This is a genomic window from Bacillus sp. MYb78 (assembly GCF_002975115.1).
GTDB lineage: Bacteria > Bacillota > Bacilli > Bacillales > Bacillaceae_G > Bacillus_A > Bacillus_A cereus.
Window position 1 is genome coordinate 460696 of sequence record NZ_PCOB01000002.1, and the last position, 57671, is coordinate 518366.

Here is a 57671-nt window from a genome sequence, read left to right on the forward strand (position 1 = left end):
GTACTAACAATCATCGGTTATTCTATTAATGACTCAATTGTTACATTTGATAGAAACCGTGAATTATACAAGCAGAAAAAACGAGTGCGCGATATAAAAGACCTAGAAGAGATTGTAAATGCAAGTATCCGCCAAACGCTTGGTCGTTCGATTAACACCGTATTAACAGTGTTATTCCCAGTAATTGCACTGCTTATCTTCGGTAGTGAGTCACTACGTAACTTCTCGTTTGCGTTACTTGTTGGATTAATAGTAGGTACGTACTCTTCTGTTTTCGTTGCCTCTCAAATTTGGTTAATGCTTGAAAACCGTCGTTTGAAAAAGGGGAAAAACAAGAAGAAGGTTGAGAAAGTAGAATCTGAACCGCAAGTATAGAAAAGATGATGCCTTATTATGAGGCATCTCTTTTTTCGTTTGTGGATACAATAAGATAGCAACTTTTTGATGGGAAGAAGATGGAAGAAAGTGGTGGTGTTATCGCTGTTTTTGTTAAAATAAAAAGATAGGTTAAGAAAAGAAGGGATTTTAATTATGGAAAAAGATGAACGTTTTAAACAGGCCGAGTTTGGTGCTATTGTCGGGATCGTTGGTAATATTATATTAGCAATTGTAAAGGCGGTAATTGGTTATATTGGGAACAGTAAAGCACTGCTAGCAGATGCGGTGCATTCTGCATCAGATGTAATTGGTTCGCTAGCTGTACTTTTTGGATTGCGAGCGGCAAAGCAGCCACCTGATGAAGATCATCCGTATGGTCATGGTAAAGCGGAATCGATTTCAGCGATTATTGTTGCGGTATTATTATTTATTGTGGGACTTGAAATCGCGATTTCATCTATAAAAGCTTTTTCGCAAGAACTAGAACCGCCGAAAGGAATTACGATTTTTGCTGTTGTTCTTTCAATCGTCGTGAAAGAAGGAATGTTTCAATATAAATTCCGATTAGGGAAAAGGGTAAATAGTGATGCAATTATTGCAAATGCATATGAGCACCGTTCGGATGTATTTTCTTCAATTGCAGCTTTAATCGGTATTTGTGCAGCTATACTCGGTGGTAAGCTTGGTATAGACTGGCTTGTATATGCTGATCCGATTGCAGGATTAGTTGTTTCGCTTCTTGTTGTAAAAATGGCATGGAGCATTGGAGCGGAAGCAATTCATGCAACGCTTGACCATGTTCTTCATGAGGAGGATGTTATTCCGCTTAGAGAAGCAGTCCTTCAAGTAGATGGTGTGAAAAAAATTGGTTCTTTATATGCACGGGAGCATGGTCATTATGTTATTGTCGATATTAAAGTGTCTGTAGATCCATACATTACTGTAGAAGAAGGACACCGTATTGGAAAACATGTGAAAGAAATACTTATGAAACAAGATAATGTACAAAATGTATTCGTACATATAAATCCGTATTCTCCAAATTAAACATCATTAACATTTTGGTATATAGATATTGCATCGTAGTTTGCATTATATTGTCACCCCTTAATCTGTCTTGTATAATGAACAGGTTAAGGGGTGATTTCGTGTTACAACCGAAGACGCGTTGGAAAGAAAAAGAATATAATGACGAACGAGTGAGTGAATTAGCAAGTAAATTACAGTTATCGCCACTTGTCGTTTCATTATTCCTCGGTAGAGGACTAGATACAGAAGATAAGATTTTAGATTTTTTAAATACAGAAAATCAAGAATTTCATGATCCATTTTTATTAGAAGGAATGGATAGAACGGTAGAACGTGTAAATAAGGCGATTCAAAATGGAGAACAAATATTAATATTTGGTGATTACGATGCAGACGGAGTAAGTAGTACAACTGTGTTATATCTTGCTCTTCAAGAATTAGGTGCAGAAGTAGAATTTTATATTCCAAATCGTTTTACAGAAGGGTATGGGCCGAACGAAGAAGCGTTTCGTTGGGCGCATAGCGCAGGGTTCTCACTGATTATTACTGTCGACACTGGCATCGCAGCAGTACATGAAGCGAATGTAGCGAAAGAGCTTGGAATAGATCTAATTATTACAGATCACCATGAGCCACCGCCAGAATTGCCAGAAGCACTTGCGATTATACATCCGAAATTAGATGGCGGTGTATATCCGTTTCACTATTTAGCTGGTGTAGGTGTTGCGTTTAAAGTTGCGCATGCACTATTAGGCCGTGTACCAGAACATTTATTAGAGATTGCAGTAATCGGTACAGTAGCTGATTTAGTGTCACTTCATGGTGAAAATAGGTTGCTAGTGAAACGCGGTTTAAAACATATGCGTATGACGAAAAATATTGGTTTAAAGGCATTGTTTAAAGTTGCTAACGTTTCGCAAAGTGAAATTACAGAAGAGAGTATTGGCTTCTCAATTGCACCGCGTATTAATGCGGTCGGGCGTTTAGAAGATGCAACGCCGGCTGTACACCTTTTATTATCAGATGATCCTGAGGAAGCGAAAGAGTTGGCCGAAGAAATTGATGAGCTGAACAAACTGCGAAAAGATATTGTAAAGCAAATTACAGAAGAGGCTATCGCTGAAGTTGAAAATAACTTTCCGCCAGAAGAAAACAAAGTGTTAGTACTTGCAAAAGAAGGTTGGAATCCGGGTGTAATTGGGATTGTCGCTTCTAAATTAGTTGAACGTTTTTATCGTCCGACTATTGTATTATGCATTGATCCTATAAAAGAAACAGCAAAAGGCTCAGCGCGTAGTATTGCAGGATTTGATTTGTTTGCAAATTTATCAGATTGTAGAGAGTTATTGCCACACTTTGGAGGGCATCCGATGGCAGCGGGAATGACGCTACATATGAATGATGTAGATGAATTACGTCGCCGCTTAAATGAACAAGCAGATGCAATTTTAACAGAAGAAGATTTTATTCCAATTACAGCAGTTGATGTTTTTTGTAAAGTAGAGGATGTAACACTAGCGGCAATTGAAGATATGCAAAAACTAGCCCCGTTTGGTGTTGGAAATCCGAAACCACGTATTGCAGTGAAAGATGCAGAGTTAGAAAGTATTCGCGCGATCGGATCAGATGGCTCTCATTTAAAAATGGCTCTTCGTGATGGACAAGCAACACTGGATACAATTGGATTTGGTTTTGGTGCATATGCGAAAGAAATCTCTCCAGTTGCAAAAGTATCTGTAATAGGAGAAGCATCCATCAATGAATGGAATAATTTTAAGAAGCCACAATTAATGGTACAAGATATTGCTGTAGAGGCGTGGCAATTATTTGATTGGCGTAGTATGCGTAATGCAGAAGCAAATTTAGCAGAACTTCCGAAAGAAAAAATAACAATGGTGTATTTTTCTGAAGAGGTATTGAATAAATTTTCTTTAGAGAGCTATAAAGAAAAGCTCATGCATGCTTCAGAAGTAACGCATTTAGATGATCAATATATCGTGTTACTTGATTTACCAAAAGGAACAGATGAATTAAGTGAGCTATTTAAAGTAGGATTCCCAGCGCGAATTTATACGCTATTTTATCAAGAGAATAACCACTTATTTAGTACAGTTCCGACGAGAGAACACTTTAAATGGTACTATTCTTTCTTAAGCCAAAAAACACCATTTTCTTTAAGACAATATGGAGAACAACTATGTCGTCATAAAGGTTGGTCAAAAGATACAGTAAATTTCATGACACAGGTGTTTTTTGAGTTAGAATTTGTTACAATAAAAGATGGCGTCATTTTTATGGCAGACAAAAAACAAAAGCGTGATTTAATTGAATCGAACACATATCGTGAGAAAATGAACCACTTACAATTAGAAAAAGAATTGGTTTATAGCACATATCAGCAACTATATACATGGTTTGAAACGATTCGTAATCATAAAGAAGTAGAACAGTTAGGGTAAAGGATTTGTATTTACAAACCTTTTAGATCTGAGGAGGATTCAGAAATATGGATTTCAAGCAACATATCGCAATTGTACCGGATTATCCGAAAGAAGGTATTGTGTTTAAAGACATTACACCTTTAATGAATGACGGTAAAGCATACAAAGCAGCAACAGATGCAATCGTTGAATACGCAAAAGAAAGAGATATCGATGTTGTAGTAGGACCAGAAGCTCGTGGTTTCATTATCGGTTGCCCAGTTTCTTATGCGTTAGAAGTAGGATTTGCACCAGTTCGTAAATTAGGAAAATTACCACGTGAAGTAATTACTGTTGACTACGGTAAAGAATATGGTAAAGATGTTTTAACAATCCATAAAGATGCAATTAAGCCAGGTCAACGCGTATTAATTACAGATGATCTATTAGCTACAGGTGGAACAATCGAAGCGACAATTAAGTTAGTTGAAGAGCTAGGCGGAGTTGTAGCAGGGATTGCATTCTTAGTAGAGCTTACTTACTTAGATGGTCGTAAAATGTTAGATGGTTACGATGTATTAGTATTAGAAAAATACTAATCACTATATAGGTAAAACTACGGTGATAAAAAGTACCCGTGAATCTCTTGGAGAGGAGCGGGTACTTTTGTATAATTGAACAAAAAATCATGGTGAAATGTCAGTAAAATCTTTTCCTTTTCACAATTCACAATCATTGGGTTATAATGATAGAATATAATTTATTCTATTAAATAAAGATAAAGTCAATTTTCAATAAAAGGTGATTCGATGGCAAATGAGCAGGTACTAACAGCTGAACAGGTACTCGAGAAAGCAAGTCAATATTTAGCGGATGAAGATATTGAGCTAGTGGCACGTGCTTATGAATATGCACGTGATGCGCATAGCGAACAATATAGAAAATCGGGTGAACCGTATATTATTCATCCGATTCAAGTTGCAGGTATTTTAGTTGATTTACACATGGATCCAGCTACGGTATCAGCAGGTTTCTTACATGATGTAGTGGAAGATACAGAGATTACGTTAGAAGATATTGAACGGGAATTTAACAAAGAAATTGCTATGCTTGTTGATGGTGTTACAAAGCTTGGGAAGATTAAATATAAATCTCACGAACAACAACAAGCCGAAAACCATCGCAAAATGTTTATTGCAATGGCTCAAGACATTCGAGTTATTTTAATTAAATTAGCTGATCGTCTTCATAACATGCGTACATTGAAACATTTGCCTCAAGAGAAGCAGCGTCGCATTGCGAATGAAACGTTAGAAATCTTTGCACCTTTAGCACATAGACTCGGAATTAGTACTATTAAATGGGAGCTAGAGGATACGTCACTTCGCTATTTAAATCCCCAACAATATTATCGTATTGTAAATTTAATGAAGCGTAAACGTGCAGAACGTGAAGAATACTTAGACGAAGTAATGACTGGTATTCGTGAGAAATTAAAAGAAGTTGCAATTCAACCTGAGATTTCTGGAAGACCGAAACATATTTACAGTATTTATCGTAAAATGGCACTGCAAAATAAGCAGTTCAATGAAATTTACGATTTATTAGCTGTACGTGTCGTTGTAAATAGTATTAAAGATTGTTATGCGGTGCTTGGAATTATTCATACGTGCTGGAAGCCGATGCCAGGTCGTTTTAAAGATTATATTGCAATGCCAAAAGCAAATCTATATCAATCTCTTCATACGACTGTAATTGGACCAAAAGGTGATCCACTTGAAGTGCAAATTCGTACGAAAGAAATGCACGAAATTGCAGAATTCGGGATCGCGGCACACTGGGCGTACAAAGAAGGAAAAACAGCAGAAACAACAGGTACATTAGAGAAGAAACTCACATGGTTCCGTCAAATACTAGAATGGCAAAATGAAGCTTCTAATGCAGAAGAATTTATGGAGTCATTAAAAATTGATTTATTTTCTGACATGGTATTCGTCTTTACACCGAAAGGCGATGTAATGGAATTACCACTTGGATCGGTTCCGATTGATTTCGCGTATCGTGTCCATTCGGAAATTGGGAATAAAACAATTGGTGCAAAAGTAAACGGTAAAATGGTGACGTTGGATTATAAATTAAAAACAGGCGACATCATTGAAATTTTAACGTCGAAACATTCGTATGGCCCAAGTCAAGATTGGGTAAAACTTGCTCAAACATCTCATGCAAAAAATAAAATTCGTCAATTCTTTAAGAAACAACGTAGAGACGAAAATATTGAAAAAGGCCGTGAACTTGTTGAAAAGGAAGTACGTGGTCTAGAGTATGAGATGAAAGAAGTATTAGCGCCTGATAACTTAAAACGCGTCGCTGAGAAATTTAACTTTGCAAATGAAGAAGATATGTTTGCAGCAGTTGGATATAGCGGAATTACAGCTTCGCAAATTGTTACGCGACTAACGGACAAGTTCCGCAAACAACGCGAAGAAGAAGAAATTGTTGAAGTTAAAGAAGTTCGTAAACCGATGAAAATTCGAAAATGGGATTCTGGTGTAAAGGTAAGCGGTGCTGATAATTTATTAATCCGTTTATCGAAATGCTGTAACCCAGTTCCAGGCGATGATATCGTTGGATATATTACGAAAGGCCGAGGTGTATCGATTCACCGCCGTGATTGTGTAAACGTTCATACAGAAGAAGCTGTAGAACGTTTATTAGAAGTAGAGTGGGAAGGTAGCCCTGAAAAAGAAATTGAGTATAACGTTGATATTGAAATTTCGGGTTACGATCGCCGTGGTTTATTAAATGAAGTACTGCAAGCTGTTACAGAGACGAAAACGTACATTTCAGCTGTTTCTGGTAGAAGTGACCGTAATAAAATGGCAACAATTAATATGTCAATCTCGATTCGTAACTTACAACACTTGAAAAAAGTAGTAGAACGCATTAAACGCGTTCCAGAAATTTATGCAGTACGACGCATGATGCATTAATAGGGAGTGTAGAAAGATGAGAGTTGTTTTACAACGATCAAAGAAAGCGTCTGTCACAGTAGACGGTGAGATCGTAGGACAAATTCCGTTCGGTTTAACATTACTAGTTGGCATTACGCACGAAGATACAGAAAAAGATGCAACTTACATTGCGGAAAAAATTGCAAACTTACGTATTTTTGAAGATGAGAGCGGAAAGATGAATCATTCTGTACTTGATGTAGAAGGACAAGTTCTATCTATTTCGCAATTCACATTATACGGAGATTGCCGCAAGGGCAGACGTCCAAACTTTATGGATGCTGCGAAACCTGACTATGCAGAGCGTTTATACGATTTCTTTAATGAAGAAGTTCGTAAACAAGGATTACATGTGGAAACAGGAAAGTTTGGAGCAATGATGGACGTTTCTTTGATCAATGATGGTCCGGTGACCTTAATTGTAGAAAGTAAATAGTGTTGATAAAAAAGAGAGGGTTATATAATCCTCTCTTTTTTATACATTGTTGTATGTTTTGTTCATTTATTTGGAATCAATAGCAGTTTCGGTTATGTATAACTCTCTCATCAATATGGAACAATAAAAAGTAAAACATCCATATTGAATGTGAGGGATATACGTATGCGTATGAATGAAAAAGGGCATTCTGTTACAAATGGTGCAAATCAACTGTTTAACGTGAATTTTCATGATTTTATTTCAAAAGAGCAAAATAATACTTCAATGGAGCTTGCTTCCGAGTTTGGGATTTCTCTTCAAGATGTAAAGCGTTTAAAGAAGCAGATTGAACGTTCTTAGAGCACTTGACAATCCTACTTAACAAACGTATAGTAATTTTATATTTACATATGAATATAACCGTTGATAGAGAAGAGTAAATGAGATACACATGGAAAGAGAAGGAATGTCTTAGGCTGAAAACATTTCTGCATGATGACTGATTGAATGACACTCTAGAGGTTTCAACTTGAACGGCATATATGCTTAGTAGGGATGAACGCATATTTAAGCGTTATTAAAAAAGTGGAAGCATACGTGCTTCAATTAGGGTGGCACCACGGGTATAATACTCTCGTCCCTACTGTTTAAACAGTAGAGGCGGGAGTTTTTTTATTTTTATTAAGATTAAAACAATTTGAGGAGGAACTGAATATGTCTATTCAAATCCCACGCGGAACGCAAGATATTCTTCCAGGCACTGTTGAGTTATGGCAGTATATCGAAGGGCAAGCACGCGAAATTTGCCGTCGTTACAATTATAAAGAAATTCGTACACCAATTTTTGAGCACACTGAGCTATTTTTACGCGGTGTTGGTGATACGACAGATATCGTACAAAAAGAAATGTACTCATTCCAAGATCGTGGAGAGCGTAGCTTAACACTACGTCCAGAAGGTACTGCACCTGTTGTACGTTCTTACGTTGAAAATAAAATGTTTGGTGATGCAACACAACCAACGAAATTATACTATATCGGTCAAATGTTCCGTTATGAAAGACCACAAGCAGGTCGCTATCGTCAATTCGTACAATTCGGTATCGAAGCAATCGGCAGTAATGACCCTGCAATTGATGCAGAAGTAATTGCACTTGCTGTTGAATTTTACCGCGGCATGGGCTTAAAAAATATTAAAGTTGTATTAAACAGTTTAGGTGACGCAGCGAGTCGTCAAGCACACCGTGATGCATTAATCGCACACTTTGAGCCACGTATCGGCGAATTCTGCTCTGACTGTCAATCTCGCTTAGAAAAGAACCCACTTCGAATTTTAGACTGTAAGAAGGACCGTAACCATGAATTAATGGCAACAGCTCCATCTATTACAGAATACTTAAACGAAGATTCAGCAGTATACTACGACAAAGTACAAGAACTATTAACGATGATGGATGTTCCATTTGAAAAAGATCCGAACTTAGTGCGTGGTTTAGACTACTATCAACATACTGTTTTTGAAATTATGAGTGAGGCAGAAGGTTTCGGTGCGATCACTACATTAAGCGGTGGTGGCCGTTATAACGGACTTGTACAAGAAATCGGTGGACCAGAAATGCCAGGTATCGGTTTTGCAATGAGTATTGAACGTTTAATTATGGCGCTAAAAGCTGAAAACATTGAATTACCACTTGAACATAGCATTGATTGTTACGTTGTAGCGCTTGGTGAAAAAGCGAAAGACCATGCTGCAAAAGTGGCATTCGATCTTCGTAAAGCTGGATTGTCGGTTGAAAAAGATTATTTAGATCGCAAAATGAAAGCACAATTTAAATCAGCAGATCGTCTAAAGGCGAAATTTGTAGCTGTATTAGGAGAAGATGAGCTAGATAAAGGCATCATTAACTTGAAAGATATGGCAACAGGTGAACAAGAAGAAGTAGCTTTAGATGTATTTGCTTCATACGTAGCAGAGAAATTAATATAGGGGGAACTTACAGTGGCTGAAAGAACACATGCATGTGGAAAAGTAACAGTAGAAGCTGTTGGACAAACAGTTCAATTAAAAGGTTGGGTACAAAAACGCCGTGACTTAGGTGGATTAATCTTTATCGATTTACGTGACCGTACAGGTATCGTACAAGTTGTATTTAACCCAGAAACATCAAAAGAAGCGTTAGAAGTAGCAGAAACAATTCGTAGCGAATACGTATTACACATAGAAGGTACAGTTGTTGAACGTGGTGAAGGCGCAATTAATGACAATATGGCAACTGGTCGTATTGAAGTACAAGCAACAAAAGTAAATGTACTAAATGCAGCGAAAACAACACCAATTATCATTGCTGATGATACAGATGCATCAGAAGATGTGCGTTTAAAATATCGTTATTTAGACTTACGTCGTCCTGTAATGTTCAACACATTCAAAATGCGTCACGACGTAACAAAAACAATTCGTAACTTCTTAGATACAGAAGAGTTCTTAGAAGTAGAAACACCAATTTTAACGAAGAGTACGCCAGAAGGAGCTCGTGACTATTTAGTACCAAGTCGTGTACATGACGGTGAATTCTATGCATTACCACAGTCACCACAGTTATTTAAACAGCTTCTTATGGTCGGCGGATTTGAGCGTTACTATCAAGTAGCACGTTGTTTCCGTGATGAAGATTTACGTGCAGATCGTCAACCGGAATTCACGCAAATCGATATCGAAGCTTCATTCTTAACACAAGATGAAATTTTAGAAATGATGGAGCGTATGATGACGAAAGTTATGAAGGATGCAAAAGGTGTAGAAGTTAGTGCACCATTCCCTCGTATGAAATATGCTGATGCAATGGCTCGCTACGGTTCTGATAAGCCAGATACACGCTTTGAAATGGAACTAACAGACTTATCTGAGTTTGCAGCAGGTTGTGGCTTTAAAGTGTTTACAAGTGCTGTAGAAAGCGGCGGACAAGTAAAAGCAATCAATGCAAAAGGTGCTGCAAGTAAATATTCTCGTAAAGACATCGATGCATTAACTGAATTCGTGAAAGTATACGGTGCAAAAGGTCTAGCTTGGCTTAAAGTTGAAGAAGACGGCCTAAAAGGACCGATTGCGAAATTCTTCGGTGAAGAAGATGCAAATGTGTTAATGAGCACATTAGAAGCTACTGCTGGCGACTTATTACTATTCGTAGCAGATAAGAAGAGCGTTGTTGCAGATAGCTTAGGCGCACTTCGTTTACGTCTAGGTAAAGAGCTTGAGTTAATTGACGAAAGTAAATTTAACTTCCTATGGGTAACGGATTGGCCACTTCTTGAGTACGATGAAGATGCAGATCGTTATTTCGCAGCTCACCATCCATTCACAATGCCATTCCGTGAAGACGTTGAGCTACTAGAAACAGCACCAGAAAAAGCACGTGCACAAGCATATGACCTTGTATTAAACGGTTATGAGCTTGGTGGTGGATCACTTCGTATTTATGAGCGTGACGTACAAGAAAAAATGTTCAAAGCACTTGGATTCTCACAAGAAGAAGCGCAAGAGCAATTCGGATTCTTATTAGAAGCATTCGAATACGGTACACCACCACACGGCGGAATCGCATTAGGTTTAGATCGTCTTGTTATGTTACTTGCAGGCCGTACGAACCTTCGTGATACAATTGCATTCCCAAAAACAGCAAGCGCAAGCTGCTTATTAACAGAAGCTCCAAGCCCAGTTGCAGAAGCACAGCTTGAAGAGTTAAACTTAAAATTAAGCTTAAAAGAAGAGAAGTAAGAATAGGGTCTAGATGGTTATACTATAACCATCTAGACTTTTTTAATGGATAATTAAAAGAAGAAACAAAATCCCGGTTTACACTATGTTTTCATTATCGAAATATGTATTTTTAGGAATTCTATAACTTTTTCTATACAAATAGTCGGAAAAACGCTAGAATACATGGTAGACCATTTTTGTAATAGGAGTGTAGAGCTGAATGTTACATCAATTTTCACGTAATGAATTAGCCTTCGGTAAAGAAGGACTTGAAATATTAAAAAATAGTACAGTCGGTATTTTAGGAATTGGCGGCGTAGGTTCATTTTCAGCTGAAGCGTTAGCGCGTTCTGGAGTAGGACGTCTCGTATTAGTTGATAAAGACGTTGTAGATATTACAAACGTAAACCGTCAAATTCACGCTTTAGTATCTACTGTAGGACGTTCAAAAGTAGAATTAATGAAAGAGCGTATTGCAGACATTAATCCGGAATGTGAAGTAATTGGATTAGAAATGTTTTATACAGATGAAACATATGAAGAGTTCTTTAAACACGGTTTAGATTTCGTAGTGGATGCATCTGATACGATTACGTTCAAAATCCATTTAATTAAACAATGTTTACGTCGTAAAATTAAAATTATCTCATGTATGGGTGCAGCAAATAAAATGGACCCAACTCGTTTCCGTATTGCGGACATTTCTAAAACACATACAGATCCAATTGCGAAAGTAATTCGTACGAAGCTTCGTAAAGAGGGTATTAAAAAAGGTGTAAAAGTTGTCTTCTCTGACGAAAACCCAATCGTAATTCGTGAAGAAGTACGTAAAGAAATCGTACCAGACGAGAATGCAAAAATTCGTAAAGCGAAATTACCGCCTTCATCAAATGCATTCGTACCATCTGTGGCAGGCTTAATTATGGCAAGTCACGTTGTACGTGAACGTATTAAAAATGTAGAAGTGAAACGTGTAGGGCAAGAATAAAAGAAAAGCATATATCCATTTTGGATATATGCTTTTTTATATATATTAAAGAAATATGGATATTTGCATCACTACTAGTTCAAATGTAAGTAAGGTTAGTAAGTAATAATCATATTTATCTGATTTATAGGCGGATGTCTTTTTTAGACTGTTAATGGTGAAAAGAGCTAAAGTCAGGACGAGAAGGCCAAGAGTTATTTTGAAGATTATTAATGAAATAGCAACCATCTCCCTTTAAAGGTATATGGTTATAATAATATTTTAGTAAAAATTATCCAATATGTTTTAGGAGTTTTCTTGTATGACAGGGAGTAATGTTATTGTAAATATTTGTCATTAAATCGATCTCCTTTGTCGAATCGTTGATATATTGCAAGTTACGATAGATATATTTGAAAAATCGTTGATATATTGCAAGTTACGATAGATATATTTGAAAAATCGTTGATATATTGCAAGTTACGATAGATATATTTGAAAAATCGTTGATATATTGCAAGTTACGATAGATATATTCGAAAAATCGTTAATATAATTTCATTTACCGACATGTATATATGGTTTTCCGAAAACAAACAAGGATGTCACTTAGTCAAAAAAGTGACATCCTTGTTTTTAATTCTCTGCAGAATATATAATATCTAAATTTCCATTTTGATCTGTTTTGAAAATGGGAGCAATATGTTCTTCTTGTTCTTCAACCGAAACAAGTTTTCGAGCGCGATCCATAATTCGAACAAGCATCGCGTAATCTTCTTCGATTGCTTGTTGTTTTTTTGTGAGTACCGCTAATTTCGTTTCAAGTTCATGATTCGTTTTTTGCAGAGAAGTGAGCTGAGCTTGTAATACATCATTTTCAGTTTGCAACTTTGCAAGTGAAGGATTGTTATGTTCTAAATTTTGTAAAAATGAGATGACATTTTGCATTGTAAGATCTTGTTTACTTGGCGTAATATCTTCTGAAAAATCGGCGTCAATTACGAGTTGTTTCGTTTTCGTGAACCGATCTTTTTCTATATTAGCTTCAGAACGTTTTAATTCTTTACGTTGTTTTTTTGCAAGCTGCACCGCATCTTCGTAATTCGGTCTTACTTCAGCATTCCATCTAAAACCACAAGCTGCGGAAGTGCGGTTTAAAGCGTCGCCAACTTCATCAAACGCTTTTATTTGTGTACTTCCGCTGCGAATATGTCGCAAAACAGTTTCTGCTAAAAGGAGATCATCTTCTTTTGTCCATGCATCTTGACGTGTTTTCATAAGCGAAGCCTCCATAATGGTGACGTTTTCGTTTATGTTACCCTTTATTTTTCGTTTTATTCGAAGTTTGTAATCTTTCATAAACAGTAGAAAGTGCTTGCTCAAATTTCCCTGTCGTTTTCGGTTTATAATATTGCTTGTTTTTTATTTTATCAGGTAAGTATTGTTGCCTTACCCAGCCATTTGGATGGTCGTGTGGATATAAATATCCAATGCCTCTTCCGAGTGATTCTGCGCCTTTGTAATGACTATCTTTTAAATGGCTTGGAATGTCACCTGTTTGACCGTTGCGTAAATCGTGTAATGCAGCATCAAGTGCTTTATAAGCTGAATTTGATTTTGGTGATAAGCATAGCTCTATAACGGCATTTGCAAGTGGGATGCGTGCTTCTGGGAATCCAACTCGTTCAGCTGATTCAATTGCAGCTAGTGTACGCGGTCCAGCTTGTGGGCTAGCAAGTCCAATATCTTCATAAGCCATAATAAGAAGGCGTCTGCCAATACTTTGTAAATCACCTGCTTCAATAAGGCGTGCTAAATAATGGAGCGCTGCATTTACATCACTTCCGCGTACTGATTTTTGAAATGCTGATAATACGTCATAATGAGCATCGCCGCCTTTGTCGTGAACGAAGCTCTTCTTTTGTAAGCATTCTTCTGCAATCTCGAGTGTGATTTCAGCCGCTTGATCGTCTGTAGTAAAGCTAGATAATACAGCAAGTTCAAGTGCGTTATAAGCGGAACGCATATCACCACCAGAGGCATTTGCAAAATGATGTAGTGCTTCATCTGTTACCGTTACAGCATATTCTCCAAGGCCTTTTTCTTTATCTTCTAAAGCTCTTTTTAACCCAATTAAAATATCATCTTCTGTTAGTGCGTGTAATTCGAAAATTTGACACCTGCTTCGAATAGCGGAGTTTATTGCATGGAATGGATTACTTGTCGTTGCACCAATTAAAGTAAGAAGTCCGCTTTCTAAGTGAGGTAATAGAAAGTCTTGCTTTGCTTTATCTAGACGGTGAACTTCATCTAAAATTAAAACGAGGTGTCGATGCATCTTTGCTTCTTGTACGACAACTTCCATATCTTTTTTATTGTGAGTAACAGCGTTTAATAGACGAAACGGGGTACCGGTACTTCCTGCAATTGCACTGGCAATGGATGTTTTTCCTGTACCTGGAGGACCGTATAAAATCATAGATTGAAAATGATTTGCTTGGACCATTCGCCATAAAATCTTTCCTTCACCAACTAAATGTTGTTGCCCAATAATTTCTTGAATATTTGTAGGGCGCATTCGATGTGCGAGTGGTTGTTTCATTTAGACCGTCTCCCTTAATATATAATCTCGTTCTATCGTATCATTTTTTTCTACGAAATTTGAAATAGGATGCTGTTTTATGGGAAAAATGAAGATGAATATTTTCATTTTTCTTTCAATTGTAATAATTTCCGAGTTTTTCAATGTGATTTTATGTTATCATTTTGATACACAAGTTGAAATTTCTTATAATACTATATTATGCTATAATTTCATAGGATTTTAAATTGTGTTCTTTTTATAAATAAGATATAACCAATAGAAGTGAAAATTTGAAAAGAGGTGCAAAATAGATGAAGATTTCAACAAAAGGCCGCTATGGCTTAACAATTATGATTGATCTTGCAAAAAAGTTTGGTGAAGGTCCAATTTCATTAAAATCAATTGCGCAGGCGCATGACTTATCCGAGCATTACTTAGAGCAATTAATTTCACCACTTCGTAACGCTCGTCTTGTAAAGAGTACGCGCGGGGCATATGGCGGATATGTATTATCTGATCAACCGGCTAACATTACAGCTGGGGATGTAATCCGTGTATTAGAGGGACCGATTAGTGTTGTAGAAATGATAGAAGAAGAAGAGCCAGCACAGCGCCAGTTATGGATGCGTGTTCGTGATGCCGTGCAAGAAGTGTTAGATAGTACAACGTTAGAAGATTTAGTACGTTATGAGGAAGAAAATCACGGGGGCTATATGTTTTACATTTAATTCCTTGTGAAACGATTTGGAAAGAAGGAGATTTAATGGAACGCATTTACTTAGATCATGCTGCGACATCTCCGACTCACCCAGAAGTGGTCGAAAAGATGATTCCATATATGACAGAAATATTCGGGAACCCGTCTAGTATTCACTTTTATGGACGTCAAACTCGTCACACAGTAGATGAGGCAAGACGAGTGTGTGCACGCAGCATTCATGCGAATCCGAATGAAATTATATTTACGAGCGGTGGTACAGAAGCTGATAATTTAGCGCTTATAGGTGTAGCACGTGCGAACCGTCATAAAGGTAACCACATAATAACGACGCAAATTGAACATCATGCGATTTTGCATACGTGCGAATTGTTAGAGCGTGAAGGGTTTGAAGTGACATATTTACCTGTCGATGAAACAGGACGCATTCAAGTTTCTGACATACAAAAGGCATTAACAGAAGAGACGATTCTTGTATCTGTTATGTTTGGGAATAATGAAGTAGGGACAATGCAACCAATTGTGGAAATAGGAAAGTTGCTAAAAGAGCATCAAGCTTATTTCCATACAGATGCGGTACAAGCTTACGGTTTAGTAGAAATTGACGTGAAAGAGTTTGGTATTGATTTATTATCAATTTCAGCTCATAAAATTAATGGGCCAAAAGGTGTAGGGTTCTTATTCGCTGGTGCAAATGTGAAATTTGAGCCGTTATTAATAGGTGGAGAGCAAGAAAGAAAACGCCGTGCTGGTACGGAAAATGTGCCTAGTATTGCTGGGCTTCAGCATGCAATTCTTATAGCTGAAAAAACTCGTGAGCAAAAAAATGCCCAATATGAAGAGTTTAAAGATATAATGGTATCTGTCTTCAAAAATGAAGGCATTACTTTCGAGGTAAACGGAAACTTAGAACATCGCTTACCGCATGTACTTAATGTAAGTTTTACAGGAATGAACATTGAACCGTTTCTTGTGAACTTAGACCTAGCTGGCATTGCAGTATCAAGTGGTTCTGCTTGTACAGCTGGTTCGATTGATCCATCACATGTATTAGTAGCGATGTTTGGAAAAGATTCCGATCAAATACGTTCATCCGTACGCTTTAGTTTTGGACTTGGAAATACGAAAGAGCAAATTGAAAAAGCGGCGTACGAAACAGTGAAAATCGTGAAGCGATTAACACAAAATTAGCATGGGAGGTGACATGATGAACAAACTACCTCACGAAACACGCGTTGTCATCGGAATGTCCGGTGGCGTCGATTCATCTGTAGCAGCACTTTTATTAAAAGAGCAAGGTTATGATGTAATCGGAATTTTTATGAAAAACTGGGATGATACAGATGAGAATGGTGTCTGCACAGCAACAGAAGATTACAATGATGTAATTGAAGTGTGTAACCAAATTGGTATTCCGTATTATGCAGTAAACTTTGAAAAACAATACTGGGATAAAGTATTTACGTACTTCTTAGATGAGTACCGAGCTGGTCGTACACCAAACCCAGATGTAATGTGTAATAAAGAAATTAAATTTAAAGCATTTTTAGAGCATGCAATTGCGCTTGGTGCCGATTATGTAGCAACAGGTCATTATGCACGCGTTGCTTATATGGACGGCGAATATAAAATGCTTCGCGGCGTTGATGACAATAAAGATCAAACATACTTCTTAAATCAATTAAGCCAAGAGCAATTATCAAAAACAATGTTCCCGTTAGGTGAACTGAAGAAACCACAAATTCGTGAAATGGCGAAAGAAGCTGGCTTAGCGACAGCGGCGAAAAAAGATAGTACAGGTATTTGCTTCATTGGTGAGCGTAACTTTAAAGATTTCTTAAGTAACTACTTACCAGCACAACCAGGTGTAATGCAAACATTATCTGGTGAAGTGAAAGGGAAGCATGACGGTTTAATGTATTATACAATTGGACAACGTCATGGTCTTGGAATTGGTGGTAATGGTGATCCATGGTTTGCTGTTGGAAAAAATCTAAAAGAAAACATTTTATATGTTGATCAAGGATTCCATAACGAACTTCTATATGGTGATGAAGTTATTGCTACGAATGTAGGATGGGTAAGTAACAAAGAAAAAGAAACAGAATTTAAGTGCACGGCGAAATTCCGTTATCGTCAAGAAGACAATAAAGTAACGGTTCAAATCGTTGATGAAAATACGGTTCGTATTCTTTGTGATGAGCCAATTCGTGCAATTACACCAGGACAAGCAGTCGTTTTCTATGATGGAGATGAGTGCTTAGGCGGTGCTACAATTGATGAAGTATACCGTAGTGGTAAGAAATTGGATTATTTAGGATAAATGAGAAGCCTCTGCCGATTAGCGGTTAGAGGTTTCTTTTACATAAAGCGAATTTTCGTTCGCTTGGAAAATACATTCTTTGTTATAATTTGTTGTAGAGGTGAAGGACATGTCAAACAAACTTGAAACAGGTATTCAATATATGCAAGAAGGAAATTGGGAAGAAGCGGCTAAAAATTTTACAGAAGCAATTGAAGAAAATCCGAAAGATGCGCTTGGATACATTAATTTTGCAAATTTATTAGACGTATTAGGTGATAGTGAGCGAGCGATTTTATTTTATAAACGTGCATTAGAGTTAGATGATAAATCTGCAGCTGCTTATTATGGCTTAGGAAACGTATATTATGGCCAAGAGCAATTTACTGAGGCGAAAGTTGTATTCGAACAAGCAATGCAAGCTGGATTACAATCAGCTGATGTAACATTTATGTTAGGTATTACACATGTACAGCTTGGAAATGATCGTCTTGCACTACCATTCTTACAAAGAGCAACAGAATTAGATGAAAACGATGTAGAAGCTGTATTCCAGTGCGGACTTTGCTTTGCGCGACTAGAACATATTCAAGAGGCGAAACCTTATTTTGAAAAGGTATTAGAAATGGATGAAGAGCATGCAGATGCGTATTACAATTTAGGTGTTGCTTACGTATTTGAAGAAAATAACGAGAAAGCTCTCGCTTTATTTAAGAAAGCAACTGAAATTCAGCCAGATCACTTTTTAGCTGGTAATGGCGTTCGTTTATTAGAGCAAGAAGCTGAATAAGATAAAAATATAGTTTAATGGGTAGTTATCCCTCATCTAAAAAGGTGGGGGATGTACTGCTCATTAAAGTGAAAATATCGGAAAGGAGAGGAAAGATGGGAAATCAACATGCAATGGATTTGTTTGAGGAAGAGAAAAAATTTATAAAAGCGCAAGTTCTTCATACCATTTTCCACAACGAAGAAAACCTCTATTCCGTTGTCAGTATGAAAGTCATTGAAACGAATGAAACGTATGACGAAAAGAAAGTAATGATAAACGGTCATTTTCCCCGCATGCATGAAGATGAAGTGTTTACATTGACAGGTCACTTTAAGGACCATCCAAAGTATGGAAAACAATATATGGTTGAAACATTTAAAAAAGAATTGCCGCAAACAAAAGCAGGTATGGTGCAATATTTAGCGAGTGATTTATTTAAAGGGATAGGAAAGCGTACAGCGGAAAAAATTGTGGATCATCTCGGGGAACATGCTATTTCTAAAATTATGGATGACCCTGAGGCGTTAAATGGTGTTGTTAACAAACAAAAGGCTCAGGAAATATATGAGACAATTGTTGAACATCAAGGATTAGAAAAAGTAATGAGCTTTTTAAATGGTTACGGTTTTGGAACGAAACTTTCTATTAAGATTTACCAGCAATATAAAGAGATGACATTAGAAGTGATTCGTAATAATCCGTATCAACTTATTGAAGAAGTGGACGGGATTGGTTTTGGACGAGCGGATGATATAGGGCGTGCGTTAGGGATATCGGGTAATCACGACGACCGTGTACGAGCGGGATGTTTTTACACATTAGAGAATGTCTCATTGCAACTTGGTCACGTTTATATGAGGAAAGATCAACTTGTAAGAGAAACGATGTCACTTTTAAACAATCAAGAAGGAAGAGTGACTGAAGAAGATATTATAGGTTGTATTGAAACGATGCAAAGTGAAGGGAAAGTTATCATAGAAGAAGAACGAGTGTATTTAGCAACTTTATTCTACTCTGAAAAAGGTGTTGTAAAGTCTATTCGTCGATTGATGAATCAAGAGGAAACACCTTCATTTCCTGAAGCAGAAGTGTTAAAAACATTAGGTGAAATTGAAGAACAGTTGAATGTACAATATGCACCGTTTCAGCAAGAAGCGATTCAAACGGCACTTCATAAACCGATGATGTTATTAACAGGTGGACCAGGAACAGGAAAAACAACCGTTATTAAAGGGATTGTTGAAATGTATGCGTCACTTCACGGATTATCGTTAAATCCGAATGAATACAGTGATGATAATCCATTTCCAATACTATTAACAGCTCCAACAGGAAGAGCAGCGAAGCGGATGAGTGAATCGACAGGACTTCCAGCTTGCACAATTCACCGTTTGCTTGGCTGGACGCCAGAAGGATCTTTCCAGCGTAATGAAACGGATCCTGTCCAAGGTAAGCTCCTTATTATCGATGAATTTTCAATGGTTGATATTTGGCTCGCAAATCAGCTATTTAAGTCGCTACCAACGAATATTCAAGTTATCGTTGTAGGTGATGAAGATCAGTTGCCATCTGTAGGACCTGGACAAGTATTAAAAGATTTATTAAATGCAGGTGCAGTTCCGACAGTGAAGCTTACTGAAATTTATCGTCAAGCAGAAGGCTCATCTGTTATTCAACTTGCCCATGCGATCAAAGACGGCACACTCCCGCCAGATTTAGCGCAAAATAAAAAAGATCGTTCGTTTATCAGCTGTACAGGGGCTCAAATTGTTGAGGTTGTGAAAAAAGTTTGCGAAAACGCTAAAACAAAAGGCTTTAGTGCAAGGGATGTTCAAGTATTAGCACCGATGTACCGCGGGCCTGCTGGTATTAATGTATTAAACGAAGCGCTGCAACAAGTATTTAACCCGAAAAGGGAAAAGAGTAAAGAAATCCAGTACGGTGATGTTGTATACCGAAGAGGCGATAAAGTACTGCAACTCGTTAATCAGCCGGAGAGCCAAGTGTTTAATGGGGATATCGGAGAAATTGTTTCGGTGTTTTATGCGAAAGAAAACGTTGAGCAACAAGATATGATTATCGTTTCATTTGATGGAATTGAGGTAACGTATACAAAGCCGGATTTAAATCAAATTACACATGCATATTGTTGTTCGATTCATAAATCACAAGGTAGTGAATTTCCGATTGTTATTATGCCGATTGTGAAAAGTTACAACCGTATGTTACGCCGTAATTTAATTTACACGGGCATTACAAGAAGTAAGAAGTTCCTTATTATTTGCGGGGAGGAAGTAGCTTTCCAATCTGGTGTAAATCGCCTTGATGATGCAATGCGTCAAACAACTTTAGCTAGTCGCTTGCAGGAATCACAAGGAGAAGTACAGATGGTCACAGTTAATGGCGAGGAAATGGACGTGGAAAACATTTCACCGTATGATTTCATGTAACAAGGTGAAATTATATAGTGAAACTTTCAAACGCATAGCGTTGAAAGGCTCCAGCAATGTATAAATGAATGCGGTTTGGACATAATGGCGAATAGAATCTGGGAGACTGTAAGGAGATGAAAGCCATATGTTCATTTGTCCAAATTGCAAAGGGAAAGACATTGGAAAAATAGGTGTCAACCAATTTTATTGCTGGAATTGTTATATCGAATTATCGGTTTCAAAGGGGAAAATCCATACGCATCAAGTTGAGGAAGATGGTTCATTAAGCTCTCTTGATGATTTATTTGATGAGAATGAAAGAACGATCGGATAACGAAAAGGGGGATTTACTTTGAATCTACGCAATTCATTAATCGCATTAGGTGTTGGAGCTGCAGCATATCAATATGCTCGTAAGCAAGATGTATTTTCAAAACGCAATATGAAAAAAGCACGTAAGATGATTAAGTCTTACTTATAATCATTTCGATAAAGTGAAAAACTCCCTTATAGACAAGGGAGTTTTTTTATGCACTCATATGCAAATAAAAAAGTCCAATTTCTGAGAAAAAATAAGATAGACCGTAACAGCCAACGCCAAGTATTCCATACTGCCATAATTGCTTCGCTTTTTCTTTACGTGAGGAACGAATAAAGAACCCCTTCCAAATACCAAAGCCGATACAAATCCATTCAAGAATCATAAAAAGTGCTGATAATCCAAGCATAAACAAAACCATAATTAGCCCTCCTGATTACATTATTTCATGCTGTATTCTCAGGGGTGGTTGTCCTTGTTATGTTATTTATATGTACGTCTTTAAAAAACAGTATGGTCCGTATGAAAAGATTTTAAAAGTTTCACACATAACCTAACCCATTTATTTTCAAAATAAAGGTGGAGGAGGTTTTTCATGTGAAGAATCTTAAAATCATTTGGATATATCGTTTAGGATTATTGTTACTTGTTTTTCTTTGTTTGCTCGTCTTTTTAAAAATTAAGCCACTATGGGCACCGATTATTTTTGTATTTAAAGTAGCAATTACGCCGTTTCTTATCGCCTGTTTTATTGCGTATTTATTGCACCCTTTAATTGAAAAAATTCATAAGGAAGGGATGCCCCGTACACTTGCCATTTTGCTCATTTATATCCTTTTCTTCGGCGGAATTGGTTATGGGATTTATAAAGGAACACCAGTCGTTATTAAACAGTTACAAGAGATTAATGAACAATTTCCGCAGTTTACAAGGATGTACGATTCGTGGATGGATGGCGTTACAGAACAAACAGCGAATTTCCCTTCGTTCATTCATGAAAAGGTGAAACAACTTTTTGTGGGTGTGGAAACGAAGATTCAAGCGCTTTTAAATAAAGTGATGAGTACAGCTCGTGGTGTACTCGATTCATTGCTCATTATTTTCTTAATACCGTTCATTGTATTTTACATATTAAAAGATTATGGTGAGTTTTATCATATCTTTTGGAAACTAGTCCCAAGTAAATGGCGAGGTACGGGGCAAATGCTTGCGAAAGAAATTGATAAGTCACTTGGAAGTTATATTCGAGGACAGTTATTTGTTTGTTTAGTATTAGGGGGAGTATCAGCTCTTTCTTTTTGGTTTATCGGTATGAAATATCCATTATTGCTTGGCATTATTATTGGGGTAACGGATATAATCCCGTACTTTGGTCCTATTTTAGGAGCGATCCCGACGTTAATGATTGCAGCAACAGTATCAACGAGTTTACTTATTAAGGCGGGGATTACGATTGCTATTTTGCAATTTGTGGAAAGTAACATTTTATCGCCTTACATTGTTGGTAAGTCACTTCGTATGCATCCTGTTATTATTATGCTTGCATTACTAGTTGGGGGGGAAGTAGCTGGTATTGTAGGGTTACTAATATCGGTTCCGATTTTAGCAGTTATTCGTACTGTCATTGTTCATGTGAGACCTCTCTTGAAAAAAGAAAATGTGTAAGTATAGAAGCCCTCTATGTAAGAAATAGAGGGCTAATCATATATTTATTTAGAAAGCTGCTCGTGTATCTTTTGAACGAGAGAGTTCACATCATTTGTTTGAATATGTTTTATTTTTTTCCATTCGTTATCATACATAAATACAATTTGATTGTTGAAAAGACGCTTTTGTTCTTTTAGATTAGAAATTTTTGCGAAAGAGTACTCTTCAAATATTGGATTCTTACTTACATCTGGCCCGTAAAAGAATAGCCTTTTGTTCGTTAAAATTAGCAATCCTGGCCTTGCGACGGAACGATAAATAAATATGTCTAATGAACATGCTGCGTAAAATAATATCGTTTCGTCAGTCGCTAATATGTTTTTAGCTTTGTTAAGTAAGGTTGTCATTGTGATCGCTCCTTTATTTTATTAACAATAATTTAATTATAGCAAAAAAGTAATATTTAGAAATTTTTATTAATTATTATTGTAAGGAGATTCCAATTTATTAATAAACGCATAATATATGAAAAGGCTGTTAAGAATGAATAGTAGAATACCTATGATTAATAAGCGATTAATACAATATAAATGATTATCTACATTGACAAACTTAAGAGAATTCTATTATATTTAGTCATATAATACATTAAATCAATGACGGAACAAGTACGTTACAGTCCATTTATAGAGAGAAGCTTCCATATGGCTGAAAGAAGCTTTAAATGAAGGGTAACAGAAAGCTAATCCTGAGAGCAGCTAATCACTGCCGTCTTGCCACGTTACGGCACCATGAGGTGATGAATTGATTGTTATTGTAATCAATTCATAATTAGGGTGGTATCGCGAGTTAACTCTCGTCCCTTTTATAGGGACGGGAGTTTTTTATATTTAAGGAGGAAAATACAATGAAACAACTAACAGGCGCACAAATTCGTCAAATGTTTTTAGACTTTTTCCAAGAAAAAGGACATGCAGTAGAACCTAGTGCATCACTAGTTCCACATGAAGATCCATCTCTTCTATGGATTAATAGTGGTGTAGCTACATTGAAAAAATATTTTGATGGACGTGTAATCCCACAAAATCCACGTATTACAAATGCTCAAAAATCAATTCGTACAAACGATATTGAAAACGTAGGGAAAACAGCTCGTCACCATACATTCTTTGAAATGTTAGGAAACTTCTCAATCGGTGATTACTTCAAAGAAGAAGCAATTACATGGGCTTGGGAATTCTTAACGAGCGACAAATGGATTGGATTCAATAAAGAATTACTATCAGTTACAATCCATCCAGAAGATGAAGAAGCATTCACAATTTGGAATGAGAAAATGGGTGTTCCAAAAGAGCGTATTATCCGCTTAGAAGAAAACTTCTGGGATATCGGTGAAGGGCCAAGTGGACCGAATACAGAGATTTTCTATGACCGCGGAGAAGCTTACGGTAATGACTTTAGTGACCCAGAATTATATCCAGGCGGAGAAAACGAGCGTTACTTAGAAGTATGGAACCTTGTATTCTCTCAATTTAACCATAATCCAGATGGTTCATATACACCACTTCCTAAGAAAAACATTGATACAGGGATGGGTCTAGAACGTATGACATCTATCGTTCAAGATGTGCCTACGAACTTTGATACAGATCTATTCATGCCGATGATTGGTGCAACAGAATCAATTTCTGGTGAGAAATATCGTAATGGCGATTTAGAAAAAGATATGGCATTTAAAGTAATTGCTGACCATATCCGTACAGTAACATTTGCTGTTGGTGACGGTGCTCTTCCTTCTAACGAAGGCCGTGGTTATGTATTACGTCGTTTATTACGCCGCGCTGTTCGTTATTCGAAGAAATTAAACATTAACCGTCCATTCATGTTTGAATTAGTACCGGTTGTTGGAGAAGTAATGAAAGACTTCTATCCAGAAGTACTTGAAAAGAAAGATTTCATTGCGAAAGTTGTGAAAAACGAAGAAGAGCGTTTCCATGAAACACTTCATGATGGTGAAGCAATTTTAGCTGAAGTTATTACAAAAGCAAAAGAAGAAAAAACAACTGTTATTTCTGGAGTAGATGCGTTCCGTCTATATGACACATACGGTTTCCCAATCGAATTAACAGAAGAATATGCAGAAGAAGCTGGTATGACAGTTGACCAAGAAGGCTTCGAAAATGAAATGGAAAAACAACGTGAGCGTGCACGTGCTGCTCGTCAAGACGTTGACTCAATGCAAGTTCAAGGCGGTGTACTTGGAGAAGTTAAAGTAGCGAGTGAGTTCGTTGGTTACGGTACAGTTGCAACAGAAAGTAACGTTGTTGCACTTGTGAAAAACGGCGAATACACAGACAGCTTACAAGCTGGTGAAGAAGGACAATTAATGCTTGATGTAACACCATTCTATGCTGAGAGCGGTGGACAAATTGCAGACCGTGGTTACCTTCTTGCTGATGGCGTGAAAGTTCTTGTAAAAGACGTGCAAAAAGCACCAAATGGTCAAAACTTACACAAAGTTGTTGTTGAAGAAGGTACATTAACGAAAGATGCGGCTGTGAAAGCTATTATCGATACGAAAAACCGTAGTAGCGTTGTGAAAAATCATACAGCAACTCACTTACTACACCAAGCATTAAAAGATGTACTTGGAACACACGTTAACCAAGCAGGTTCTCTTGTAACTTCTGAACGTTTACGCTTTGACTTCTCTCACTTCGGTCAAGTACAAGCTGACGAATTAGAAAAAATTGAACGTATGGTAAACGAGAAAATTTGGGAAAGTATTGATGTTGAGATTTCTCAAAAAGCAATCGAAGAAGCGAAAGAAATGGGCGCAATGGCATTATTCGGTGAAAAATACGGTGATGTTGTACGCGTTGTACAAGTTGGCGATTACAGCTTAGAGCTTTGTGGTGGTTGTCACGTTGATAATACAGCTTCTATCGGTATTTTCAAAATCGTTGCTGAGTCTGGTATCGGTGCAGGAACTCGTCGTATTGAAGCAGTAACTGGTAAGTCTGCATACGAATTAATGAACGATCAAGTAGGTTTATTAAAAGAAGCAGCAGGAAAAATGAAAACAAATCCGAAAGATATCTTAACAAGAGTTGATGGTCTATTTGCTGAAGTAAAACAACTTCAAAAAGAAAACGAATCTCTTGCTGCGAAATTAAGCAATATCGAAGCTGGAAACTTAACTGATTCTGTAATGACAGTTGATGGCGTAAATGTATTAGCAGCGAAAGTAAATGTTGCAGATATGAATAACTTACGTACGATGATGGATGATCTAAAAAATAAATTAGAGTCAGCAGTTGTTGTATTAGCGTCTGTTAATGACGATAAAGTAAACATCCTAGCAGGTGTAACGAAAGACTTAATTGGCCAAGGTTACCATGCTGGTAAACTTGTGAAAGAAGTAGCTTCTCGTTGCGGCGGTGGCGGTGGTGGCCGTCCTGATATGGCACAAGCAGGCGGTAAAAACCCAGCTCAAGTCGAAGAAGCTTTAGCATTTGTACAAGAGTACGTTAAATCTGTTTCAAAATAAAGAGATAGTAGTGTACAATGGTAGGGAGAGGAGAAGTTCTTCTCCCTATACTTACTATATAAGTGAGGTGCTTGAAATGGACGGTTTTGATAAAACAATGAAGTTTAGCATTCAAGATGAAAAACAGAGTGTCCATGTAAATGATGTACTTTTAACTGTGTATGATGCACTTCAAGAAAAAGGCTATAATCCGATTAACCAAATCGTCGGTTATTTATTAAGTGGAGACCCAGCATACATACCTCGCCATAAAGATGCACGTAGCATCGTTCGCAAGCTTGAACGTGATGAGATTATTGAAGAGCTTGTGAAGTCTTACTTGAAACATCATCGTGAGGAGTAGTTTATGCGGATATTAGGTTTAGATGTAGGTACAAAAACAGTCGGAGTTGCAATTAGCGACGAAATGGGCTGGACAGCACAAGGATTAGAAACAATTAAGATTAACGAAGAACGAGGTCACTTTGGTTTTGATCGTATTTCTGAGTTAGTAAAGCAGTACAATGTGGATAAAATAGTAGTAGGTTTACCTAAAAATATGAATGGTACAATTGGCCCACGTGGTGAAGCGTGCCAACAATTTGCAGAAAACCTACGAGAGCTGTTACAATTAGACGTTGTAATGTGGGACGAGCGTTTGTCAACGATGGCAGCGGAACGTCTACTCATTTCAGCTGATGTAAGTCGTAAGAAGCGAAAACAAGTAATCGATAAGATGGCTGCAGTCGTAATCTTACAAGGATTTTTAGATAGTAAATAAGAGGTGACCAAAATGGAAGAAAATCAAATTACAATTGTAGACGAAAAAGGTAACGAACATTTATGTGAAATTATTTTCACTTTTGATGCTGAAAAATTTGGTAAAAAATCATATGTAGTCTTCTCTCCAATCGGTGAAGTAGACGAAGATGGAGACCCAATTTATGATGCAATGGCTTATGAGCAAAATGAAGAAGAGGGCGGAAGCTTACTTCCAATCGAATCTGAAGAAGAGTGGGAAATGGTACAAGAAATGTTCAACACTCTTGCTGATGAGCAAGAAGCTGAATAATAGGTACTGAAAAGATGGACGACATACAGTCCATCTTTTTTTGTATTTATATGTAAAATGAAAGATTTTTTGTCGAAACTGTGTAAGTCTTTGTAGTATAATGAGACGGATTGTAGAAAAATAAAGTGTCTATTAAAAAAGATAAGTGAATTTGTTGCGTTTTTACATTGTGCTGTATAGAAAGGTGTACATACGGTCTACAATTAAGTAAGGAGGAAATGTTTTGATAGAGAATCAAGTGAAAAAGAAGCGTAGACGCATCTTTTTATTTTCGATTATTGCACTGCTTTTAGTTTGTGGTTCAGTCTATGCGTATATTTCATCCGCATTAGGACCAGTTGATAGCGGGAATAAAAAAGAGATTGAAGTAGAAATTCCGAAAGGATCATCTACAAGTAAAATTGGAGAAATTTTAGAAGAAAAAGGCGCTGTAAAAAACGGTACAGTTTTTAGTTTTTATACAAAGGCTAAATCGAAAAGTTTACAAGCAGGTACATATTTATTAAACCCTTCAATGAATGCTGAAGATGTGATCGAACAAATGTCATCTGGCAACGTGCATCGTCCAGCTCTTTATAAAGTGACGATTAAAGAAGGGGCGCAAGTAACTGAAATTGCAGAAACGATTGCGACAGAACTAAAGTGGAATAAAGATGATGTTACGCGTCAATTAAACGATAAAGCATTTATTCAAAAAATGCAGCAAAAGTATCCGAAGTTATTAACGGATAAAATCTTTGATAGTAATATTAAATACCCATTAGAAGGTTATTTATATCCTGCAACGTATTCGTTTTATAAGAAAGATACAACGTTAGAAGAAATTGTAATTCCGATGCTTGAGAAAACAAATGCAATCATTGTTCAAAATGAGGCGAAAATGAAAGCGAAGAACTGGGATGTTCATCAGCTTTTAACATTATCTTCACTTATTGAAGAAGAGGCAACTGGTTTTACAGATCGTCAAAAGATCGCTAGTGTCTTTTATAATCGTTTAGCAAAAGGTATGCCGCTTCAAACGGATCCAACGGTATTATATGCACTTGGAAAGCATAAACAACGTGTATTATACGAAGACTTAAAGGTCAACTCACCGTACAATACGTATGTTGTAAAAGGATTGCCGGTAGGGCCGATCGCAAACTCTGGTAAACATTCAGTGGAAGCTGCGTTAGAACCTGCGCAAACAGATTATTATTATTTCTTAGCTGCACCAAGTGGTGAAGTGTACTATGCGAAAACATTAGAAGAGCATAATGCATTAAAGCAAAAATACATTACGAAAAAACAGTGAAATGGGGAGGGATAGCGAAAAAAGTCGCACATCCCTCTTTTTTGTGGTAAAATATATCGGGTTAAAAACTGGCAGAAGAATCGTTTTTAATATCAAAACGGGACGTACAAGCTAAGGGTAAAGCTGGCTTGTATTTTTATTGCATTCTATGTGGGAAAAGACGTCATAGAGGCACTTCTCCATGTAAATAAGGAGGACCATTTATGGAGGATGCAGTTAACGAGTACCTATTATCATTTATTGATCCGAAAGATAAATTAATTCTTGAAATGGAAGAATATGCAACAGAAAATCATGTGCCGATTATGGATCGACTTGGAATGGAATTTATGCTGCAATTTTTACGTTTAATTGGACCGAAAAGCATTTTAGAACTTGGAACAGCAATCGGTTATTCTAGTATTCGTATGATGCAAGCTATTCCAAATTCACGTATTGTGACAGTTGAGCGCAATCGTGAGCGATATGAAAAAGCACTTGAATATATAGAACGTTCCCCAGTAACAGATCGTATTTCAGTTATTTACGGTGATGCGTTAGAGACAGGTGAACAAGTAAAAGAACACGGGACATTTGACGTTATTTTTATTGATGCAGCAAAAGGACAGTATCGTCGCTTTTTTGACTTATATGAACCGTTATTAAATCCTGGTGGCGTAATTATTTCAGATAATGTTATGTACCATGGTCTTGTAACGACAAAAGAGAAGATTGAAAACAGACGTACACGTGGTTTAATCCGTCGTATTAAGACGTACAATGAGTGGCTTATGAACCATGAAGGATATGATACAACGATTTTCCCAATTGGTGATGGAGTAGCTGTTAGTAAAAAGAGAGGGTGACCAAGGTATGAAGAAACCTGAATTGTTAGTAACGCCAAGAGCGGTGGCGGATATCGAACTTCTTGCGAAAGCAGGAGCAGATGCGGTAATGATCGGTGAGCAAAAGTTTGGTTTACGTTTAGCAGGGGAGTTTTCACGTGAAGATGTAAAACAAACTGTGAAGATTGCGCATGAAAATGGTGTGAAAGTATACGTAGCAATGAACGCTATGTTCCACAACGATAAAGTAGAAGAATTAACAGATTACGTTTCATTTTTAAATGAAGTAAATGTAGATGCAATTGTTTTCGGAGATCCAGCAGTATTAATGGCTGTTCGCGAAGTAGCGCCAAATATGCAGTTGCACTGGAATACAGAAACGACAGCAACGAATTGGTTCACTTGTAATTACTGGGGACAAAGAGGAGCGAAGCGTGCTGTATTAGCTCGTGAGCTGAGCTTAGATGAAATTGTTGATTTAAAAGAAAATGCTGAAGTGGAACTAGAAGTACAAATTCACGGTATGACTTGTATGTTCCAATCGAAGCGTTCATTAGTAGGAAACTACTTTGAGTATCAAGGACGTAATCTTGACATTGAAAAGAAAAAATATGAAGAGAATATGTTCTTATATGACCCAGAGCGTAATAATAAATATCCAATCTATGAAGATGAAAATGGTACTCATATTATGAGTCCGAACGATATTTGTTTCATCGATGAATTAGAGGAACTAATCGAAGCTGAAGTTGACAGCTTAAAAATCGATGGTGTACTAAAAAGTTCTGAATACATTATTGAAGTAACGAAGAAATATCGTCAAGCGATTGATTTATGCGTAGAAGATCGTGATGCGTATTATGACGTGAAAGATGCTCTATATAAAGAAATAGAAGAAATGCAACCAGTAAATCGTCCGTTAGACACAGGATTCTTCTTTAAAGAAACGGTTTACTAAACGAGGAGGGTGTAGGAAATGACTGTACAAGAAATTTCACGAGTGATCGATGGCAAGCGCGTTATTGTGAAGAAACCTGAACTGTTAATCCCTGCGGGTAACTTAGAAAAATTAAAAGTAGCTATCCATTATGGGGCAGATGCTGTATATTTAGGTGGACAAGAATTTGGTCTTCGTTCGAATGCAGGTAACTTTACGCTGGAAGATATGGCAGAAGGCGTTGAATTTGCAAAGAAATATGGAGCGAAAATATATGTAACAACAAATATTTTCGCACATAATGAAAATATGGACGGGCTAGAGGAATATTTAAAAGGGATTGAAAAAGCTGGCGTAACGGGAATTATCGTTGCTGATCCGCTTATCATTGAGACGTGTAAACGTGTAGCGCCTTCTGTTGAGGTGCATTTAAGCACACAGCAATCACTATCCAACTGGAAAGCAGCACAGTATTGGAAAGAAGAAGGTTTACATCGTCTTGTATTAGCTCGTGAAGCAAGCTATGAAGAAATGAAAGAAATTAAAGACAAAGTGGATATTGAAATTGAAGCATTCGTCCATGGTGCAATGTGTATCGCATATTCAGGAAGATGTACACTAAGTAACCATATGACAGCGCGTGACTCTAATCGTGGCGGTTGTTGCCAATCTTGCCGCTGGGATTATGATTTAGTTCAAACAGTATCACAACATAAAGATGCAAAAGAGCTTCCTCTATTCCAAGAAGAAGATGCTCACTTTGCGATGAGTCCAAAAGATTTAAATTTAATTTTATCAATTCCGAAAATGATTGAAATTGGAATCGATAGTTTAAAGGTAGAAGGACGTATGAAATCAATCCATTACGTAGCGACTGTAGCAACTGTATATCGTAAAGTAATTGATGCTTATTGTGCGGATCCGGATAACTTTGAGTTTAAACAAGAATGGTTAGATGAGCTTGATAAATGTGCAAATCGTGATACAGCTCCTGCATTCTTTGAAGGGGTTCCAGGACATCAAGAGCAAATGTTTGGAAATCATAGTAAGAAAACAACGTATGATTTTGCTGGTTTAGTGTTAGATTATAATGAAGAAACGGGCATCGTAACGCTTGAGCAACGTAATCATTTCAAACCAGGACATGAAGTGGAGTTCTTTGGACCAGAAATAGAAAACTTTACGCAGACGGTGGAGAAAATTTGGGATGAGGATGGAAACGAATTAGATGCAGCGAGACATCCGTTGCAAATCGTGAAATTCAAAGTGGATCAACCAGTGTATGTGAATAATATGATGCGCAAAAGCATACTTCAATAAGAAAGAGTGGTAGTCGAATGGGGACGAATAAGCCTGTTGTAATTGGAATCGCTGGTGGTTCAGGATCAGGAAAAACAAGTGTAACGAAAGCGATTTTTGACCATTTTAAAGGTCATTCCATTTTAATCTTGGAGCAAGATTATTATTACAAAGATCAAAGCCATTTACCAATGGAAGAGCGTTTAAAAACAAATTATGATCATCCGCTTGCGTTTGATAATGATCTGTTAATTGAACATTTGCAGCAGTTGCTTGCATATGAGCAAATTGATAAGCCTGTATATGACTATACATTGCATACGCGTTCAGAAGAAATTATTCCAGTTGAGCCGAAAGATGTAATTATTTTAGAAGGAATTCTTATTTTAGAAGACCCACGTCTTTGTGAGTTGATGGACATTAAGTTATTCGTTGATACAGATGCTGACCTTCGTATTCTGCGCCGCATGCAGCGTGATATTAAAGAGCGCGGTCGTACGATGGATTCAGTTATTGATCAGTACGTAACTGTTGTACGTCCAATGCACAATCAATTTATTGAGCCTTCTAAGAAGTTTGCGGATATTATTATCCCTGAAGGTGGACAAAACCATGTTGCAATTGATATTATGGTGACAAAAATTGCAACAATTCTTGAACAAAAAGTAAATTTGTAATAGCATAGTAAAAGATATACGGTAGGAAGGGATTTTTTCCCTTCCCATCGAATACAATGAAACATGCAACCTCATCTATATATAGGTGAGGGCATATTTATATCAACTTTCCATACATATCTTCTTTATATAAAGAAGAATTGGAAATACGGGGTTGTATGTGACAACTCCGCTAGTGCGAGGGTACTAGAAACCTCCGCTAACAATGGAAGCGGAGGAGTTTTCATATGGAACTCCTCTTTTTTTCGGGGGATTGGTATATAAAAGGAGTGGAAAATATGTCAACAGAAAAAACATACCCTATGACGCAAGAGGGTAAGCAAAAACTAGAGAACGAACTTGAGCAATTAAAAACAGTAAGACGTAAAGAAGTAGTAGAACGTATTAAAATCGCACGTAGCTTCGGGGACCTTTCTGAGAACTCTGAGTACGATGCAGCAAAAGATGAGCAAGCGTTCGTAGAAGGACGTATTACACAATTAGAAAATATGATTCGTAATGCAGTTATCATTAAAGATACTGGCGAAGTATCAACTGTTGTTACATTAGGTAAAACAGTAACATTTAAAGAATTACCAAACGGAGATGAAGAAGCGTACACAATCGTAGGTAGCGCGGAAGCTGATCCATTTGAAGGAAGAATTTCTAACGATTCTCCAATCGCAAAAAGCTTATTAGGTAAGCAAATTGGTGAGAAAGTAACAATCCAAACACCAGGCGGGGAAATGCAAGTAGAGATTGTCTCTGTAAAATAATAAAAAAATCACTCGTGTAAAAACGAGTGATTTTTTTATTTGTATAAAAGATGAAACACTCCGTCCAAACTATAATAGACGAGGTGTTTTTTTATGAAAATAAAACGGAGAATTACAATTGTTTTAATTTGTTTTATGGGCATTATGTTTTTATTGCTTTGTCGTTTAATTCAAATCCAAATTATAGATACAGAATCATTTACTGATCGCAAAATAAATTTAATTGAAAAAAGTGTTACGCAACGTACGCAATACATTGCAGTAGACGATGGACGTGGGCAGTTTATAGATCGTAGTGGTAAAGAAATAGGTGAGGAAAAGTATCCTGTTTTAATTGTTTTTCCATTTTTACAAATAAAAAATGACATGTTAGAGAAAATCGCGCATATCATTGGTGTGTCGAGACAAGAGATCAGAAGACAAATGAAAAATAAAAAAAATGCATTTATACTGCAAGGGGAAACTGCTCCATTTCGAGTGACACGAGAGCAGATGGAGAAGGTGAATCAATTACATGTATTAGGTATTGTAGCAGCTGAAGTGCGATTAAAACAAACTGGGGAGATAAATCATTTAATTGGTGATGTAGGGGAGAACGAAAGAGAATTTCAAAAGCGATATGGAGAAGTGAAAAAAATTTCAAAACAAACGCCGATAGGTATTTCAGGATTACAGCAATCATTTGATGAATTTTTATTGACTGATGGAGAGGCAAAAGTATTGTATCAAGTAGATCGGCAAGGAGAACCAATTTTCGGAAAGCAAGCGAAGTATACTTCACCAGGAAATCCATTTTACCCAGTTAGGATTCAAACTACTTTACATAAAGGGTTGCAGCAAAAAGCAGAAGAAGTGATTGAAGCAAATGAAATAAAGAAGGGGGGATTAGTATTACTTGATGTAAAGACAAATGAAATATTAGCGATGGTCAGTAAGCCGTCTTTACAAGTAAGAGATAAGAATTTATATAAGACTACACTTGAAAATCAAATGTTAACGCCGCATTTTCCAGGCTCTGTTTTTAAAACAGTAGTTGCAGCTGCAGTCATTGATCAAAAAGTAAATTTGTTTAATCGGACATTTAATTGTAATAAAGATTTATATGGTGAAAACGACCCACAAGTTATGATGGGTACACTTAACTTCAAAGAGAGCTTTGCTAGGAGCTGTAACAGGACATTTTCCGAGTTAGGTAACGAGCTATTACAAAAGGATAGGACGGTGCTAGAAACATACGTAGCAGCTTTAGGAGCAAATGAAAAGGTTGGATGGAAAGGTTCTGTATTTCATACACCTCATTTCGAGCAAATGCCAGAAGAAAAAGGCACTACTATTTGGGGGAATGAAGAAAACAAAAATAGTAAAAAAGCGGTAGAGCAAACAGCGATTGGACAGAAAGATGTACGTATATCACCTCTAGCAATTGCAAATATGATGGCGACGATTGCGAGGAATGGAGAAAAAATGGAAGTGAAAGCTGTTGAAAAAATAGTATATAAAAATGGAGCGGATTTTTTTACATTTGAGAACCATACGTTACATGGAAAACAGCTTTCGTATGAAACAGTGAAAACATTACAAGAGTTATTAAGAGGCGTTGTAACAAGGGAGAAAGGAACAGGAACGGCATTCCGTTCGTTGCCGCTCAGTGTCGCTGGAAAATCAGGGACAGCGCAAACAGGGAAAGGGACGAGGGTGAATCGCTGGTTTGCAGGTTATTTTCCGTATGAGAATCCAAGATATGCTTTAGTTGTTGTTGATCTAGAGACTGATAACAAAGTGAATAAAGTCACACCTATTTTTAAAGATATGGTAGGAGCAATCTATCAATTGGAGAATGAAAAGTAATCTTGCAATTTATAGTGAATTGTTTTCATTTCATGAAAATATCATTGTAAATGTTCAACCTTTCTAGATTTAATGTTACAATAGCAATTAGGAAAAACTGCATGGAGGTTTGGAGAATGGCAGGAGGATCAAGATTCCAACAGAAACAACAAAAACGTCGTCAAAACGGTGTTTTAAATATTGCAATCGCTATTGTATTACTATTAGTAGCTATTGTAGCATATCAATTGTTCGTTCCTAGTACGAAAGAGCAAGCATCTTCTACTGATAAGAAAGTCTCTCAACAAACAACAAAGAATGAGAAAGCTGGAAAATCAGAAGATAAAGAATCTGCTAAGAAAAAAGAAAAAGAAAAAGAGCAAGCAGAAGCTAAGCAAAAAGCTGAAGAAGAGAAGTTAAAGGCTGAGGAAGAAAAGAAAAAAGCTGAAGAAGAAGCGAAAGCTAACGAGAAAGTATCAGCTGAAAAAACTGTATCCAAGGCAAAAGAGGCTTATACAAAACCTTCTTGGAAAGCTGTAGGAACAGAACAAGGTTCATCACCAGCGATGACGTTTAAACAGGGGTCATCAGATTGGAATGAGATGCAAAGTGCAATTGCTGCAGGTATTGAAGTACCGAAGGAGCAATTAGTATTCCATTTTGTTGGAAGAGACAAAACTGGAAAGAGTAAAGCTTATGGTGACGTTCAAGATAAGCAAAGTGGAAAAAGATATTACGTAAATATTGATTGGGTAGACAATGAGGGCTGGAAACCAGTACTTGTTCAAACTCTAAACTAAAAAAGAGAAGCTCCTTAGGAGCTTCTCTTTTTTAGTTAACGCAATTTCTTTAATTTAAAATGAACAACCGCGCTATAATACGGTCTTTTGCTTTCAGGATCCATAACCATTTGATGTGAGATGTGATGAACTTCAAGCATAAGTGCTTTATTATTATCGATTTGTTCACTAATTTTTCGTTCTAAAGAAGCTAAGTCTCCCGCTTCAAAAAATTCTACTTTATCTTCTAACATTTCAAAGGTAAATGACATGAAGACGGCCCCTCTCCTATGTAATCAACTATAGTGTAACAAAGAAAAGAAGGAAATACCATGTACATTTCAATTGACATTTTTAGAAAGAGGGAATATCATACTGATAAAACCGATAAGAAAAAGGGGAATTTTTATGGGCACAGAATTTAATGGTTTATTTGATGAGTGGGCTCATACGTACGACTCATTCGTACAAGGCGAAGATATACAATATAAAGAAGTTTTCGCCCATTATGAGGATATTCTAGAGGATGTAGTTAACAAGTCATTTGGTAATGTATTAGAATTTGGTGTCGGTACAGGTAATTTAACAAATAAATTATTACTTGCTGGCCGCACAGTTTACGGTATAGAACCGTCGCGTGAAATGCGTATGATTGCAAAAGAGAAATTGCCAAAAGAATTTTCGATTACAGAAGGTGATTTTCTTTCGTTTGAAGTCCCAAATTCAATTGATACCATTGTAAGCACCTATGCATTTCATCATTTAACAGATGATGAAAAAAATGTAGCGGTTGCGAAGTATAGTCAATTGCTAAACAAAGGTGGTAAAATAGTGTTTGCTGATACGATATTTGCAGATCAAGATGCATATGATAAAACTGTTGAAACAGCAAAACAAAGAGGTTTTCACCAGTTAGCAAACGATTTGCAAACGGAATACTATACACGTATTCCAGTTATGCAGACTATTTTTGAAAACAATGGCTTCCATGTAACGTTTACGAGATTAAATCATTTCGTTTGGGTAATGGAGGCAACTAAGCAATAGAAAGAGGGATTAGATTGAGAATTGCTGTAATTGGAGCAATGGAAGAAGAAGTACGTATTTTACGTGACAAATTAGAACAAGCAGAGACAGAAACGGTTGCAGGTTGTGAATTTACGAAAGGACTATTAGCAGGACATGAAGTAATCTTGTTAAAGTCTGGTATTGGTAAAGTAAACGCAGCGATGTCAACGACAATTTTATTAGAAAAATATAAGCCTGAAAAAGTAATTAATACTGGTTCAGCTGGTGGATTCCATCATTCTCTAAACGTTGGTGATGTAGTTATTTCCACTGAAGTTCGTCACCATGACGTAGATGTAACAGCATTTAACTATGAATATGGTCAAGTACCAGGAATGCCGCCTGGATTTAAAGCTGATGAGGCGTTAGTTGCATTAGCTGAGAAATGTATGCAAACTGAAGAAAATATTCAAGTTGTAAAAGGCATGATTGCAACAGGCGATTCATTTATGAGTGATCCGAACCGCGTTGCAGCCATCCGTGATAAATTTGAAAATCTTTATGCGGTAGAAATGGAAGCAGCAGCTGTCGCACAAGTATGCCACCAATATGAAGTTCCGTTTGTTATCATTCGCGCACTTTCTGATATTGCTGGTAAAGAATCAAATGTTTCATTTGATCAGTTTTTAGATCAAGCAGCTCTTCATTCTACAAACTTTATCGTAAAAGTGTTAGAAGAGTTAAAGTAATGTAACAAAAAGGCAACTGTCTCATATAAAGAAAATACATACAGTTGCCTTTTCTTTATTGGCAAACAAGGGGGAGAACACGATGAATGTATATCGTGGAGTTCATGAGTTAATTGGTCATACACCAATTGTAGAAATTACTCGTTTTTCACTTCCGAAAGGGGTCCGCTTATTTGCAAAGCTTGAATTTTATAACCCAGGCGGAAGCGTTAAGGATCGTTTAGGAAGAGAATTAATCGAAGATGCGCTAGAAAAAGGGCTTGTTACCCAAGGTGGAACAATTATTGAACCGACTGCTGGGAATACTGGTATTGGACTGGCACTTGCAGCATTAGAACATGATTTACGTGTTATCGTTTGTGTACCAGAGAAATTTAGTATTGAAAAACAAGAATTAATGAAAGCACTAGGTGCAACGGTCGTCCATACACCGACTGAGCAAGGAATGACCGGTGCAATTGCAAAAGCAAAAGAATTAGTAAATGAAATACCGAATTCATACTCTCCAAGTCAGTTTGCGAATGAAGCAAACCCGCGTGCTTATTTCAAAACACTAGGTCCTGAACTTTGGGATGCACTGAATGGAGAGATTAACATATTTGTTGCTGGAGCAGGAACTGGCGGTACGTTTATGGGGACTGCATCTTATTTGAAAGAAAAAAATATAGATATTAAAACAGTTATCGTAGAGCCAGAAGGATCTATTTTAAATGGTGGTAAGGCTGGTTCACATGAGACCGAAGGAATTGGACTGGAATTTATCCCGCCATTTTTGAAGACATCTTATTTTGATGAAATTCATACGATTTCTGATCGAAATGCATTTTTACGAGTGAAAGAATTAGCGCAAAAAGAAGGACTTCTCGTTGGGAGCTCTTCAGGAGCAGCATTTCATGCGAGTTTACTTGAGGCAGAGAAGGCAGCACCAGGTACAAATATTGTAACCATTTTTCCTGATAGTAGTGAGCGCTATTTAAGTAAAGACATATACAAAGGATGGGAATAAAAAATGAGAGCAAAGACAAAGTTAATTCATGGTATTCGCATAGGAGAACCTTCAACTGGATCTGTAAACGTACCGATCTATCAAACAAGTACGTACAAACAAGAAGCGGTTGGTAAGCATCAAGGATATGAATATTCACGTACAGGTAACCCAACACGTGCAGCTTTAGAAGAAATGATTGCTGTATTAGAAAATGGTCATGCTGGATTTGCATTCGGTTCTGGAATGGCTGCTATTACAGCGACAATTATGTTGTTCTCAAAAGGTGACCACGTTATTTTAACAGATGATGTTTATGGTGGAACGTATCGTGTTATTACGAAAGTATTAAACCGCTTCGGTATTGAACATACATTTGTAGACACAACAAACTTAGAGGAAGTTGTAGAAGCAATTCGTCCAAATACGAAAGCGATCTATGTGGAAACACCAACGAACCCATTACTAAAAATTACTGATATTAAGAAAATATCTACTCTTGCTAAAGAGAAAGATTTATTAACAATTATTGATAATACATTCATGACGCCATATTGGCAGTCGCCGATTTCTTTAGGAGCAGACATTGTACTTCATAGTGCAACGAAATATTTAGGAGGTCATAGTGACGTAGTTGCAGGTCTAGTAGTGGTAAATAGCCCACAACTAGCAGAAGACCTTCACTTTGTACAAAACTCAACAGGAGGTATTCTTGGACCACAAGATAGCTTCTTACTACTTCGCGGTTTAAAAACATTAGGAATTCGTATGGAAGAACATGAAACGAATTCACGCGCTATTGCTGAATTCTTAAATAATCATCCAAAAGTAAATAAAGTATATTACCCAGGTCTTGAATCACATCAAAACCATGAATTAGCAACAGAACAAGCAAATGGATTTGGTGCTATTATTTCGTTTGATGTAGATAGTGAGGAAACATTAAATAAAGTACTTGAGAAACTGCAATACTTTACACTTGCTGAAAGCTTAGGAGCAGTAGAAAGTTTAATTTCTATCCCATCTCAAATGACACATGCATCAATCCCAGCGGATCGCCGTAAAGAATTAGGAATTACAGATACATTAATTCGTATTTCTGTCGGTATTGAAGATGGTGAAGATTTAATTGAAGATTTAGCACAAGCGCTAGCGTAATAAAAAATGCACTGCTAATGTGGAGCAGTGCATTTTTATTATGTTAATTTGTGAAATGTTTCACAAATTAGACATACACAAATGAAATGATTTCATGTATATTGAATTCATGAAATGTTATTCACGAGTAAACTTGTGAAATGTTTCACAAACAATGGGATTCATGTAGGACGGTAACTCTATTTTTTTTCGCTAATCGGGACTTATTATGACCTGTAGGGACTTATAAAGACCGTGATAACAGAATAGGAGGAAATTTACATGGTAGTCAAAGAGAAAGTTGTCAATGAAATGCAAGAGGTAAAAGAGATGATTGATACGTTAGTAAATAACGGTCAACAAGCTTTACAAGCATTAGAAAGTTTTACACAAGAGCAGATTGACAACATTGTTCATGAAATGGCATTAGCAGGTGTTGATCAACATATGCCACTTGCAAAATTGGCTGTTGAAGAAACAGGCCGTGGTGTCTATGAAGACAAATGCATTAAAAATATTTTTGCCACTGAATATATTTGGCATAGTATAAAGCAAGATAAAACGGTAGGAATTATTCACGAAGATCCTCATGAAGAAATAATAGAAATTGCAGAACCTGTCGGTGTAGTAGCTGGGGTAACACCAGTAACGAATCCAACGTCGACAACAATGTTTAAAGCGTTGATTGCGATAAAAACGAGAAATCCAATTATTTTCGCATTTCATCCTTCTGCACAAAATTGTTCGGTGGCAGCAGCGAAAACCGTATATGATGCAGCAATGAAAGCTGGTGCACCAAAACATTGTATTCAATGGATTGAAAGACCGTCTGTCGAAGCGACGAAACAATTAATGAACCATGAGGGTGTGGCACTCGTTCTAGCAACTGGAGGCGCTGGTATGGTGAAATCAGCTTACTCTACTGGAAAACCAGCGCTAGGTGTAGGTCCTGGTAATGTACCGTGTTATATAGAAAAATCAGCACATGTAAAACGAGCTGTTAATGATTTAATTTTATCGAAAACATTTGATAACGGTATGATTTGTGCATCGGAACAAGCAATCATTGTCGATAAAGAAATCTATGATGATGTTAAAACAGAAATGATCGAAAACAATTGTTACTTTGTAACAGAAGAAGAAAGAAAAAAATTAGAAAAGCTCGTTATAAATGAAAATACATGTGCAGTAAATAGTGATATTGTAGGAAAATCAGCACAGTATATTGCCGAATTAGTTGGGATTACTGTTCCTGAACATACAAAAATGCTTGTAGCTGAAATTCAAGGTATTGGAGCAGCATACCCGTTATCTCGTGAGAAACTGAGCCCAGTATTAGCCTGTGTGAAGGCGAATTCATTAGAAAAAGGATTTACATATTGCGAAGAAATGTTGAACCTCGGTGGTTTAGGACATTCAGCAGTTATTCATTCTACAAATAAAGAAGTGCAAAAGCAATTTGGATTACGTATGAAAGCTTGCCGTCTCATTGTAAATGCACCTTCATCACAAGGTGGAATAGGGGATATATATAACGGATTTATTCCATCACTTACACTTGGTTGTGGTTCTTACGGAAAAAATTCAGTTTCCCAAAATGTAACAGCGACTCATTTATTAAATATAAAAAGGCTGGCAAATAGAAAAAAGAATATGCAGTGGTTCAAATTGCCGCCAAAAATTTATTTTGAAAAACATGCTACAGCGTATTTAGCAAATATGCCTAACATTTCACGTGCATTTATTGTAACGGATCCTGGAATGGTTGAACATGGCTATGTGGATACAGTCACGCACTATTTAAACAAGCATGCAAATGATGTGAAAATTGAAGTTTTCTTTGAGGTCGAACCAGATCCATCAGATGAAACTGTCTTTAAAGGTGCGGAAATGATGAGAAGCTTTAAGCCAGATGTAATTATCGCACTTGGTGGTGGTTCAGCTATGGATGCAGCAAAAGGAATGTGGTTATTCTATGAGCATCCAGAAACGACATTCTATGGCATTAAACAGAAGTTTTTAGATATAAGAAAACGTACATGTAAATATTCGGAATTAGGAAATAAGGCGCAGTTTGTTGCGATTCCAACAACATCAGGAACAGGATCAGAAGTGACACCATTTGCGGTTATTACAGATAAGAAAAATAATATAAAGTATCCGCTCGCAGATTATGAATTAACACCAGATGTAGCAATTGTTGATCCACAATTTGTAATGACAGTACCACCACATGTAACAGCAGATACTGGTATGGATGTTTTAACACATGCAATTGAGGCGTATGTGTCTGTTATGGCAAATGACTATACAGATGGATTAGCATTAAAAGCTATTGATCTCGTATTCAAATATTTACCGAGAGCATATAAAGATGGAAATGATGAAGAAGCACGGGAAAAAATGCATAACGCTTCTGCAATTGCAGGGATGGCATTTGCAAATGCTTTTCTAGGTATTAATCACAGCTTAGCACATAAAATTGGTCCAGAATTCCATATTCCGCACGGACGTGCAAATGCAATTCTTATGCCGCATGTAGTCCGCTATAATGCTATTAAGCCAAGAAAACACGCATTGTTCCCAAAATATGAGCACTTTGTAGCAGATGAACGCTATGCACATATTGCGAGAATGCTCGGGCTTCCAGCAAGCTCAGTAGCAGAAGGTGTGGAATCACTCGTCAAAGCAATTATTGAGCTTGGAAAAAGCTTAAATATTAATATGAGTATTGCAGGACAAGGGGTAGATAAAGAGCAATTTGAAGAGGTTGTTGGAGTATTAGCAGAAAGAGCTTTTGAAGATCAATGTACAACTGCTAATCCAAAGTTACCGCTTATTTCAGAGCTGAAAGAAATTTATATGGAAGCATATAAAGGTGAATAATGATTAAAAAAGAGCCGCAGAAAGCGGCTCTTTTTTTGTTGGAAAACATCTCCCAGAATGGCTGTATTTACTGGTCTTTCAGTTTCATAGAATATGATAAAGTGAAATGGAGGAGTGAGAATATAATGAAAGAATTACAAGGAAAAATAGAAGATTATACTCGGTTCGGACAAATTCTTCTCGCTGTAAGTACATTGTTAATGGTTGGCTTGTTGATTCCGGATGGAGCAAAAGAGACAATCCAATTTTTTGTTATGATGGGGAGCATCGTTATATTTTTAAGTTTATCGTTCTTTTTCTTTCAGCGTGTGAAAGTGATGCGTGACCAGTTAGAGGAAAACGAATGTGAATAATATTGTTAACTAGAGCGCGGCGAAAAGAAAGAATCTTTTTGTCGCGCTTTTTGTTTTTTGTAGAAAAATGTATGCGTTTCATGTTGACAATGATAATCCTTATCAATTAAAGTAGAATAGTAGTTAATGATTATCATTATCAATTAGAGGTGAAGGAATGAAAAAATCTATTACGCTATTTACAGCGATTTTATCTATTTTTTTCTTGTTAATAGGTTGCAGTGCCAAAGGGGACGAGAAAGCGTCTGCAACCAAAACAGAAAAAGGAAAAGAAAAAATCGAAATTACCGAACTGTCAGGGAGAAAGGTAACATTCGATAAAGTACCAGAAAGTTTTGCAACATTAAGTATGGGAGACATGGATATTATTCATGCTTTAGGTGGAAAAGTAGTAGGTCGTCCGGATACGAAATTAACTCTTCCAGAGGAGTTAAAGAAAGCAAAAGTAATCGGGAATGCACATCAACCGAACTTTGAGCAAATTGCTAGTTTAAAGCCCGATGTACTTGTTGCTAACAATGGATTCCAAAAGAATGTGCCAACGGTTGAAGGACAGGGAACGAAAGTAATCATTTCTTCTGCGAATTCTGTACAAGATATTCAAAAGAATATTGAATTATATGGAACGGTAATGAAGAAAGAAGATAAAGCAAAAGAACTTAATCAAAAAATCAATGATCAAATGAAGAAATATGAGAAAAAGAGCGATGTGAAAGCATTGCTAGTGTATGGCGCACCAGGTACTTATTTAGCGGCATTACCAACATCTTTATCAGGTGATGTTTTAGAAAAAACAGGCGGGAAAAATATTGCTTCTGATTTTCCAGAAACGAAAGAATATCCGCAATATGCACAGCTAAGTGTAGAACGTATTATTGAGGCGAATCCAGATGTCATTTATTTAATTACACACGGAGATCCAAAAAGTGTGAAAAAAGCATTCGAAGGCGAAATGATGAAAAATGAAGCGTGGAAAAATTTAGATGCAGTAAAACAAAACCGCGTAGTTATTTTGCCACCTGATTTATTTGGATCTAATCCTGGGACAAAAGTTACAGAAGCAATGGACTTTATGTATAAAAGTATACAAGATGTAAGGAAATGATACGTATGGAAAGTAGTGAAGTAGTAAGAGAAAAGGAACATCCTTTTGCGAAAAAAAGATGGATAATAGCAGTTACTTTAGTTGTATTAACAATTCTAGGCCTCTTTTACGGACTTTTCGCAGGAAGTTTATCTTTTTCTGTACGAGACATTCTAACAGGTATACAAGATGAAGGTTCGACAGTTCATCGAATTGTATGGGATCTTCGCATACCGAGAGTTCTCGTTGGGTTTATAGTAGGAACATGTTTAGCTGCATCTGGTACACTGCTGCAAGGGGTTATGAGAAACCCTCTTGCAGATCCTGGTATTATCGGGGTTTCATCTGGGGCAGGCCTTGTAGCAATTGTCATCATGATTTTATTCCCACAGCATCTAGCTTTTTTACCACTAGGGGCGTTTTTAGGAGCTTTCATAACAGCGATGGTTATTTATGCTTTATCATGGCAAAAAGGGGCACCACCTTCAAGAATCGTCTTAGTAGGAGTGTCAATCAATGCATTAATTGGTGCAGCAACGTCAGCTTTAATGTTATTACATAGTGACAAAGTACAATCCGTGTTACCGTGGCTAGCGGGCGGCATTGGTGGTGTAAGTTGGGCACATTTAAACATGATTATTTATTATGCAATATTCGCCATTATATTAGCTTTCTTTGGTATTAAGCATATTCGAGTGTTAATGCTTGGAGATGAAATGGCAAAACTATTAGGACATAATGTGGAAAAAAGTCGGTTTTATTTAATCGTAGTAAGTACATTATTAGCTGGAATTGCGGTAAGTGTGTCTGGTCTTATTGGATTTGTCGGTCTTGTCGTACCACATATGCTACGTTTATTAGTTGGAAATGATTATAGATATTTGCTACCTTTATCATGCCTTGGCGGCGGGGTATTACTTGTTTTTGCGGATGCAATAGCTCGAAGTTGGTTTGACCCAATTGAATTGCCTGTTGGTATTTTACTGTCCTTCTTAGGTGGTCCTTTCTTCTTATATTTAATTCATAGAGGAGGAAAACAACGTGATTTCCGTTAACAAAGTGTTTTATGCACACTCTGAAAGATTTCAAATGCAAAATATGAATGTACATATTAAGGCTGGAGAAATCGTTAGTTTAATTGGTCCGAATGGATCGGGAAAATCTACTTTGCTTCGTTTAATAGCAAGGCTACTGAAACAAAGCGAAGGGGACATCATTTTAGATGGGAAAAATATTCATATGATGAAGAGTGCTGATGTAGCGAAGCAATTAGCGATGTTACCACAAATGCATGATCATCAATTAGATTTGACAGTGAAAGAACTAATTGAGTTCGGAAGAGGTCCACATAAATCATGGAGTAGCCGCTTAAATAAAGAAGATGAAGAAATTGTTGATTGGGCATTGTCTGTTACAAATCTTGAAGGGTATGAATATCGTCTTTTACATTCTTTATCAGGAGGGGAACGGCAACGTGCTTGGATTGCGATGACGCTAGCGCAACGTACAAATGTCTTATTATTGGATGAACCAACAACCTTTTTAGATATCGTTCACCAGTTGGAAGTAATGGAACTTGTGAAACGATTAAATGAGGAGTTTGGAATGACAATTATAATGGTTTTACATGACATTAACCAAGCTGCTCAATATAGCGATCGTTTACTTGTATTAAAGCGAGGAAAGATTCAGTATGATGGTATACCAGAAGAAGTACTATGCCATGAAATGTTTCAACATGTATTTGGCATAGATGTAGATATTTTTCAAGGAAATGACAAACCGTTTTTTACACCGAAACGAATTTCTAGAAGGGGAGAAGAGCGATGCAAACAGAAGAGCGTATTACCACTGAATTAGTAAGAGAATTTGTTATGGCAGCTCACGGGGATTTAGAGAAAGTACAAGAGCTATTGGTTGAATCACCAAGCTTACTTCACGCCTCTTATAATTGGGGTGGATCAGATTGGGAAAGTGCGTTAGGCGCATCGGCACATGTAGGTCGTAAAGATATTGCTCTTTATTTACTAGAAAAGGGTGCTCGGATGGATATTTTTGCAGCAGCTATGCTTGGTGAATTAGAAGTTGTACAAGCTATTTTAGTAGCTCAACCAGAAGCATTGCGTGCATCTGGCCCTCATGGTATTTCTCTTCTTCAACATGCACGAATGGGTGGAGAGAAATCTAAGCGTGTATATGATTATTTAGCAATACTATCTTAATGAACGAAGGAAGTTCTTATGTGCGGTAAACTTTTCACTTGAAACAATTGGAAAGTTTACCGCCCGTTAGAACGGGATCAGTATCTAGTATATTTGAAAATCCTACACCCCCCTCAATTGTAGTTTTCTTTATGCTAGTTATGATATGGATGCAGTGGACAATATTTGTCTACTGCTTTTTTTAGTTATTAAGAATGAATATTCTGTATTTTATTGTTGGTTCATTTATCCAGCTATTTTCCAGGCAGTAAGACTCCCGCCTAAAAATTCGGCTAAAGCAAAGAAGTTAGACGGGAGATACACTGCCCGTAAACGCCTAGTTGGTGAAGGCTAATAATCAGTGGGGATGAACAAAATTTCCCACTGATTAAAGTTTCACTTTATAATAAATAGTAACATTTCGTATACACACAAAACGTGATCGTGAAATGAAGAAAAAATTAGTGGAAAGGAGTGCCAGCATGTTTCATACAGAACGTTTACAAATTCGCAAATATACAATGGATGATTTACAGTTCTACGCTTCACTATGGGGGAACGAGAAGGTAATGCGTTATATTGGAAATGGGACGTTAAAAACATATATGCAGTGTAAAAAAAGTCTGGAGGAATGGGTGATTCCTAGCTATAAAAACGGTCTCGGTTTATTTGTATTGATTGAAAAGGAAATGGGAACAAGAATTGGTCATGCAGGGCTGGTAAAGCAGAAGATAGATGGAAAAGAGGAAATTGAAATTGGTTATTGGTTACTTCCTCAGTATTGGGGAAAAGGGTATGCAAAAGAAGCAGCGGCAGCATTTCGTGACTACGGTTTCCAAGCATTACGAATGAATAAATTAATTTCTCTTATTAATCCGAATCATCCCGCCTCAATATTTGTTGCTAGAAAAACCGGGCTCAGCTATGAGAAAACAACGTCATTTCATGGAATCGATGTTCTAGTTTATTCTATTAAGCGTGTTGGATGAAAAAATTACTTTTTTAAAGGTAAATTGCATTTTTTGAAGAATGGTATATGAAAATAAAGGGAGGGATTACATGTACATTTATCATAATGGACTTATTATTCGTGAGGGAACGAGTAGCGTACCAGCATATGCAATTAAAGCTTTGTTTGAAGATGCCGGTTGGAGTAATGATAATATCCCTTCTTGGCAAATTGAAAAATTTACGATAGCATTCGAAAATTCAACATGGGCTTTCACAATTTGGGATGAGGAAGAGATGGTTGCGATGGTTAGAGTCATTTCTGATGGAATTATGATTGCGAACATAGTAAATTTAGTTGTGAAGTGTGAATATAGAGGGAAGGGATTAGGTAAGAAGCTTGTAGCTCTTTGCCTGCAAAAACTTCCCCACGGTGATTGGTTTGCGCATACATCAGCGAACAATTTTGATTTTTATAGAAGTTGTGGATTTGAAGTTAGAGAGCTATCAAGAAATGGAACATGTGCGTATTATGGATACCAAGTCGCGAAAAGAGATGGTCACCGATAAATGAATGGAAAGTAAAAAAGTATAGCGAGGTAATTTTGAGACTTTTGATAATAGAGAATGGATTGAGGCTCGTTTTATGCTAAAATAAAAGAAAATTCTGTTTATTATTAGGGGGATAAAAATGAGTGTAAAAGCTGGGGATGTATTTAAATATGAAAGAAGATTTACTGAGGAAGAAGTTTTTGAATTTGCAAATATTACCGGTGATAAAGGTAGACACCATGTGGAATACGATGAAAATGGAAGATTAATGGTTCATGGTTTATTGACTGCTAGCATTGGAACGAAAGTGGGAGAAGAGTTACATTACATAGCAAGAGAATTAGTAAGTGAGTTTATTAGACCAGTTTTCACAGGAGATACGATCACTTGTGAACTAACTTTAACAAATGTTGAGCAAATGGAAGGCTATAAAAAAGTTTCAATCGAGTCAGTTTATCGCAATCAGCATGAAAAGACTGTACTAGTTGGGACAAGTTATGGAATTATAAGGGGATAAAAAAGAAGCCTGTTTAACAGGCTTCTTTTTTTTTGTTATTTAATAAACACGTTTTCGATTTTCCGCATAACTAGAGATGAGTAATAATGCAGTTTCTTCTCCTATATTACGAACAATATGAGGAACGCATGCATTCCATGAGAAAGAATCACCTTCTTCTACAATTGCAATATCTTCACCGTGCTGAACTTCTAGTTTTCCGCGTAATACAAGGTGACATTCTTCCCCTTCATGGGCATTTGGTGAGTTTTCTTTCGGGAATCCAGTAGGGATTTCTACTAAAGATAGGCGAAGGCCCCCTTGCTCCGCAACATGTTCAATTCTTTGCTCATCTTTGCCGTATACACTGTATTTCCGTTCTTCTTTTTTGACAATTTTTAATCGATCTTTTTGCTCTAACAATAAATAGGGAAGGGGAACGTTTAAAAAATTGGAGATCGTTTCTAAAGTTGAGATAGATGGTGATGTTTTATTATTTTCAACCTGACTCATAAATCCTTTAGAAAGACCTGTTCCCTCGCAAATTTGTGCAATTGTTATGCCTCTACGTTGACGAATTTCACGTATTGCAGAACCAATATTCATAAAATCAAGCTCCTTTTTGTAAACAACTATTTGTATCATAGCAAAAAAAATATATTTTTTCCCAGTGAAAATGAATTGACGAATAAAAAAAATTAGTGTATGTTTTGTAATGTAAATAAAAGTTTTGTATAAGAAAACTATAAAGGAGAGAATGAAATGAATCAACATATTGGTAACTTAATTATTCGTATCGTGTTAGGGGTAACATTCTTCATGCACGGTTTAACAAAATTCCAATCAGGAATTGACAATATTGCAGGATGGTTTACAAGTATTGGTTTACCAGGAGGACTTGCATACGGTGTAGCAACGTTTGAATTAGTTGGAGGTCTATTATTAATTCTAGGTTTAGGTGTAAGATATATTGGATTATTATTTGCACTTGTTATGGTTGGAGCAATCGTAAAAGTGAAATGGTCAGCTGGTTTATTGGGAGATGGAAAAAATCCTGGTTTCGAATTAGAACTTGCATTATTAGCAATGGGTGCATACTTATTTGTTGCAAAAGCTGATGGCTTTGTAGATAATTTCTTAAAAGAAAAAATGTCAAAGAAGAACTAATTTAAATGGGGGGGCTAACAAGATGAGTTTTCAACTTCATCCCGATACAACACTTGATGTTGTTCATTTATACGTATCTAATGTAAAGAAATCACTAGAGTTTTATACGGAAGTACTAAGTATGAAGGTGCTAAGAGAAGAAGAAGCAGTCGTTACATTTGGGAATGAAAATGATGAACCACTTCTTATCATTGAAGAAAAGAAAGAAGCTTTTCCGAAGCAAAGAGGAAGAACAGGGTTATATCATTACGCAATTTTATTACCAAGTAGACAGGATTTAGCGAATGTTCTTCGTCATCTTGTAGAGATGGTATATCCACTACATGGCGGAGCCGATCATTACTTTAGTGAAGCTCTTTATTTAGCTGATCCAGATGGAAACGGGATTGAAATTTATCATGATCGACAAAAAGAAGTTTGGCGTGATGAGAATGGAGAACTCCCATTTGTTAGTAACCCGTTAGCTGGTGAAGAATTATTACAGCAAGGAAGTACATGGAATGGCTTTCCAGCTGGTACTGTGATGGGGCATATTCATTTTCATGTAGCTGATTTAGAGGAAGCGAAACGTTTCTATGTTGATGGTCTTGGTTTTGAAGTAACGATTCCATCTCGTAATGGAGCATTGTTCGTATCTGCAGGTGGTTATCATCACCATATCGGTTTAAATACATGGCAAGGTGAAGGGGTACCACCGCAAATGCCAGGTTCTGTTGGTTTGAAATATTTCACAGTTGTACTAGCGAATGAAAAACAAAAAGAGCAAGTATGTGAAAGCTTAAAAAATATTGGCAAGATTGCTACGTACAAAGATGGAATATTACAAGTCGAGGATCCATTTGGACATTGTATCCATTTCAAAATAAAAGGAGAAGCCTAAAAAGGCTTCTCCTTTTATTTTCTTATAATTGCTTTTTCGTTTTGTAAAAATAGTTCATCAAATTGTTTTGCAAGCTCAAAATCTAGTTTCGTTAAACCTTTTGCATTCCAAGATGACAAAGTAATAATAACTGCTTTATACTGGATAAGGATAAATGGATGGTGATTATGTTCTTCTGATAGTTTGGCGGCTTCAGAGACAAATTCGACTCCTTTTAAGTAGTCGGAAAACATATATTTTCGTTCAATCCATTTCTCATCTTTTACCATCCATTTATCTACCTTCAATAATTCTTCGTGAACTTCTTCTTCAGTTAATCTTAGCATCATTTTTCACATCCTTTACTGGAAGTAACGCAAGACCATTGTTAATAAGGCGTGTTACAGCTTCGTCAGTTGTGAAAGTAGAAAGTTGATGTAGTAATGCTGCCGATGTTTCATGCCCTTTGTTATGCTCTAAAAGTAACTCTAATACTTCAAGGCGCAGCAACCATTCTTTCGCATAAAATTTATTTAATACTTCTTGAATTGCTACTAATTGATCGATATGCGCGTCGTGTAAAATCCCCTCACTTCGAATATCTCGAACTGTTTGATACATACGTTCAAGTTCATTCAGTACAAGTGGAGCAGGAATTTCGTGAACTTCTTCATCCATTGGGAAAAATGCTGCGGCATCTGCGGCACCTGGGAATACTGAAGTGATTTGTGAGCCAACAGCCATATCAAATGCGCCCCATGAAGCATCAAATAAAACGCGGGCGTTATAAGTAACTGTGCAATCGATAAAGGAAATAAGAGCAATTTTCTTATCGTTTTTTACAATATCTGTTACTGTTCCTTTTACATGAATACCACTTGCAAAAGTAAACTCAGCGATAGTTCCAATTGTAATTCCTAATGATTGTAGTTGTTCGTCTGTACAATTTTCTAATGCAATATTTTCAGTGAGTAATCCAATCGGTGTTCCAAATCCGTCACTGTGTACAGAATTAGAATGATTTGCTAACTGTTTATTATGAAGCGCTAATGCCGTTGGCGAATTTGTTCGCATGTAAATTAATTCACCTGCATCGTTTTCAATTGTCTCGCTAAATGTACCTGTAATTTGTAATCCACTATTTAGCTCAGCTGTTGCATAGTTCTCAGAGCGAATTGCTTTTTCTAAACCTTCTTTTCCACCTGTTTTAAAGGCCATTGTTTTAGAAAATGTTTCAAGCGCATCTGTTAATTCTTCAAAGGATTCACAAACAAATAGTTGTGGTTGCATTTTTGTTACGTCATAAGTTGTCCCTATACATGCTTCGATAGAAAATGGAACCTTTTCTACAGCGTCTGTTAAGCAATGTTTGCTTTCGCCAACAGAAGAAAGGAGACCAGCACCATATATCTTTGGATCATCTATATTTCCGATCAATCCATATTCTACTGTCCACCAGAAAAGACGTGAAATTTGTTCAGCTTCTGATAAACCAGAAACTAAGTTTTGTTTTTCAATTACAGCATTTTCAGCAGCCTTAACTTCATCAGGAGTAGAAGTAGGGCTTTCTTTCACTATCGTTAATGTACGAACAGCTTCAAATGCATCATGTTCTTCTTTTGTAGAGAAAGCTTTTGCACCAATTTGCCCAAAACGTTTCACATATTTTGCATATGTAGGATCAAGTAAAATCGGTGCGTGTCCTGCGGCTTCGTGTACGATATCTGGAGCTGGTGTGTACTCGATATTTTCTACTTTCCGAATATCTGTTGCGATCGGTAGTAATCCGTGTCCTTGAAAATCGAAGAATGCTACGCCGGGAATAAGTCCGTCAATCGTTACAGCGCCCCAGCCACTTGGTGCCAAACACTCATTCATTTCTTCTACTTTTGGAATTGCATCTATATTAATACCAGATGATTGTAGTCCGTTCACATAGGCTGGATGAGCAACGTCTTTTAAGAAGCTATGATTCTGTCTCATAATGTAACGCCACACAGCGTGATTCACCGGTGTGTATTGATCATAATGTTGTGTGGATACGAATGGTTTTAAATGCGATGGAATTTCTGTTTTCTTTGTCATTTAGACATCCTCCTTTTTTTCTATAAAATTGAATATCGATTTCGTATAGCTTGTATCACCTCCCTTCATTATTTGTAAGCGCTTATAAAATTTTATCATAAGATTCGGAATTATTTAACATCTGTTTCTGTGAGAAATAGAAAAAGCCCCTATCGGAAAATCCGATAGGGGCGAAAGAATCGCGGTACCACCCTATTTGTAAGTGAAAATATACTTACATCTCAATTAATGATAACGGAAAAATTCCGTCTTTTCCTTCATGCATAAAAGCACTACGAAAAAGAAGCTCCAGAATTGTAATTCATACTTATATATGTGCTAATTTCCACCGACCATTAGCTCTCTGTAACAGGGATATAAGATACTACTGCGATTCTTTCAACGCGTATATATGAAATTGTGTAAGAGGATGGACGCAAAAAAGTCCCTATCGGAAAATCCGATAGGGACGATAAAAATCGCGGTACCACCCTATTTGTAAACAACTAATTGTTTACCACTCACTTTACGATAACGGAAAGATCCGTCTTTCTCTTCATGCATAAAAAGCATTACGGGAAAGAAGCTCCAGAATTGTAATTCACGCTTGTATATGTACTGATTCGCACCAACCATCAGTTCTCTGAGACAGTGATATAAGTCGCTACTAGTATTCCTTCAAAGCCGATATATAATTCGTTCAACTAAACTATGTTTTGTATTATAAAACTATATTAAAAAAATTGTCAACAAAAATTTTTTATCCCGTGTTAATGAGCAGTAAAATTCCTACCTCAAAATTCGGTTGGAGCAAAGAAGTGAGATGGGAGATTAACTGCCCGTAACTCCCGATTGGTGAAGGGTAATAATCAGTGGGGATGAACGAAATCTCTACTGATTAAAGTTTCACTTTATTTCACTTCTAAATTAACAGTTAAATTAGAGGTATTGCCAGCTGCATCAGTTGCTACAATGTGAATAGTATTTTTTCCTTCTTGTAATTGAGTACGATCGAAATAAATGTCATAGCTTTTATCCCAAGGGTTCAGGAATGCCTGGTCCCATACACCATTTCCGTTAATTTCATATTGCATTCTCACTGGAATACCAGGTGCTATCCAACCAGATTCTGACATCCAATCTAGTAGAATATCATCAACTTTTCCTCTAATTACGAGATTTTCTTGGTCAACTTCGTATGTTAACTTAGGTGCAGTTCGATCAAGAAATACAGCAGCTGTTTGTTTTGTTTCTCCGCCAGAATTAGAAGCAACTGCTTCGATTTGATATAGCCCGTCAGCTAAAGGAGTTCCATCGGTTTTTGTACCATTCCATTTGAAAGGTTTGTATCCAGGAGTTGCATTTTTAGCTTGATGGATAATCCCTTGATACGTTACACGTTCTTTCGTAACTAAATTTGCATGCAATGTTACATCATCCACAGGCGCAACTAAATAGTAGTTGATGAGATTATCATCTAGTACGTGGTCGCCATTTGGGCTAAAAGTAGAATTAATAATTTCAAGTCCATCGATACGTTTATAATCTTTAGGATCGATACTAAATGTGAATGGAATTCGAATTTCTTCTTTTGCCCCTTGTTCTTTTACATATACATTTCCAGTATACACACCTTGTGGTAGTGAGCTATCTACAGTGATAGTAAATGGTTTTTCGGTACTACTATTCGGTTGAATGCTAATCGATGAAGGGACAGAAGCTTTTACTTTTGTGTTTGTGTTTGCATCTAGTAACTCCACACGAGTTGAAAAACTTTTCTTTTTACTAGAAAGGTTTTGTAATGTAACATTTTGCGTCAGTTTTACTTTTCCGCTATTTGGCTTAATAAGACCAAAGCTGACATTGTTAGGTTTTACTAATACATTTGTTTGAGCTGCTTTCGGAATGTTAATTAAACCTGATCCTTGTGCCATAACAGGGTATGTATTTTCATTGACATCATGTAATGTTTTTGCATTGTTAGCAAGAGCCGCTTTCAATTGTTCTGTCGTCCAATCAGGATGCATTTGACGCAAGAGGGCAACCGCTCCAGCTACTTGCGGAGCAGCCATACTTGTTCCGTTATGCGATTCATAGCCGCCTCGCGGTACTGTACTAGTAATTTGTACTCCAGGTGCAACAACATCAGGCTTTATTAGCCAACTTCCTTGTGATGGTCCTCTTGAACTAAAGTTACCGATAAGTTCTGTTTGCTTTGGTTGTCCAATTTTTATATTTTTCTTTCGTTTTGTAATTAAAGTTTTTAATTCTTCCCCATTTGTATTTGATAATTGCATTACTGGGACAGCTAGATGTTCACGTGAAAAATATTCCGGCATCATATTCATTTCTTTTTCGCTAGAGATTAATAACACACCAAGCGCCCCAGCTTGCTTCGCTTGTTCTGCTTTTACTAATGTACTAGAAGTACCTTGTAAAATAAGTGCGAATTTCCCTTTCACATCTTGTTTTGCATAATCACTTGGATTGCCATAACCAACGTATACAAGAGGGGAATCATTTCCTATTGGAAAATCGGATTTTGATAACGGTAACCCTTGATATGTTTTGCTGGAACCAGCTACTTGGAATGTTGGAAACGGGATAGAAACCGTAGATGCTCCAACAGAAATGACACTACTTGCGTTACCGGGAGCATCAACAGACCAAGGTTTTGGTCCGTCATTTCCATTTGAAACGACAGTAGTAACACCAAGTTTCGCTGCTCGTTCTAACGTTAATGTTACAGGCTGATCAGGTACATTTAAATCCTGCCCAAGGGAGAGGTTTAACACATCTGCACCATCTTGAATCGCTCGCTCAATCCCTTGGATAATATCATCTGTTGTACCAGTTCCACCGTCATTCATTACACGGTAGGCTAGAATAGAAGCGTTTGGAGCAACGCCTTTAATTTGTCCATTACCCGCAATAATTCCAGCTACATGAGTACCATGTACGTTACCATCCATTGGATCGCTATCTTCATCAACCGTGTCATATCCACCGATATAATTTGCCTTTAAGTCAGGGTGTGTATAGTCTACGCCAGAGTCGATAATGGCTACTTTCATGCCTTTTCCATCAAGCGGTTTGCCAGATGGATCTTTTAAATTCCACGCTTCAGGTGCACCAATTGTCGGTCCACCGATATTTGGTGCTTCTTCGTTAGTAGTACTTTTTGATGTTTCATGCAATTTATATGTTAAGTTCGGATAGACTGCTTTTACTTCAGGTAAAGAGGCAAGAGAGGTAATTTGATCTCCAGGAACTGAAATAGAGAATCCGGAAAATAACGTATTATACACTTCTTTAATTTTTGCACCAGGTGCTTTTTCTTTTATTTTCTTAGTCGTATCTTCTTGTGCTTTTTTTAGCTCAGCATGATAAGACTGCGCATTACTATTTTGTAAATCTGGAGCATGCTGAATATTACTTTGAGCAGCGAGAGGTGCATGTTGCAATTCTACAATTACTGATATTTCTTTTGTTGTTTTCGTTTCAACATTTTGAGCAATTTTATGTTCTCCCCACTGTTCAATCGTTGTTTTTAATTGTGGACTAAATTGCTTCTCCTTTTGTAGTGATTCAGCATGAGTGCTTAAAGCTCCAAAACTAGAAAAGACAAGCGCCATGCTTAATAGTGTAGATGTAGTTTTTTTCATTGATACTCCCCCTAATAAAAAGTGCCAATATTCAGAAATGGAATCTTACATTTTAGTTAGAACTTATAAATATAAATGTTGGCTAAACTATACTTTCGACATAATTCATACCAATCCTCTATGAATTGAAAATTTCTTGGGGAATTTTTTCTGATTATGTCGAATCGATATTTTTCACATATTGTAGGAAGAAAGTGAGGAATGCTATGAGGGAAATGGAGTGATGGTATGAAAAGGCTAATAGTAAGTGGTAGTGTAGTGTTGTTTATGTTTTTATGTTCTATCGCTATTACTAGCGCAGAAAATAATAGTGTGAAAGTTGCTTTTATTCGTCATCATAACCTTTGGATTAAAGTTGATGGGAAAGAAAAACAACTTACAAAAGGAGAGAACATAACAGGGCCAAAGTGGTCACATGATGGAGAATGGCTGGCATATGTAAAAGGGGAGAAACAAAATATTCTTGAGTTATATCGGCTGAAAGATGGAAAGAAAGTTACGCCGTTTCACTCAGAAGCATCGAATTATCAATGGTCACCAACAGAAAATATAATTGCATTTATATTTACAGGTACATTGAATACATTTGATGTAGAAAAAAAGAATGCAGATTTTGAAAATGTATCGGCTGGTGTGGGTGATTATGCATGGTATCCTGATGGAAAGAACTTTCTTGTATCCTCTGAAGCGCACTTACTTCCAACAGGATGGACAGGGGCTCAGCTATATGAAGTGCAAAAAGATGCACATATGAATCCTCACAAAATGAAGCATTTGTATGCATTGCCAAATGAACATGATGATTTTCTAGCGCTAGTAGCAAGTGGCTTTAAGTGGTCACCAGATCAAAAGTGGATTTCATTTTTAGCGATACCGACAGCTTCATGGTCAGCTGATAGTAATACGCTTTGCTTAGTTCGAGCAGATGGTAGTCGGTTTGAAATAGTAGATCAAATGCTATTAAATACAGAATGGTTCAAATGGGCGCCATCAAAAAACATATTGGCTTATATTGAGGGAAGCGGGAGAGTTGCATTAGAGAATAAACATTTAAAAATAAAAGAACTGCCAGCACTCCAGCAGCAAACATTTACGCCGAAAGGATATGTGGATTGGGATTTTACATGGAAGAACGATAATGTAATTATCGTTTCACGAGCAAAAGAGGGAGGGTTTGAAACTCTGCCAGAAAAAAGGCCATTCCCATCTTTATATGAGATAAATAGCACAAGCGATAAACAATATCAAATTACAAAGTCATCTAATAAGCAAGGCGATTATCATCCAATTTTCATGAAGAAGAGCAATCAATTAATATGGATACGTTCAGATCGTAAGAAAGCTAATATATGGATAGCTCATAGTGATGGAAAACATGAAAAAAAGTGGATTGAAAATGTAGATATACCAGAGTGGTATTATGAGAAATGGAATTGGGAAAATGTTATCTCGGTGAAAGAAGAATAAAAAACTGCCTAAAAGATCGTTTTAGGCAGTTTTTTACTGTTATTTATGTGTTTTATTTGGCTTTTTTTTCGCTGGGTTTCCGTTCCCTTGGCGCTTTCTATTTTGTTCATCTTTTGCTTGTTTTTCATGTAGTGTATCTAAAAATTCATTCGAGTTACTCATGTTTATATCTCTCCTTTCATTTTGTCATGATTACTATAACCATTTAGGAGGATAATCATGAGTTAGAAGTTAGGCACTTAATTTTCTTCGATAATGTAAGTAAAATATTCCATACATAACAAATAGCATGAGTAAAACT

Annotated in this window: 57 protein-coding genes and 4 other annotated features (2 of these 61 only partly in view); of the genes, 46 read left to right on the top strand and 11 right to left on the bottom strand. The window is 36.8% G+C overall.

Annotated features, from left to right (window positions below; all coding sequences use genetic code 11):
* The 10 genes from secDF to CQ064_RS06400 all read left to right on the top strand — a co-directional run.
* A protein-coding gene (gene secDF, locus CQ064_RS06355; protein WP_001119065.1) for a protein translocase subunit SecDF crosses the window boundary here: on the top strand, positions 1-375 show its 3' portion. Its footprint begins 1890 nt before the window's first position; the window shows 375 of its 2265 coding nt (coding positions 1891-2265); the start codon falls outside the window, past its left edge; the stop codon is at positions 373-375.
* Between the two features lie 156 nt (positions 376-531).
* Complete coding sequence (locus tag CQ064_RS06360) at positions 532-1425, top strand: cation diffusion facilitator family transporter (RefSeq protein WP_000409746.1); 894 nt, start codon at positions 532-534, stop codon at positions 1423-1425.
* 101 nt (positions 1426-1526) lie between these two features.
* Positions 1527-3866, top strand: a complete 2340-nt coding sequence (gene recJ / locus CQ064_RS06365) for a single-stranded-DNA-specific exonuclease RecJ (RefSeq protein ID WP_000941225.1) — start codon at positions 1527-1529, stop codon at positions 3864-3866.
* A 47-nt stretch (positions 3867-3913) separates the two neighbouring features.
* Positions 3914-4426 (top strand): adenine phosphoribosyltransferase, encoded by a 513-nt coding sequence (locus CQ064_RS06370; protein WP_000346215.1) that lies wholly within the window; start codon positions 3914-3916, stop codon positions 4424-4426.
* A 210-nt stretch (positions 4427-4636) separates the two neighbouring features.
* The gene (relA, locus tag CQ064_RS06375; RefSeq protein WP_001262795.1) at positions 4637-6820 is read left to right on the top strand and encodes a GTP diphosphokinase; all 2184 of its coding nucleotides are present in this window, start codon (positions 4637-4639) and stop codon (positions 6818-6820) included.
* A gap of 16 nt (positions 6821-6836) precedes the next feature.
* Positions 6837-7277 carry a D-tyrosyl-tRNA(Tyr) deacylase gene (locus CQ064_RS06380; protein WP_001266965.1) on the top strand — a complete coding sequence of 147 codons (441 nt, stop codon included), beginning with the start codon at positions 6837-6839 and terminating at the stop codon, positions 7275-7277.
* 165 nt (positions 7278-7442) lie between these two features.
* Positions 7443-7619: a hypothetical protein gene (locus tag CQ064_RS33370; RefSeq protein WP_001242605.1), complete on the top strand. Its 177-nt coding sequence runs from the start codon at positions 7443-7445 to the stop codon at positions 7617-7619.
* 54 nt (positions 7620-7673) lie between these two features.
* Positions 7674-7904: a binding site (T-box leader), on the top strand.
* Positions 7905-7973: 69 nt separating this feature from the next.
* The gene (gene hisS / locus CQ064_RS06390; RefSeq protein ID WP_000027079.1) at positions 7974-9245 is read left to right on the top strand and encodes a histidine--tRNA ligase; all 1272 of its coding nucleotides are present in this window, start codon (positions 7974-7976) and stop codon (positions 9243-9245) included.
* 12 nt (positions 9246-9257) lie between these two features.
* Entirely contained in the window at positions 9258-11033 is a 1776-nt protein-coding gene (aspS, locus tag CQ064_RS06395; RefSeq protein ID WP_000840885.1) for an aspartate--tRNA ligase, read from the top strand.
* Positions 11034-11235: 202 nt separating this feature from the next.
* Positions 11236-12003 carry a tRNA threonylcarbamoyladenosine dehydratase gene (locus tag CQ064_RS06400; protein WP_000903182.1) on the top strand — a complete coding sequence of 256 codons (768 nt, stop codon included), beginning with the start codon at positions 11236-11238 and terminating at the stop codon, positions 12001-12003.
* 615 nt (positions 12004-12618) lie between these two features.
* Here the strand turns inward: CQ064_RS06400 and CQ064_RS06410 are convergent.
* Both CQ064_RS06410 and CQ064_RS06415 read right to left on the bottom strand, forming a co-directional pair.
* Entirely contained in the window at positions 12619-13260 is a 642-nt protein-coding gene (locus CQ064_RS06410; protein ID WP_000857708.1) for an RsfA family transcriptional regulator, read from the bottom strand.
* Between the two features lie 37 nt (positions 13261-13297).
* Positions 13298-14584 (bottom strand): replication-associated recombination protein A, encoded by a 1287-nt coding sequence (locus CQ064_RS06415; protein WP_000812919.1) that lies wholly within the window; start codon positions 14582-14584, stop codon positions 13298-13300.
* Between the two features lie 293 nt (positions 14585-14877).
* On the opposite strand from CQ064_RS06415, the gene cymR reads away from it, so the two are divergent.
* The 7 genes from cymR to CQ064_RS06450 all read left to right on the top strand — a co-directional run bounded on the left by cymR (position 14878) and on the right by CQ064_RS06450 (position 21271).
* Complete coding sequence (gene cymR, locus CQ064_RS06420; RefSeq protein ID WP_000704116.1) at positions 14878-15294, top strand: cysteine metabolism transcriptional regulator CymR; 417 nt, start codon at positions 14878-14880, stop codon at positions 15292-15294.
* A 35-nt stretch (positions 15295-15329) separates the two neighbouring features.
* Entirely contained in the window at positions 15330-16475 is a 1146-nt protein-coding gene (locus tag CQ064_RS06425) for a cysteine desulfurase family protein (protein WP_000439889.1), read from the top strand.
* Between the two features lie 16 nt (positions 16476-16491).
* A complete protein-coding gene (gene mnmA / locus CQ064_RS06430; protein ID WP_001038010.1) occupies positions 16492-17607 on the top strand; it encodes a tRNA 2-thiouridine(34) synthase MnmA in 1116 nt (371 codons plus the stop codon).
* Between the two features lie 109 nt (positions 17608-17716).
* Positions 17717-18376, top strand: coding sequence for a tetratricopeptide repeat protein (locus CQ064_RS06435; protein WP_000066411.1), 660 nt, complete (start codon positions 17717-17719; stop codon positions 18374-18376).
* 95 nt (positions 18377-18471) lie between these two features.
* Positions 18472-20808: an SF1B family DNA helicase RecD2 gene (gene recD2 / locus CQ064_RS06440; protein ID WP_000528080.1), complete on the top strand. Its 2337-nt coding sequence runs from the start codon at positions 18472-18474 to the stop codon at positions 20806-20808.
* Positions 20809-20935: 127 nt separating this feature from the next.
* A complete protein-coding gene (locus tag CQ064_RS06445; protein WP_000469281.1) occupies positions 20936-21124 on the top strand; it encodes a hypothetical protein in 189 nt (62 codons plus the stop codon).
* 18 nt (positions 21125-21142) lie between these two features.
* Positions 21143-21271 carry a YrzQ family protein gene (locus CQ064_RS06450; protein WP_001053553.1) on the top strand — a complete coding sequence of 43 codons (129 nt, stop codon included), beginning with the start codon at positions 21143-21145 and terminating at the stop codon, positions 21269-21271.
* 46 nt (positions 21272-21317) lie between these two features.
* Here the strand turns inward: CQ064_RS06450 and CQ064_RS06455 are convergent, their stop codons facing one another.
* The gene (locus CQ064_RS06455; RefSeq protein WP_000242538.1) at positions 21318-21530 is read right to left on the bottom strand and encodes a hypothetical protein; all 213 of its coding nucleotides are present in this window, start codon (positions 21528-21530) and stop codon (positions 21318-21320) included.
* Between the two features lie 176 nt (positions 21531-21706).
* On the opposite strand from CQ064_RS06455, the gene CQ064_RS06460 reads away from it, so the two are divergent.
* Positions 21707-22774 carry an AI-2E family transporter gene (locus tag CQ064_RS06460; protein WP_000793132.1) on the top strand — a complete coding sequence of 356 codons (1068 nt, stop codon included), beginning with the start codon at positions 21707-21709 and terminating at the stop codon, positions 22772-22774.
* 44 nt (positions 22775-22818) lie between these two features.
* On the opposite strand, the gene CQ064_RS06465 is transcribed toward CQ064_RS06460, so the two are convergent.
* On the bottom strand, positions 22819-23163 hold the full coding sequence (locus CQ064_RS06465) for a PH domain-containing protein (protein ID WP_000209465.1): 345 nt from the start codon (positions 23161-23163) through the stop codon (positions 22819-22821).
* A gap of 240 nt (positions 23164-23403) precedes the next feature.
* Positions 23404-23623: a binding site (T-box leader), on the top strand.
* A gap of 40 nt (positions 23624-23663) precedes the next feature.
* Between CQ064_RS06465 and alaS the strand changes: the two genes are divergently transcribed.
* From alaS to CQ064_RS06525, 12 genes are all read left to right on the top strand, one after another.
* Entirely contained in the window at positions 23664-26306 is a 2643-nt protein-coding gene (gene alaS, locus CQ064_RS06470) for an alanine--tRNA ligase (protein ID WP_000811849.1), read from the top strand.
* A 76-nt stretch (positions 26307-26382) separates the two neighbouring features.
* Positions 26383-26649, top strand: coding sequence for an IreB family regulatory phosphoprotein (locus tag CQ064_RS06475; protein ID WP_000348591.1), 267 nt, complete (start codon positions 26383-26385; stop codon positions 26647-26649).
* Between the two features lie 3 nt (positions 26650-26652).
* On the top strand, positions 26653-27066 hold the full coding sequence (gene ruvX, locus CQ064_RS06480) for a Holliday junction resolvase RuvX (RefSeq protein WP_001221193.1): 414 nt from the start codon (positions 26653-26655) through the stop codon (positions 27064-27066).
* A 12-nt stretch (positions 27067-27078) separates the two neighbouring features.
* Positions 27079-27357, top strand: coding sequence for a DUF1292 domain-containing protein (locus CQ064_RS06485; protein ID WP_000392245.1), 279 nt, complete (start codon positions 27079-27081; stop codon positions 27355-27357).
* 223 nt (positions 27358-27580) lie between these two features.
* Positions 27581-28651, top strand: a complete 1071-nt coding sequence (gene mltG / locus CQ064_RS06490; protein ID WP_000572135.1) for an endolytic transglycosylase MltG — start codon at positions 27581-27583, stop codon at positions 28649-28651.
* 203 nt (positions 28652-28854) lie between these two features.
* Positions 28855-29496, top strand: a complete 642-nt coding sequence (locus tag CQ064_RS06495) for an O-methyltransferase (RefSeq protein WP_000389102.1) — start codon at positions 28855-28857, stop codon at positions 29494-29496.
* A 7-nt stretch (positions 29497-29503) separates the two neighbouring features.
* On the top strand, positions 29504-30433 hold the full coding sequence (locus tag CQ064_RS06500) for a peptidase U32 family protein (RefSeq protein WP_000742793.1): 930 nt from the start codon (positions 29504-29506) through the stop codon (positions 30431-30433).
* Between the two features lie 18 nt (positions 30434-30451).
* Positions 30452-31732, top strand: coding sequence for a peptidase U32 family protein (locus CQ064_RS06505; RefSeq protein WP_000217961.1), 1281 nt, complete (start codon positions 30452-30454; stop codon positions 31730-31732).
* A 17-nt stretch (positions 31733-31749) separates the two neighbouring features.
* Positions 31750-32388 (top strand): uridine kinase, encoded by a 639-nt coding sequence (udk, locus tag CQ064_RS06510; RefSeq protein WP_000537080.1) that lies wholly within the window; start codon positions 31750-31752, stop codon positions 32386-32388.
* Between the two features lie 278 nt (positions 32389-32666).
* Positions 32667-33143 carry a transcription elongation factor GreA gene (gene greA, locus CQ064_RS06515; protein ID WP_000102591.1) on the top strand — a complete coding sequence of 159 codons (477 nt, stop codon included), beginning with the start codon at positions 32667-32669 and terminating at the stop codon, positions 33141-33143.
* Between the two features lie 93 nt (positions 33144-33236).
* Positions 33237-34991, top strand: coding sequence for a peptidoglycan D,D-transpeptidase FtsI family protein (locus CQ064_RS06520; protein ID WP_000695143.1), 1755 nt, complete (start codon positions 33237-33239; stop codon positions 34989-34991).
* Between the two features lie 116 nt (positions 34992-35107).
* Positions 35108-35770, top strand: coding sequence for a YrrS family protein (locus tag CQ064_RS06525; protein ID WP_000897094.1), 663 nt, complete (start codon positions 35108-35110; stop codon positions 35768-35770).
* Between the two features lie 35 nt (positions 35771-35805).
* Here the strand turns inward: CQ064_RS06525 and CQ064_RS06530 are convergent, their stop codons facing one another.
* Positions 35806-36021 carry a YrzA family protein gene (locus CQ064_RS06530; RefSeq protein ID WP_000010984.1) on the bottom strand — a complete coding sequence of 72 codons (216 nt, stop codon included), beginning with the start codon at positions 36019-36021 and terminating at the stop codon, positions 35806-35808.
* A 136-nt stretch (positions 36022-36157) separates the two neighbouring features.
* Here CQ064_RS06530 and CQ064_RS06535 point away from each other — a divergent pair, with 136 nt between their 5' ends.
* The 13 genes from CQ064_RS06535 to CQ064_RS06605 all read left to right on the top strand — a co-directional run bounded on the left by CQ064_RS06535 (position 36158) and on the right by CQ064_RS06605 (position 48169).
* Positions 36158-36796 carry a class I SAM-dependent DNA methyltransferase gene (locus CQ064_RS06535; RefSeq protein WP_000536323.1) on the top strand — a complete coding sequence of 213 codons (639 nt, stop codon included), beginning with the start codon at positions 36158-36160 and terminating at the stop codon, positions 36794-36796.
* Positions 36797-36810: 14 nt separating this feature from the next.
* The gene (mtnN, locus tag CQ064_RS06540) at positions 36811-37506 is read left to right on the top strand and encodes a 5'-methylthioadenosine/S-adenosylhomocysteine nucleosidase (RefSeq protein ID WP_001217027.1); all 696 of its coding nucleotides are present in this window, start codon (positions 36811-36813) and stop codon (positions 37504-37506) included.
* Positions 37507-37588: 82 nt separating this feature from the next.
* Positions 37589-38512: an O-acetylserine dependent cystathionine beta-synthase gene (locus CQ064_RS06545; RefSeq protein ID WP_001103877.1), complete on the top strand. Its 924-nt coding sequence runs from the start codon at positions 37589-37591 to the stop codon at positions 38510-38512.
* A gap of 3 nt (positions 38513-38515) precedes the next feature.
* Positions 38516-39649, top strand: a complete 1134-nt coding sequence (locus tag CQ064_RS06550) for a bifunctional cystathionine gamma-lyase/homocysteine desulfhydrase (protein WP_001201921.1) — start codon at positions 38516-38518, stop codon at positions 39647-39649.
* A 261-nt stretch (positions 39650-39910) separates the two neighbouring features.
* Positions 39911-42514, top strand: a complete 2604-nt coding sequence (adhE, locus tag CQ064_RS06555; protein WP_000260464.1) for a bifunctional acetaldehyde-CoA/alcohol dehydrogenase — start codon at positions 39911-39913, stop codon at positions 42512-42514.
* A gap of 125 nt (positions 42515-42639) precedes the next feature.
* Entirely contained in the window at positions 42640-42867 is a 228-nt protein-coding gene (locus tag CQ064_RS06560) for a YrhC family protein (protein WP_000661454.1), read from the top strand.
* Positions 42868-43024: 157 nt separating this feature from the next.
* A complete protein-coding gene (locus CQ064_RS06570; RefSeq protein WP_000748465.1) occupies positions 43025-43972 on the top strand; it encodes an ABC transporter substrate-binding protein in 948 nt (315 codons plus the stop codon).
* A gap of 5 nt (positions 43973-43977) precedes the next feature.
* Positions 43978-45006, top strand: a complete 1029-nt coding sequence (locus CQ064_RS06575) for a FecCD family ABC transporter permease (RefSeq protein WP_002082127.1) — start codon at positions 43978-43980, stop codon at positions 45004-45006.
* Positions 44993-45811, top strand: a complete 819-nt coding sequence (locus tag CQ064_RS06580) for an ABC transporter ATP-binding protein (RefSeq protein WP_000626528.1) — start codon at positions 44993-44995, stop codon at positions 45809-45811. Before CQ064_RS06575 ends, CQ064_RS06580 begins: the two co-directional genes overlap by 14 nt.
* Complete coding sequence (locus CQ064_RS06585) at positions 45778-46173, top strand: ankyrin repeat domain-containing protein (RefSeq protein ID WP_001192766.1); 396 nt, start codon at positions 45778-45780, stop codon at positions 46171-46173. The genes CQ064_RS06580 and CQ064_RS06585 overlap by 34 nt, the downstream gene beginning before the upstream one ends.
* A 428-nt stretch (positions 46174-46601) precedes the next feature.
* A complete protein-coding gene (locus tag CQ064_RS06595; RefSeq protein ID WP_003271719.1) occupies positions 46602-47141 on the top strand; it encodes a GNAT family N-acetyltransferase in 540 nt (179 codons plus the stop codon).
* A 70-nt stretch (positions 47142-47211) separates the two neighbouring features.
* A complete protein-coding gene (locus CQ064_RS06600; protein WP_000276127.1) occupies positions 47212-47670 on the top strand; it encodes a GNAT family N-acetyltransferase in 459 nt (152 codons plus the stop codon).
* Between the two features lie 121 nt (positions 47671-47791).
* On the top strand, positions 47792-48169 hold the full coding sequence (locus tag CQ064_RS06605) for a hotdog family protein (RefSeq protein WP_000111564.1): 378 nt from the start codon (positions 47792-47794) through the stop codon (positions 48167-48169).
* 39 nt (positions 48170-48208) lie between these two features.
* On the opposite strand, the gene CQ064_RS06610 is transcribed toward CQ064_RS06605, so the two are convergent.
* Entirely contained in the window at positions 48209-48754 is a 546-nt protein-coding gene (locus tag CQ064_RS06610) for a helix-turn-helix domain-containing protein (protein WP_001020693.1), read from the bottom strand.
* A gap of 156 nt (positions 48755-48910) precedes the next feature.
* Between CQ064_RS06610 and CQ064_RS06615 the strand changes: the two genes are divergently transcribed.
* Both CQ064_RS06615 and CQ064_RS06620 read left to right on the top strand, forming a co-directional pair.
* The gene (locus CQ064_RS06615) at positions 48911-49315 is read left to right on the top strand and encodes a DoxX family protein (protein ID WP_001071553.1); all 405 of its coding nucleotides are present in this window, start codon (positions 48911-48913) and stop codon (positions 49313-49315) included.
* Positions 49316-49337: 22 nt separating this feature from the next.
* Positions 49338-50195: a VOC family protein gene (locus tag CQ064_RS06620; protein WP_000009849.1), complete on the top strand. Its 858-nt coding sequence runs from the start codon at positions 49338-49340 to the stop codon at positions 50193-50195.
* Positions 50196-50209: 14 nt separating this feature from the next.
* Here the strand turns inward: CQ064_RS06620 and CQ064_RS06625 are convergent, their stop codons facing one another.
* The 3 genes from CQ064_RS06625 to CQ064_RS06635 form a co-directional block, all read right to left on the bottom strand.
* Entirely contained in the window at positions 50210-50524 is a 315-nt protein-coding gene (locus CQ064_RS06625) for a 4a-hydroxytetrahydrobiopterin dehydratase (protein WP_000979537.1), read from the bottom strand.
* Positions 50505-52259, bottom strand: a complete 1755-nt coding sequence (locus CQ064_RS06630) for an aromatic amino acid hydroxylase (RefSeq protein ID WP_000163185.1) — start codon at positions 52257-52259, stop codon at positions 50505-50507. Before CQ064_RS06630 ends, CQ064_RS06625 begins: the two co-directional genes overlap by 20 nt.
* Before the next feature lie 163 nt (positions 52260-52422).
* Positions 52423-52650 (bottom strand) — a binding site (T-box leader).
* Between the two features lie 50 nt (positions 52651-52700).
* Positions 52701-52929: a binding site (T-box leader), on the bottom strand.
* 220 nt (positions 52930-53149) lie between these two features.
* Entirely contained in the window at positions 53150-55903 is a 2754-nt protein-coding gene (locus CQ064_RS06635; RefSeq protein ID WP_000754184.1) for a S8 family peptidase, read from the bottom strand.
* 228 nt (positions 55904-56131) lie between these two features.
* On the opposite strand from CQ064_RS06635, the gene CQ064_RS06640 reads away from it, so the two are divergent.
* The gene (locus CQ064_RS06640) at positions 56132-57370 is read left to right on the top strand and encodes a TolB family protein (protein ID WP_000825717.1); all 1239 of its coding nucleotides are present in this window, start codon (positions 56132-56134) and stop codon (positions 57368-57370) included.
* Positions 57371-57409: 39 nt separating this feature from the next.
* Here CQ064_RS06640 and CQ064_RS06645 read toward each other — a convergent pair whose 3' ends face one another.
* Both CQ064_RS06645 and CQ064_RS06650 read right to left on the bottom strand, forming a co-directional pair.
* Positions 57410-57532 carry a DUF4023 domain-containing protein gene (locus CQ064_RS06645; RefSeq protein ID WP_000071866.1) on the bottom strand — a complete coding sequence of 41 codons (123 nt, stop codon included), beginning with the start codon at positions 57530-57532 and terminating at the stop codon, positions 57410-57412.
* Positions 57533-57601: 69 nt separating this feature from the next.
* On the bottom strand, positions 57602-57671 hold the end of the coding sequence (locus tag CQ064_RS06650; protein WP_000871151.1) for a hypothetical protein. The gene runs 269 nt beyond the window's last position; 70 of the gene's 339 nt are visible here — the last part of the coding sequence; its start codon lies beyond the right edge, outside the window — the gene reads right to left on this strand; the stop codon is at positions 57602-57604.

Coding starts and splice junctions, on each gene's coding strand:
- CQ064_RS06360 (WP_000409746.1), top strand. CDS start 532: ATGGAAAAAGATGAACGTTTTAAACAGGCCGAGTTTGGTGCTATTGTC.
- CQ064_RS06370 (WP_000346215.1), top strand. CDS start 3,914: ATGGATTTCAAGCAACATATCGCAATTGTACCGGATTATCCGAAAGAA.
- relA (WP_001262795.1), top strand. CDS start 4,637: ATGGCAAATGAGCAGGTACTAACAGCTGAACAGGTACTCGAGAAAGCA.
- CQ064_RS06380 (WP_001266965.1), top strand. CDS start 6,837: ATGAGAGTTGTTTTACAACGATCAAAGAAAGCGTCTGTCACAGTAGAC.
- CQ064_RS33370 (WP_001242605.1), top strand. CDS start 7,443: ATGCGTATGAATGAAAAAGGGCATTCTGTTACAAATGGTGCAAATCAA.
- hisS (WP_000027079.1), top strand. CDS start 7,974: ATGTCTATTCAAATCCCACGCGGAACGCAAGATATTCTTCCAGGCACT.
- CQ064_RS06400 (WP_000903182.1), top strand. CDS start 11,236: ATGTTACATCAATTTTCACGTAATGAATTAGCCTTCGGTAAAGAAGGA.
- CQ064_RS06410 (WP_000857708.1), bottom strand. CDS start 13,260: ATGAAAACACGTCAAGATGCATGGACAAAAGAAGATGATCTCCTTTTA.
- CQ064_RS06415 (WP_000812919.1), bottom strand. CDS start 14,584: ATGAAACAACCACTCGCACATCGAATGCGCCCTACAAATATTCAAGAA.
- cymR (WP_000704116.1), top strand. CDS start 14,878: ATGAAGATTTCAACAAAAGGCCGCTATGGCTTAACAATTATGATTGAT.
- CQ064_RS06425 (WP_000439889.1), top strand. CDS start 15,330: ATGGAACGCATTTACTTAGATCATGCTGCGACATCTCCGACTCACCCA.
- mnmA (WP_001038010.1), top strand. CDS start 16,492: ATGAACAAACTACCTCACGAAACACGCGTTGTCATCGGAATGTCCGGT.
- CQ064_RS06435 (WP_000066411.1), top strand. CDS start 17,717: ATGTCAAACAAACTTGAAACAGGTATTCAATATATGCAAGAAGGAAAT.
- recD2 (WP_000528080.1), top strand. CDS start 18,472: ATGGGAAATCAACATGCAATGGATTTGTTTGAGGAAGAGAAAAAATTT.
- CQ064_RS06445 (WP_000469281.1), top strand. CDS start 20,936: ATGTTCATTTGTCCAAATTGCAAAGGGAAAGACATTGGAAAAATAGGT.
- CQ064_RS06455 (WP_000242538.1), bottom strand. CDS start 21,530: ATGGTTTTGTTTATGCTTGGATTATCAGCACTTTTTATGATTCTTGAA.
- CQ064_RS06465 (WP_000209465.1), bottom strand. CDS start 23,163: ATGACAACCTTACTTAACAAAGCTAAAAACATATTAGCGACTGACGAA.
- alaS (WP_000811849.1), top strand. CDS start 23,664: ATGAAACAACTAACAGGCGCACAAATTCGTCAAATGTTTTTAGACTTT.
- CQ064_RS06475 (WP_000348591.1), top strand. CDS start 26,383: ATGGACGGTTTTGATAAAACAATGAAGTTTAGCATTCAAGATGAAAAA.
- ruvX (WP_001221193.1), top strand. CDS start 26,653: ATGCGGATATTAGGTTTAGATGTAGGTACAAAAACAGTCGGAGTTGCA.
- CQ064_RS06485 (WP_000392245.1), top strand. CDS start 27,079: ATGGAAGAAAATCAAATTACAATTGTAGACGAAAAAGGTAACGAACAT.
- CQ064_RS06495 (WP_000389102.1), top strand. CDS start 28,855: ATGGAGGATGCAGTTAACGAGTACCTATTATCATTTATTGATCCGAAA.
- CQ064_RS06500 (WP_000742793.1), top strand. CDS start 29,504: ATGAAGAAACCTGAATTGTTAGTAACGCCAAGAGCGGTGGCGGATATC.
- CQ064_RS06505 (WP_000217961.1), top strand. CDS start 30,452: ATGACTGTACAAGAAATTTCACGAGTGATCGATGGCAAGCGCGTTATT.
- udk (WP_000537080.1), top strand. CDS start 31,750: ATGGGGACGAATAAGCCTGTTGTAATTGGAATCGCTGGTGGTTCAGGA.
- greA (WP_000102591.1), top strand. CDS start 32,667: ATGTCAACAGAAAAAACATACCCTATGACGCAAGAGGGTAAGCAAAAA.
- CQ064_RS06520 (WP_000695143.1), top strand. CDS start 33,237: ATGAAAATAAAACGGAGAATTACAATTGTTTTAATTTGTTTTATGGGC.
- CQ064_RS06525 (WP_000897094.1), top strand. CDS start 35,108: ATGGCAGGAGGATCAAGATTCCAACAGAAACAACAAAAACGTCGTCAA.
- CQ064_RS06530 (WP_000010984.1), bottom strand. CDS start 36,021: ATGTCATTTACCTTTGAAATGTTAGAAGATAAAGTAGAATTTTTTGAA.
- CQ064_RS06535 (WP_000536323.1), top strand. CDS start 36,158: ATGGGCACAGAATTTAATGGTTTATTTGATGAGTGGGCTCATACGTAC.
- CQ064_RS06545 (WP_001103877.1), top strand. CDS start 37,589: ATGAATGTATATCGTGGAGTTCATGAGTTAATTGGTCATACACCAATT.
- CQ064_RS06550 (WP_001201921.1), top strand. CDS start 38,516: ATGAGAGCAAAGACAAAGTTAATTCATGGTATTCGCATAGGAGAACCT.
- adhE (WP_000260464.1), top strand. CDS start 39,911: ATGGTAGTCAAAGAGAAAGTTGTCAATGAAATGCAAGAGGTAAAAGAG.
- CQ064_RS06560 (WP_000661454.1), top strand. CDS start 42,640: ATGAAAGAATTACAAGGAAAAATAGAAGATTATACTCGGTTCGGACAA.
- CQ064_RS06570 (WP_000748465.1), top strand. CDS start 43,025: ATGAAAAAATCTATTACGCTATTTACAGCGATTTTATCTATTTTTTTC.
- CQ064_RS06575 (WP_002082127.1), top strand. CDS start 43,978: ATGGAAAGTAGTGAAGTAGTAAGAGAAAAGGAACATCCTTTTGCGAAA.
- CQ064_RS06585 (WP_001192766.1), top strand. CDS start 45,778: ATGCAAACAGAAGAGCGTATTACCACTGAATTAGTAAGAGAATTTGTT.
- CQ064_RS06595 (WP_003271719.1), top strand. CDS start 46,602: ATGAAGAAAAAATTAGTGGAAAGGAGTGCCAGCATGTTTCATACAGAA.
- CQ064_RS06600 (WP_000276127.1), top strand. CDS start 47,212: ATGTACATTTATCATAATGGACTTATTATTCGTGAGGGAACGAGTAGC.
- CQ064_RS06605 (WP_000111564.1), top strand. CDS start 47,792: ATGAGTGTAAAAGCTGGGGATGTATTTAAATATGAAAGAAGATTTACT.
- CQ064_RS06610 (WP_001020693.1), bottom strand. CDS start 48,754: ATGAATATTGGTTCTGCAATACGTGAAATTCGTCAACGTAGAGGCATA.
- CQ064_RS06615 (WP_001071553.1), top strand. CDS start 48,911: ATGAATCAACATATTGGTAACTTAATTATTCGTATCGTGTTAGGGGTA.
- CQ064_RS06620 (WP_000009849.1), top strand. CDS start 49,338: ATGAGTTTTCAACTTCATCCCGATACAACACTTGATGTTGTTCATTTA.
- CQ064_RS06625 (WP_000979537.1), bottom strand. CDS start 50,524: ATGATGCTAAGATTAACTGAAGAAGAAGTTCACGAAGAATTATTGAAG.
- CQ064_RS06630 (WP_000163185.1), bottom strand. CDS start 52,259: ATGACAAAGAAAACAGAAATTCCATCGCATTTAAAACCATTCGTATCC.
- CQ064_RS06635 (WP_000754184.1), bottom strand. CDS start 55,903: ATGAAAAAAACTACATCTACACTATTAAGCATGGCGCTTGTCTTTTCT.
- CQ064_RS06640 (WP_000825717.1), top strand. CDS start 56,132: ATGAAAAGGCTAATAGTAAGTGGTAGTGTAGTGTTGTTTATGTTTTTA.
- CQ064_RS06645 (WP_000071866.1), bottom strand. CDS start 57,532: ATGAGTAACTCGAATGAATTTTTAGATACACTACATGAAAAACAAGCA.